Genomic DNA, 56,283 nt, shown 5'->3' with positions numbered 1-56,283 from the left:
GGTCGTAGCGGAACTCGCCGTCGTAGTCGTCCTCCAGGACCAGTCCGCCGGTCCGCCGCGCCCACTCCACGACGGCGGTCCGCCGGTCGGGGTGCAGGGGCATGCCCATCGGGAACTGGTGGGCGGGGGTGACGAGTACCGCACCCTCGTCGCTCAACGCGCCCGTGTCGGTGCCCAGTTCGTCGTAGGGCAGCGCGGGTGCCGCGAGGCCCGCGCTCCTCAGCAGCCCCCAGTGGACGTCGAGCCCGTACGACTCCACCGCGACGGTCCGCACCCCGCGCGCCCGCAGCAGTGCCCCGAGGATGCGCAGGGCGTGCGAGATGCCCGCGGTGATCATGATGGTGTCGGGGTCGGTGCGGACGCCGCGGGCGCGGGCGAGGTAGCCGGCGAGGGCGGTGCGCAGTTCGGGGCGGCCGCGCGGGTCGCCGTAGCCGAAGGCGTCGAAGGGGGCGGTGGCCAGCGCGCGGCGGGCGGCCTTGAGCCACTCGGTGCGCGGGAAGGCGGCGAGGTCGGGGGTGCCGGGGATGAGGCTGTAGGCGGGGCGGCCGGGTTCGCGGCGCCGGGGTGCGGTGTCGGCGGGCGGGACGACGGCCCGCTCGGCGACGCGCGTGCCGGAGCCCTGGCGGGCGGTGAGCCAGCCCTCGGCGACCAGGTCGGCATAGGCCTCGGCGACGGTGTTGCGGGCGATGCCCAGGTCGGCGGCGAGGCTGCGGGAGGACGGCAGCCGGGTGCCGGGGGCGAGGCGGCCGGTGCGGACGGCGTCCCGCAGCGCGTCGGTCAGGCCGCGGCGCAGCCCGCTGGAACCGGCCGGTTCCAGGTGCAGGTCGACCCCCAGAGTGGCCCATGAACTCGCCATGGAAATGGACCATACCCCTGGGCATCCTCGCTCCTAGGGTCGAAACCATGAGCACTGCAGAGGAAACCGTCGAGTACGCCACCGAACAGGCCCCACGACTCAGCTGGGCCAAGCACGCGCCCGAGGTCTACAAGGCGATGATCCGCCTGGACACGGCAGCGAAGCAGGGCCTCGACCCGACACTGTACGAGCTGGTGAAGATCCGCGCCTCGCAGCTCAACCACTGCGCGTTCTGCCTCGACATGCACACCAAGGACGCTCTCGCCGCCGGCGAGAGCGTGGAGCGGATCGTGCAGCTCAGCGCGTGGGAGGAGTCGCGGCACTTCTACACGGAGAAGGAGCTGGCGGCGCTCGAGCTGACCGAGGCGGTCACCGTGCTGACCGACGGCTTCGTGCCGGACGAGGTGTACGACCGGGCCGCCGCACACTTCGAGGAGGCGGAGCTGGCCCGGCTGATCGCCGCGATCACGGTGATCAACGCGTGGAACCGGTTCGGCGTGACCACCCGGATGACCCCGGGCCACTACCAGCCGGGGCAGTACAGGTGAGCCGTACCCAGCTGCTGGACCGCGACGTCGGCCTGGCCATGTCGGCGCTGAGCGCGGCCGCGAAGAAGGGGCTCGGCGATCCGGTCCTCGCCGAGCTGGTCATGATCCGTGCCTCGCAGCTCAACCACTGCGCGTTCTGCCTCGACATGCACCTCCAGGTGGCCCGGAAGAACGGCGAGTCGGAGGACCGCATCCAGCTGCTGAACGCCTGGGAGGAGGCCGAGGACCGCTACAGCGAGCGGGAGCGGGCCGCGCTGGCACTGACCGAGGCGGTCACCGTCCTGACCGACGGCTTCGTGCCGGACGCGGTGTACGACACCGCCGCCAAGCACTTCGGTGAGGCCGAACTCGCCCATCTCATCGGCCTGATCACCGTCATCAACGGCTGGAACCGTCTCATGGTCAGCCGTCGTGTCCCGCCAGGGGGTTACCAGCCATGATCAAGGTGGACGTGTTCCGCACCCTGCACCGCAAGCGCGCCCAGGGCGATCCGCTGATCCTGCCCGGCCCCTGGGACGCGGCGAGCGCCCGGGTGTGCGTCGAGGCCGGGTTCCCGGCGCTGGCCACGCCGAGCGCCGGGGTGGCCGCCTCCCTCGGCTACGAGGACGGGGCGACCCCGGCCGACGAGATGTTCGCCGCGGTGGCCCGGATCGTGCGGGCGGTGGACGTGCCGGTCTCGGCGGACGTCGAGGGCGGACACGGGCTCGCGCCGAAGGAACTGGTCGAGCGGCTGCTGGAGGCGGGTGCCGTGGGGTGCAACCTTGAGGACTCCGACGGGGGTGTCCTCAAGGACCCGCACGAGCACGCCGAGTACCTCGCCGAGGTCCGCTCGGCCGCCGCCGACCGGCTCTTCGTCAACGCCCGCGTCGACACCTTCCTGCACGGCGACGGCAATCCCGAACGGGCCATCGAGCGGGCCGCGTCCTACGTGGCCGCGGGCGCGGACTGCGTGTATCCGATCCTCGCTCCGGTGGACGTGCTGCCCCTGCTGCGGGCCGGGATCCAGGGCCCGCTCAACATGGTGGCCCGGCTGGACGGCGAGGGCCCCTCGCCCGCCGTGCTCGGCGAACTCGGGGCCACCCGTGTCACGTTCGGGCCGGGACTCCAGCGGCGCGCCACCCAGGCGCTCCGCGAGATCGCCGACAGCCTTTCCGCCTGAGGGTGTTCAGGGCAGCCACTTCTTCCACACGGAGGGGTGGCTGTCCACCCACTTCTTCGCCGCCTCCTCGGGCGAGAGCTTCTGGTCGGCGATCATCAGGGAGACCTGGTTCTGGTCCTCGGTCGTCCACTGGAACTTCTTCAGGAAGGCCGCCGCCGCGCCGCCGGACCTGGCGAAGTCCGCGTTGAGGTACTTCTGCAGCGGGGTGTGCGGGTAGGCACAGGCGACCTTCGCCGCGTCCGCGTCGCAGCCCTCCTTGTACGGCGGCAGCTTCACCTCCGTCATGGGGACCTTCTTGAACAGCCACTGGGGTGAGTACCAGTAGGTCAGGAAGGGTTTCTTCTCCTTGGCGAACTGCTTCATCTGGGTGATCTGGGCCGCCTCGGAACCGGCGAACACGACCTGGTAGTCCAGCTTCAGGTTGTTCACCAGGGCCTTGTCGTTGGTGACGTAGGACGGGGAGCCGTCCATCAGCTGGCCCTTGCCGCCGCTCTCCGCGGTGCGGAAGAGCGGGGCGTACTTGTTCAGGTTCTTCCAGTCGGTGACGTCCGGGTGCTGCTCGGCGAGGTACGTCGGGACGAACCAGCCGATGTGCCCGGTCACCCCGAGGTCGCCGCCGCGGGCGATCGTCTTCTTGTCGGTGACGTACCGCTTCTCCTGGTCCGGGTGGCCCCAGTCCTCCAGGATGGCGTCGACCCGGCCCTGGCTGAGCGCGTCCCACGCGGGCACCTCGTCCACCTGGACGGTGTCGACGCGAAAGCCCAGCTTGTGTTCGAGGAGGTACTGGGCGACGGCCACGTTGGACTGCGCGCCCACCCAGGACTGCACGGACAGGGTGACCGTCTTCGCGCCCTGGGCGTTCGCGAACGGCGACGCCTGCCTGGTCATGTCGGCGGCGCCGCAGCCGGTGGTCAGTCCCAGGACGGCGACAGCGACGGGGACACCGACGGGGACAGTCGTACGAAATCGCATGTCACGCTCCCTTCTTCGCGCGGCGTTCGGTCGGCTGGGTCACCCGGTCGAGCATCAGGCCCAGGCAGACGATGGCCGCGCCGGCGACCAGGCCGGTCGCCAGGTCGCCCTGGGCGAGGCCGAAGGCGACGTCGTAGCCGAGGGCGCCACCGCCGACCAGGCCGCCGATGATGACGACGGCGAGGACCAGGACCACACCCTGGTTGGCGGCGAGCAGCAACGACCGCCTGGCGAGCGGGAGCTGGATCTGCCACAGCTGCTGGCGGCCGGTCGCGCCGAGCGAGCGCGCCGACTCCAGCGCGGCCGGGTCGACCTGCCGCAGGCCCTGCGCGGTGATCCGGACGACGGCCGGGAGGGCGTACACGACGGCCGCGGCGACGGCGGGCGCGCGGCCGACGCCGAACAGGGCGACGACCGGGATCAGGTACACGAACTGCGGCATGGTCTGGAAGACGTCCAGGACCGGGCGCAGCGCCCGTTCGACGCGGTCGCTGCGGGCGGCCGCGATACCGGTCGCGAAGCCGAGGACGAGGGTGACGGCGACGGCGGCGAGCACCTGCGACAGGGTGTCGAGCGAGGGCTCCCACACCCCGAGCACGCCGATCGCGGCCATCGCGAGGACGGCGGTCAGCGCGGTGCGCCAGGTGCCGATCAGCCAGGCCGGCGCGGCGACGAGGAGCAGCACCGCCCACCAGGGCAGCCACTGCAGGCCGCCACGGACGGGGTCCAGGATCCAGGTGGTGAAGTGGCCGGCCCAGTCGGCGGTGCCGCCGACGACCGGGACGCCGGAGTAGAGGTGGGCGGTCATCCAGTCGACGGCGCGGTTGACCGGTTCTGCGATGTTCAGGGTCCAGCCGGAGGGCCAGTCGAGGCGGCCCAGGAGGCGGGTGGCCAGGGCGACGGCCACGGTGACGGCCGCGGCGTACGGCCAGCCGATGGTACGCGGCTGGGGGCTGCCGTCTCCCGCGGCTGCGCTGCCTTCTCCCGCGGCGGCGGTGACGCGGTCCAGGACCACCGCCAGCAGCACGATCGGGATGCCGGCCGCGAGGGCCGCGCCCACGTCGACGGAGGCGAGGGCCTGGTAGACGCGGTCGCCGAGGCCGCCGGCGCCGATGACGGAGGCGATGACGGCCATGGACAGCGCCATCATGATCGTCTGGTTCAGGCCGAGCAGGAGTTCCTTGCGGGCCAGCGGGATACGGGCGGTCAGCAGCCGCTGGCGGGCGGTGGCGCCGAGCGACTCCACGGCCTCCAGGACTTCGGGGTCGGCGCCGCGCAGGCCCAGCGCGGTGAGACGGGCCATCGGCGGGGCGGCGTACACGACGGTGGCGAGCACGGCCGCGGGGACGCCGATGCCGAAGACCAGGACGACGGGGAGAAGGTACGCGAACGCCGGGAGCACCTGCATGGTGTCCAGGACCGGGCGCAGGGCGCGGTCCAGGCGGTCGGAGAGGCCGGCGGCGAGGCCGAGCAGGGCGCCCACGGCCACGGAGGCGAGCACGGCGACCACCATCAGCGCGAGGGTCTGCATGGTGGGCACCCACATGCCGAGCGCGCCGCAGGTCAGGAACGCGATCGCCGTGCCGGCGGCCAGGCGGACGCCGCCCAGGCGCCAGGCCACGAGGGCGCCGAACGCGGTGACACCTGCCCAGCCTGCGGCGAGCAGGGTGAGGTAGACGGCGCGTACGGCCAGTACGACGGCGTTGCTGATGTAGCCGAAGAAGTAGAGGAACAGGGGGTGGCTGTCCCGGTTGTCGATGACCCAGTCGCTGGCGCCGGCCAGGGGTTTGGAGAGGTCGACGGTGAGCGCGTGCGGCCAGGCACCGCCTCCCCAGTGACTGTTGAGCGGGGGGACCAGGACTGCCGCGGCGAGGGCGAGCAGGAGGAGCTTGGCCACCGCTCGGTTCTTCAGGAGGGGGACTGTGCGCGGCGTGGGGACGGTGAGCGTTGCCATCAGACGTCCTCCGGGCTGGTGCGGGGCGGGGGCGGGGTCGCCCGCCGACGCCTGCCGGGTGCCGCCGTCTGTGGGACGGGCGCCGCCCCAGCGGCACGACTGCCCGCAGCTGCGTCGGCATCGCGGCCCGCAGCTGCGGCGCCATCGCGGCCCGCAGCTACCGCGGCATCGCCGCCCGCAGTCGCGCCGGCACGACCGCCCGCAGCCACCTCGGCACGACCGCCCGCAGCCACCGCGGCATCCCTGCCCGCAGCCACGCCGGCCACTACGTCCAGCAGCTGCTCGTGGCCGACCATCCCCACGCACTTCCCCTCGTCCATCACCCGGGCCGGAGCGCCCGCGCGGGCCACTGCCTCGATGGCCTCGGCGACCGGGGCGTCGGGGCTGACCGCGGGGCCGGTTCCCGCCTCCTGCGGGTACGCGGGGCGCATGGCCGTGCGGCATGTCACGACCTGCTCACGCGGCACGTCGCGGACGAACTCGCGGACGTAGTCGTCGGCCGGGGAGGAGACGATCTCCTCCGGGGTGCCGAGCTGGACCACGCGGCCGTCGCGCATCAGGGCGATGCGGTCGCCGAGCTTGAGCGCCTCGCTGAGGTCGTGGGTGATGAACACCATCGTGCGGCCCTCCTCGCGGTGCAGCCGGGCCACCTCGTCCTGCATGTCGCGGCGGATGAGGGGGTCCAGGGCGCTGAAGGGCTCGTCGAACAGCAGCACCTCGGGGTCGACGGCGAGCGCGCGGGCGAGTCCGACGCGCTGGCGCTGGCCGCCGGAGAGCTGGCCGGGGCGACGCTTCTCCATGCCCTCCAGGCCGACCTTGGCGACGAACTCGGCGGCCCGCTCACGCCGTTCGGACTTTCCGACGCCCTGGATCTCCAGGCCGTAGGCCACGTTGTCCAGGACCGTGCGGTGCGGGAGCAGGCCGAAGTGCTGGAAGACCATCGCGGCGCGGTGCCGGCGCAGTTCGCGCAGCCGGGCCTTGTCCATGGCGCGCACGTCCTCGCCGTCGATGGCGATCATGCCCGCCGTCGGTTCGATCAGCCGGGTCAGGCAGCGCACGAGGGTGGACTTGCCGGAGCCGGACAGGCCCATCACGACGAAGACCTCGCCCTTGTGCACGTCGAAGGAGACGTCCCGGACGGCGGCCGTGCAGCCGGTGCGGGAGCGCAGGTCTGCGGGGGCCAGCGTGCTGAGTTCCGGATCGGCCGGGACGCGGTCGGCCTTGGGGCCGAAGACCTTCCACAGGCCGTTCACCGAGAACACGGGCGACTGAGTGGTCGTACTCATCGCGCACCACCTCCGATCAGGTCGACGGCCTTCTCCCCGACCATGAGCACCCCGATCATCGGGTTGACTGCGGTCATGGTCGGGAAGACGGAGGCGTCGGCGACGCGGATGCCGTCGAGGCCGCGGATCCTCAGCTCGGGGTCCACCACGGCGAGTTCGTCGTCGACGGCGCCCATCTTGCAGGTGCCGGCGGGGTGGTACACGGTGTGGGCGACCTTGCGGGCGTACTCGCTCAGCTCGGCGTCGTCCACGATCTCCGGGCCCGGGCAGACCTCGCGCTTGAGCCAGCCGGCGAGCGGCTCGGCCTTGGCGATCTCGCGGGCGATGCGGATGCCGTCGACCAGGGTCCGGGCGTCGTAGTCGTCCTCGTCGGTGAAGTACCGGAAGTCCAGGGCCGGCTTCACGGACGGGTCGGCGCTGGTGAGGTAGAGGCGGCCGCGGCTCTTCGGCTTGGGGATGTTGGGGGTCATCGAGACGCCGTACTGCGGGCGCTCGTAGCCGAGGCGCTCCGGGTTGTCCGTGAACGGGACCTGGTAGAAGTGGAACATCAGGTCCGGGCCCGCGTGTCCGGGGTCGCGGCGCACGAACAGGCCCGCGTCGGAGTCCATCGCGGAGTTCTCCGGGATCGGTCCATGGGTCTCCCAGACGATGACCGACTCGGGGTGGTCGAGCAGGTTCTCACCGACGCCCGGCAGGTCGTGCACGACGGGGATGCCGAGCGCCTCCAGGTCCTCGCGGGGGCCGATGCCCGAGTGCATCAGCAGGCGGGGCGAGTCGACGGCACCCGCGCACAGCAGGACCTCTTTGCGGGCCCGGATCAGCAGTTCCTCGCCGTCCTTGGTCCGCACGTGGACGCCCTCGGCGCGGGTGCCGTTCAGCTCCAGCTTGTGCGCCCAGGTCTCCAGGAAGATGCGGAGGCCCGGGCGCTCGTCCATCACCGGGTGCAGGTACGCGACCGAGGCGGAGGAGCGCTTGTTGTTCTCGGGGTGGTAGGCGAGGTCGAAGAAGCCGACGCCCTCGGTGAACGGCTTCTTGTTGAAGCCCTCGACGCGGGGCACGTCGAGCGCCGTCTGCGCGGCGTCCACGAAGTCGCGGGCGATGGCGTTCCGGTCCTTCTCGTCCACGGAGACGATGTTGTTGAGGAGGCGGGCGTAGTAGGCCTCCATGGGGACGGCACCCCAGCCCTTGGCGCCGGCCGCCTCCCACTCGTCCCAGTCGGACGGGAGCGGCTTGAAGGAGATCAGGGTGTTGTGGGAGGAGCAGCCGCCGAGGACGCGGGCCCGGCTGTGCCGGATGTGGGAGTTGCCGCGGGGCTGTTCGGTGGTCGGGTAGTCGTAGTCGAGATCGCCGCCGAGCAGGCCCGTCCAGCGGCGCAGCGTCAGCACGTCGTCGCGGCCGACGTCGCTGGGGCCGCCTTCGATGACGGCGACGGTGACGTCGGGGTTCTCGGTGAGGCGGGAGGCTATGACCGAGCCCGCGGTGCCGCCGCCGACGACGACGTAGTCGTAGAGGTGAGGGGTGTGGGACATGGGGGTGTTACTCCAGGAGACTTTCCGTGTACGGCGGTTGGGGGATCAGCCGGCGAACCAGCGCACCGGCTTCGGCGCGAGGTTCTGGTAGACGTGCTTGGTCTCGCGGTACTCGGCGAGCCCGGCGGGGCCCAGCTCGCGGCCGACACCGCTCTTTCCGAAGCCGCCCCACTCCGCCTGCGGGAGGTAGGGGTGGAAGTCGTTGATCCAGACGGTGCCGTGGCGCAGCCGGCCGGCGACCCGGCGGGCGCGACCGGCGTCGGCGGTCCAGACGGCGCCCGCGAGGCCGTACTCGGTGTCGTTGGCGAGGGCGACCGCCTCGTCCTCGGTGCGGAAGGTCTCGACGGTGAGGACCGGGCCGAAGACCTCCTCGCGTACGACCTTCATCTCGCGGTGGCACCGGTCGAGGACGGTCGGCTCGTAGAAGTAACCGGTGGCGGGCCGTTCGGCGGACGGTTCGGGCCGCTTGCCGCCCGAGCGCAGCACCGCGCCCTCGGCCAGCGCCGACTGCACGTACGCCTCGACCTTGGCGCGCTGCTGCTCGGAGACCAGCGGTCCGCATTCGACGCCCTCGGCCGTGCCCCGGCCGAGGCGGATCCGGGCGGCCCGCCGGGCGAGTTCGGCGACGAATCGCTCCCGCACGCTCTCCTCGACGATCAGCCGGGCGCCGGCCGAGCACACCTGACCGCTGTGGATGAAGGCGGCGTTGAGGGCCTGGTCGACGGCGGTGTCGAAGCCCTCCTCGGTGGCGCAGGCGTCGGCGAAGACCACGTTGGGGTTCTTGCCGCCGAGTTCGAGGGCGACCTTCTTGACGGTCGGGGCGGCCGCCTGGGCGACCTTGGTGCCGCTGACCAGGCCGCCGGTGAAGGAGACCAGGTCGACGTCGGGGTGCTCGGCGAGGCGGGCGCCGACGGTGTGGCCGGGTCCGGTGACCAGGCCCGCGACTCCGGCGGGCAGACCGGCCTCGGTCAGCAGGTCGATCAGCGCGATGGTCGTCATCGGGGTGATCTCGCTGGGCTTGATCACGAAGGTGTTGCCGGCGGCGAGCGCCGGGGCGATCTTCCAACTGGCCTGGAGCAGCGGGTAGTTCCAGGGGGTGATGAGCGCGCACACGCCGACGGGCTCGTGCACGACGACGCTGTGGACGTCGGGGGAGCCCGCGTCGACGACCCGGCCGGGGGCCTCGCCGGCGACCAGGTCGGCGAAGTAGCGGAAGGCGTCGGCGACGCAGTCGATGTCGATGCGGCCTTCCTCGGCGGTCTTGCCCGCGTCCCGGCTCTCCAGCAGGCCGAGTTCCTCGCGGTCGCGTACGAGGAGGTCGGCGACGCGGCGCAGCAGGGCGGCGCGCTCGCCGACGGGGGTGCCGGGCCAGGGGCCGTGGTCGAACGCCTGCCGGGCGGCCGCCACCGCGCGCTCCGCGTCCTTCTCGTCGCCCTCCGCGACCACGGCGAACGGCCGGGCGTCCGCGGGGTCGAGGATCTCGCGCGTCGCACCCGAGCCGGCTTCCAGCCACTCGCCGCCCGCGTGAATGGTCGCCCGGGCCTGTCGTTCCGCTCTGTCCGCCATGATTCGGTATTGCCTTCCGTTCCTGTTCAGTGCCCCTGTGTCACAGTCGTGTCACAGTCAGGGACCGTGACCGCCTGCCCCGCCCCTCCGATCGCATGCGCAATCGACAGCCGAAAGTGCGCCGCGTCACTGAAAATGCGGGCGAAAAGGGACAAAAGTAGGCTGAGGAACGCGGCTTGGGGCGATCACGGAGGTGCCGCGATGGCCGGACGACCGCTGATCCGTGCGGCGGCAAGCGTGGCCTTGGCCCTCTCCCCCGCCCTGGTGACGGGGGCCACGGCGGACGACACCGGCGATCCGAGCGCCCGCGAACTCGCCCGGGAGGCGCAGGACCACCTGCTCCACACCCAGTCGCTCCACATGGCGTGGACGGACCGGGCCGCGGCCGCGAAGAAGGGGGAGCCGGCGTCGATGGACCTGTCCCTGGACCGGGACGGCAACTGCGTCGGCACGGTGCGGATGGGCGCGCACGGCGGCAGCGTCGAGATCGTCAAGCAGGGCGACGAGGTGTGGCTGAAGGGCGACAGCACGTACTGGAAGGCCGAGCTTCCGGGCAGCGAGGGCCCCGCGGCGGCCGAACTCCTCAAGGACCGCTACATCCACGGCACCACGCACGACAGCGCGCTCAAGGACTGGGACGACGTCTGCGACCTGGACGCCTTCCAGAAGAAGCTGACACCCGACTCGTCGCACCGGAAGCCGCTGACGCGAGGCGACGAGACCACGGTCCACGGCATACCGGTGATCCCGCTGAGGGGCGAGGAGGAGGGCAGGCCCGTCACCCTCTACGTCACGGCGGACTCGCCTCACGTGCTGGTCGAGGGCACCCGGAAGGGCGACGGCACCGACCTGACCATGACGTTCTCGGACTACGGCGAGCCCGTGCCGTCCGCCACCCCCTCCACGAAGGAGTCGGTGGACGTGTCCCGGCTGAGCCCTTTGACTAAAGTCAAAGGATGACCGAGCCAGTGTCGGCGGAGCAGGTCGTGGCCTTCCGCCGTTTCAACCGCTACTTCACGCGCCGCATCGGCGCCCTGGACGATCACTACCTGGGGCAGGACCGCCCCCTCGGCGAGGCCCGGCTGCTGTTCGAGATCGGGGAGGGCGTCTCCCTGCGCGAGCTGAGGAAGCGGCTCGGGCTGGACGCCGGATACCTCAGCCGGATGGCGAAGGCGCTGGAGGGCCAGGGCATGGTCCGGGTCGGGGTGCCCCCGCACGACAACCGGCTGCGGATGATCGAGCTGACGGCGGCCGGCCGCGCGGAGGTCGGCGAGCAGAACCGGCGGGCCGACGCCCTCGCCGCCGGGCTCCTCGACGGACTCGCCCCGGACCAGCGGGCCGAGCTGACCGACGCGATGGCGACCGCGCAGCGCCTGCTGCGGCTGGCGGCGATCAGGGTGGAGGCCGTCGACGGCGCCTCGGCCGTTGCCCGGGCCTGCCTGGAGGCGTACGCGGCCGACATCGACGCCCGCTTCCCGGAGGGCTTCGACAGCGCCGCCCTGGTCCGCCCCGAGGAGGTGACCGGGGACGCCGGCGCCTTCCTGGTCGCGTACGAGGAGGAGCGGCCGGTGGGCTGCGGAGCACTCAGGCGGCTGGAACCGGGGGTGGGCGAGATCCGGCACGTGTGGGTGCACCCCGAGGCCCGGCGGCTGGGCCTGGCCCGGCGGCTGCTCGACGGGCTGGAGCGGGAGGCACGCGCACGTGGCCTGGACGTCGTACGACTGGACACGCATGCCGTGCTCACCGAGGCGCAGGCGATGTACCGGGCGTGCGGCTACACCGAGATCGCGTGCTACGACGACAACGTGTACGCCAGTCACTGGTTCGAGAAGCGGCTGGTCGCCACCGACTGACGGCCGCATCAACTCCCGTACGCGGCCGCGCAGCCGGGAGCGGCGGGAGAGCGAGCGGCACCTCGAGAAGGTGACCAGGCCGAGCGAGGCCGGGAAGTTGCTGCGCGCCGCGGTGACCGAGGGATACGGCGCCCCGCACCACCCGGACAGGGCCGCTCCCGCCCCCTACGCGCAAGACGGCGCCCCCGTCGGGCAGAACGAAGCCAGCGCCGTCGTGAGCGGAGCCCGTACGCGGGCGTCGGACAGGTGTTCCGGGCCGCTGGAGCGGATCGCGTACAGGGTGCCGTCGGGTGCGCGGAAGCGGTGGTCGACGACCCGGCGGGAGCCCTTGTCCGGGTCGTCGTAGCGGTACGACAGCTCGGCCCAGGTGTCTCCGGAGCGGCGGGTGAGTGCCTGGTAGCCGGGCTCGTGGGAGTAGCCGTAGCCCGGGTCGTTCTCGGCGAGGTCCAGGGACTCGGTCACGGTGGACTCGGCCAGCTCGAAGATCTGCAACTGGCGGCCGTCGGACGGGGAGTCGTAGAACACGACGGTCGCCTTCTCCCCCTGCTTCTGCCGCCGGGTCCAGCCCTCGGGAACGGCGAGGGTGTAGCCGACGGGGTCGTGGACGAGGCGGTAGCCGGTGGGGAGTTGACGCGATGCGGGCGACGGCGTCGAGGCCGGTGTGCGCGGTGTCGTGGAGGCCGAGGCGGAGGCCGTGACGCCGGTGCCCGGAGCGGAGGCCGCCGGGGTGGTGCTGCCCGCGCGGTCCCGGCCGAGGTACCAGACGCCGAAGCCGGAGCCGGCGCCGACCAGCACCATGGCGACGACCAGGGCGATCAGCCGGCCGCCGTGGACACGGCGCGGCGCGGGAGCGTACGAAGGCGCCGGGACCCGGCCGTCGGTGTAGGTGGGGGCGGAGGTCCAGGGCTGCGGCGGAGGCGGCGGGAGCGGGGCCGTGCTGGTCTCCGCGGACGCCCAGGGGGGAGGCGGCGGGAGCGCGGCCGACCGGGTCTGCGCCGAAGCCCACGGCGGCGGGGGCGGCGGCTCGTCGGCGGTCCAGGCCGCTCGGTCTCTCTCCTCGCCGGGTGCGCGCTCGGCCCCCGGCCGGTGATCCGGACCGGGACCCTCCGCGCCGTAACCTTGCGCGCCGTACCCCTCCGGGCCGTTCCATCCGCTCCAGCTGCTCATCACGAACCCCCCGAATCACCCTTCCCTGCCCTGCTTTTGACAGTAACGGTGAAAACGGGCGCGAGCCCCGCTCCGGACGAAACCGGAACAGGGCCCGCACAGGCTCGCGGCGAATCCGCCGGAGGCAGCCTCAGATGAGGCCCAGGGAGCGGACCGCGTCGCGCTCCTCCTCGAGCTCCTTGACGGAGGCGTCGATACGGGCGCGGGAGAACTCGTTGATGTCCAGGCCCTGGACGATCTCGTACTTGCCGTCCTTGGTGGTGACCGGGAAGGAGGAGATCAGGCCCTCCGGGACGCCGTAGGAGCCGTCCGACGGGATGCCCATGGAGGTCCAGTCGCCCTCGGCGGTGCCGTTGACCCAGGTGTACACGTGGTCGATGGCGGCGTTGGCGGCGGAGGCGGCGGAGGACGCGCCACGGGCCTCGATGATCGCGGCACCGCGCTTGGCGACGGTCGGGATGAAGTCCTCGGCCAGCCACTTCTCGTCGCCCACGACCTCGGCGGCGTTCTTGCCGGCGACCGTGGCGTGGAAGATGTCCGGGTACTGGGTGGCGGAGTGGTTGCCCCAGATGGTCAGGCGCTTGATGTCGGCGACCGTCGAGCCCGTCTTCTTCGCGAGCTGGGTCAGCGCGCGGTTGTGGTCCAGGCGGGTCATCGCGGTGAAGCGCTCGGCCGGGACGTCCGGCGCGGCGGCCTGCGCGATGAGCGCGTTGGTGTTGGCCGGGTTGCCGACGACGAGGACCTTGATGTCGTCCGCGGCGTGGTCGTTGATGGCCTTGCCCTGGGGCTTGAAGATGCCGCCGTTGGCGGAGAGCAGGTCGCCGCGCTCCATGCCCTTGGTACGCGGGCGGGCGCCCACGAGGAGGGCTACGTTGGCGCCGTCGAAGGCGACGTTCGGGTCGTCCGTGATGTCGATGCCCTGCAGGAGCGGGAACGCGCAGTCGTCGAGCTCCATCGCGGTGCCCTCGGCGGCCTTGAGCGCCGGGGTGATCTCCAGGAGGCGCAGCTTGACCGGCACGTCCGCGCCGAGCAGCTGGCCGGAGGCGATGCGGAAGAGCAGGGCGTAACCGATCTGGCCGGCCGCGCCGGTGACGGTGACGTTCACGGGAGTGCGGGTCATGGCGTTCTCCGTATGACAGCTGGCGGTGGGGCACTGCCCCGGCGGATGATCGATCTCTTGGCGTCAAGAGAATCCAGCGGTCAGGCTATCGCGCATCCGGCATGCGAGACGTCCGGGGCCGTGTGGCTCAGCCCACAAGTCTCACTCGTGCTCCAGGAAGGGCGGCCGCCCGTCCGGGAGAGGAGGGAAGGGCGGCCGCCGTGGGGGGTACCGGCTGGCCGGACTCCCGTGGGGGTACCGTTCGCGTGCCCAGGATCCGGCGACCCATGCCTCCGTCCCCGGAATTCCACCCGAATTGGTTCGCCCGCCTCTTCCAGGACCGCCGGACGGGCCCTCGCGTCCCACCCCGCGGGCCCCCGCGCCCTACTTCGTGCACCCCTTCCGCCCGGAGGCGAGGGTCGCGCAGGCCTTGGCCTCGGCCGCGTCCTTCACGGCGACCATCGGCGTGTAGGCGATGGTGTCGCCGACGGTGGTGATGTCACCCGTCTGACGGAGCCTGCCCGCGGAGACCTGGACCCGGTCGCCCTGGGCCGCGCCGGTGATCCGTCCCCAGGCGGTGCCGCAGGTCTTGCTGTAGCGGACCTCCAGGGTGGTGGTGCCGACGGTGGCGGTCTTGGCGGTGGTCACCAGGTCGCCGCTGCAGCCCATGGCCTCGGCGTCCTTGCCGTTGCAGGCAGCGCCGCTGCACTTGACCCCGACGGGCAGGCTGGGGTTGCTGCTGGCGGTCGGGGACGGCGACTTGGCGGCACCCTCGTGCTTGGCGCCGCCGCCCGGGTTGGTGAAGAAGTAGACGGCCGCGACGACGACGAGGACACCGACGACGCCCGCGAGGAACATCGTCAGCCGCCCCTTGCGCCCAGTCCCCTTGCCGGAGTTGCCGCCGGCGAGCCGCGCCCCCTGCGGCTGCCCGCCGTGCGGGTTCAGGGTGCCGCCCGGGCCGTCCGGCGAGGACGCAGGATGCGCACCTGCACCGGCACCGGCACCGGCACCGGCACCGGCACCGGCACCGGCACCGAGCCGGCGGCTCACCTTCGACGGGCCCTCATAGCCCGCCAGTCCCCAGGAGTTGACCTCGGAGGTCGCGCCGCGGTCCGCGTTGTCCCGCTCGTCGGCGTCGGACGCCGTCGGCTGCGGCGGGATCGTGGGTGAGACACCCCCCGGGCCGGCGATGCCCGGGGTCACGGTGGTGCCGGTGCCTCTGCTGGCCGTCTTGGTGCCGCTCGTGCCCTCGGCCTCGGCCGCCCCGAACTCCCCGAGCGCGGCGCGCGCCTGGGCGATACGAATCTGCTCCATGGTCCGGTCGTGCCGCATCTCCGCGCGGCTCCAGGCGCGTTCGGCCAGCTCCCACATGGTGGTGAGATGGACCGGGTTGGTGCCGGTGACCTCGGCGAGCGCGACGACGGCGCCCTTGGGTGCGAGCAGCCGACCGCCCAGGTAACGCTCCCAGGACGTCTTGCTGTAGCCGGTCCGGTCGGCCAGCGCCGCGATGCTCAGACCGCTGCGGTCCACGAGCCGCCGCACCTGGCTCGTGAACTCCTTGATCTGCGGATCCAGCTCATCCGGCAAGGCTTTCCATCGAGGCATTGCTTCCCCCTCTTTCCCCCCGGTTGGTGCTGTTGGTTCCCCACGCCGTTCCCCGCACGTGACCCTCGCGCCGGTCCGGTCCCCCCGGCTCGGCCCCCTCTGACTACCCACAGGGATGCGCTGACTAAGGATCCCAGTTCCCGGAGTGGGGGCGCACGGGAGCATCGCTCCCGCCGGTTGTGCACCGTCGCACGGTGACCGCCCCACAGTCCACCGGACCGTCCCGATTGGGCGCCTTGGACACGTTAGCCCGGTTCCACCGGGCCTTCGTACGCATCCCCGAACTGTCAACACATCGACACGGCGGGCACACATGTGGCAGTGCGCGGACACCGTAGCGGAACGGTCACTTCCGTGCCACAGCGCACGGACAGCCGTTGAACAGGCAGTTCATGAGGGGAAGGCTGGATCCCGACGGCGGTTCGTCCTTGCTCGGGGGAGGGGACGGGCCGCCGTTCCGCCCGCACCGGGGACCTCAGCCGCCCGGGGCCGTACGGCAGTTAGACCCCGGGGGCACGGCGATGGCCCGCGTCCCCGAGGGAGGCGCGGGCCTGCGGCCGTACCGGAGCCGCTACTTGACCGTGAGATGCAGGATGTCCTTCAGGAACGAGAGCTTCAGCAGCGGGTCGGGCTGGATCATCAACGCCAGCAGGACGATCACCAGACCCAGGACGCCGTAGGTGGCGACGTCCGTGAAGCGGGAGCGCACGGCGAGCATGCCGACGTCCGGCAGGAGCCAGCGCAGCACCGCGCCGCCCAGCAGCGCGACGCCGATGAGCAGCGTCCCCGGGCGGAGCGCGCCCAGCGCGATCACCAGCAGGCCGATTGCCACCAGGCAGACGACGGCGAGCAGCGGCCACTGCCGGGCGGGCGCCGGAGCGTTGCCGGGAGCGGCCCGGCCGCCGCCCTCCGGGCGTGCGGTGTCCCTGGTGAACCGCGGGAAGCGGCGCGTGGTCCGCTTCGGGTGCCCGCCGGTGTCGGGGGCGGCCGGCCCGGCGCTGGAGTGGGTGTCCTCAGCCGGCACTGCGCTCCGCCGCCTCGACCACGTTGACCAGCAGCTGCGCCCGGGTCATCGGACCCACACCGCCCGGGTTCGGGGAGATCCAGGCGGCCACCTCGGCCACGTCCGGGTGGACGTCACCGACGATCTTGCCGTCGGCGTTGCGGGAGACGCCGACGTCCAGGACGGCCGCGCCAGGCTTGACGTCCTCGGCGCGGATCAGGTGCGGGAAGCCGGCCGCGGCGATGATGATGTCGGCCCGCTTGAGGTGGGCGGACAGGTCACGGGTGCCGGTGTGGCACTGGGTCACGGTGGCGTTCTCGCTGCGCCGGGTGAGCAGCAGCGGCATCGGGCGGCCGATGGTCACGCCCCGGCCGACGACCACGACCTCGGCGCCCTTGATCTCGACGCCGTGGCGGCGCAGCAGGGTCAGGATGCCGTTGGGGGTGCAGGGCAGCGGCGCCGGCTCGTTCAGGACGAGACGGCCGAGGTTCATCGGGTGCAGGCCGTCCGCGTCCTTGGCCGGGTCCATCATCTCCAGGACGCGGTTCTCGTCGATGCCCTTGGGCAGCGGGAGCTGGACGATGTAGCCGGTGCAGGCCGGGTCCTCGTTCAGCTCCCGGACGACCGCCTCGATCTCCTCCTGGGTGGCCGTGGCGGGCAGCTCGCGCTGGATGGAGGCGATGCCGACCTGGGCGCAGTCGCGGTGCTTGCCGGCGACGTACTTCTGGCTGCCGGGGTCGTCCCCGACCAGGATCGTGCCGAGGCCGGGCGTGACGCCCTTCTCCTTCAGCGCCGCCACGCGGGCGGTCAGATCGGACTTGATCGCGGCTGCGGTGGCCTTGCCATCGAGAATCTGGGCGGTCATGACACCATCCTCGCGGATGACCGGGTCCCGGTTCCAATCCGGGGCCGCCTGGGCCGGTCCCCCGCGTCCCCTCCTTGATCGATGATGTTGCACTTGCACAACACCTTGCGAATCCGGCTGGACAACAATCAGCCTTTCCTACGAGCATGAGCGGCGCAGTATCGCGGTCCGGTTGGGGGGCAAGCCGCTCAGATCCTGACGTTCCTCCGTTCCTTCCGCGTCGTCCCCGCAGTGTCAACGGAGGAAATCCGCCATGAGTTTCGGCTCGCCCAACAACCCGTACGGTCAGCCGCAGGATCCGCAGCAGGGCTACGGCTACCCGCAGCAGCCCGGCTACCCGCAGGCCCCGCAGGGCATCCCGCCGCAGCAGGGCTACGGCTACCCGCAGGCGCCCCAGGGCGGATACCCGGGCTACCCGCAGCAGGCCGGCTACGGCATGCAGCCGACGTACGCGAACTGGGGACAGCGCTTCCTGGCCCGACTGCTCGACAGCCTGCTGTACGCGGTGCCCTACGGCATCGCGGTCGCGGGTGCCAAGAACGCCCCGATCCTCGCCATCATCGGCTTCCTCGCCCTGATCGGCCTGTTCATCTGGCAGGTGATCATGGAGGGCAAGACCGGCCAGACCGTCGGCAAGAAGGCGCTGGGCATCCGCACGCTCAAGGAGGACACCGGGCAGCCGCTGGGCGGTGGCATGGCGTTCGTGCGCCAGCTGGCCCACATCCTGGACGGCCTGCCCTGCTACCTCGGCTACCTGTGGCCGGCCTGGGACGCCAAGCGCCAGACGTTCGCCGACAAGGTGTGCGGCTCGATCGTCATCCGCTCGAACTGAGCTGAGCGCCATCCGCTCGAACTGAGCTGAGCGCCATCCGCTCGAGCTGAACTGAGCGCCTGGACGGAAAGCGGCCTCCGGCCCCCTGCCAAGGGAGCCGGAGGCCGCTTTGCGTGGCCCTGGGGGCTCAGTGGAAGAAGTGGCGCGTGCCCGTGAAGTACATGGTGACGCCCGCCTTCTTCGCGGCCTCCACGACCAGCTCGTCACGGACCGAACCGCCCGGCTGGACCACGGCCTTGACGCCCGCCGCGGTCAGGACCTCCAGGCCGTCCGGGAACGGGAAGAACGCGTCCGAAGCGGCGTACGAGCCCTGGGCGCGCTCGGCACCGGCCCGCTCGACCGCCAGCTTCGCGGAGTCGACCCGGTTGACCTGGCCCATGCCCACGCCGACCGAGGCGCCGTCCTTGGCGAGCAGGATCGCGTTGGACTTCACCGCGCGGCAGGCCCTCCAGGCGAAGGCCAGCTCGGCCAGCTCGTCGGCGGAGAGCGCCTCACCGGTCGCGAGCGTCCAGTTGGCCGGGTCGTCGCCCTCGGCCTGGAGCCGGTCGGTCTCCTGCAGCAGCACGCCGCCGTCGATCGGCTTGACCTCGACCGGGTTGGCCGGGCCGTTCGGGGACTTCAGGACCCGGATGTTCTTCTTCTTGGTGAGGGCCTCCAGAGCCCCCTCCTCGTAGTCGGGCGCGACGATGACCTCGGTGAAGATCTCCGCGACCTGCTCCGCCATCTCCTTGCTGACCGGGCGGTTCACGGCGATGACCCCGCCGAACGCGGACAGCGGGTCGCACGCGTGCGCCTTGCGGTGCGCCTCGGCGACGTCCGCGCCGACCGCGATGCCGCAGGGGTTGGCGTGCTTGATGATCGCGACGCACGGCTCGGCGTGGTCGTACGCGGCACGGCGGGCGGCGTCCGTGTCCGTGTAGTTGTTGTACGACATCTCCTTGCCGTGCAGCTGCTCGGCCTGGGCCAGACCGGCGCCGGCGGCGTCGACGTACAGGGCGGCCGGCTGGTGCGGGTTCTCGCCGTAGCGCAGGGTGTTCTCGCGCTCCCAGGTGGCGCCCAGGAAGTCGGGGAACGGGGAGTCGTCGACGGGCGCGTACGCAGACGCGAACCAGGAGGCGACTGCCACGTCGTAGGCGGCCGTGTGCTGGAAGGCCTCGGCGGCCAGCCGCTTGCGGGTGGCGAGGTCGAAGCCGCCGGCCGCGACGGCGGCGAGGACGTCGGCGTACCGCTCCGGGCTGGTGACCACGGCGACGGAGGGGTGGTTCTTGGCTGCGGCACGGACCATCGACGGGCCACCGATGTCGATCTGCTCCACGCACTCGTCGGGCGAGGCGCCGGAGGCGACGGTCTCCCGGAACGGGTAGAGGTTCACGACGACCAGGTCGAACGGCTCGACACCCAGCTCGGCGAGCTGCTCGCGGTGGCTGTCCAGACGCAGGTCGGCGAGGATGCCCGCGTGCACCCTGGGGTGCAGGGTCTTGACCCGGCCGTCCAGGCACTCGGGGAAGCCGGTCAGCTCCTCGACCTTGGTCACGGGGACACCGGCGCCGGCGATACGGCCGGCCGTGGACCCGGTGGAGACGAGCTCGACACCGGCCTCGTGCAGCCCGCGCGCGAGGTCTTCGAGCCCGGTCTTGTCGTAGACGCTGACGAGCGCCCGGCGAATGGGCCGCTTGGTGCTCTCGGCGGTGGCGGTCACTGGATAACTACCTTTCGTCCCTCAATGCGATAGCCGTTGCGGGCGAGCCGCCCCACGACCTCGACGAGCAGCCTTCGCTCGACTTCCTTGATGCGCTCGTGCAGCGCGCTCTCGTCGTCCTCGTCCCGGACCTCGACCACGCCCTGAGCGATGATCGGCCCGGTGTCGACGCCGTCGTCGACGAAGTGGACGGTGCAGCCGGTGACCTTGACGCCGTACGCGAGCGCGTCCCGTGCGCCGTGGGCCCCGGGAAAACTGGGCAGCAGGGCGGGGTGCGTGTTGACGAACCGCCCGCCGAACCGTGCCAGGAATTCCTTCCCGACGATCTTCATGAACCCGGCGGAGACCACGAGGTCGGGTTCGTGCGCGGCCACGGCCTCGGCCAGGGCGGCGTCCCACTCCTCCCGCGTCTCGTGGTCCTTCACCCTGCACACGAAGGTCGGCAGCCCGGCCCGCTCGGCGCGGGCGAGCCCCTCGATGCCGGTGCGGTCGGCCCCGACGGCGACGATCCGCGCGCCGTACGACTCGGCTCCGGTGCGCTCGATCTCGTCCAGGAGCGCCTGCAGGTTGGTGCCGGATCCGGAGACCAGCACGACGAGGCGCTTGACCGCTTGGCCAGCGGGGGTGGCGGCCACGGTGGGGCCCTTTCTCGGGGAAGCGTTGTGTCCGGCCGGCGTTTGTACAGTCGTACGAATGCTTCGCGCCCCCGGATACGGGGAAGTCTACGAAGCGGCCGACCGTCAGCAACGATACCGGCACTCCGGAAGGCCCCCTCGGGACGGGGGCGTGGCCGGAAGGTAGCGTTCGGAAGGAATCACGAAGGAGCAGCCTCGGGAACGCGGTCGTCGTGCGGTGCGTTTCACGGGGTGGTAGCTCACGTCGGACCGCCGTATTCGCCTAGGGGAAGACGCTCTTTTGATGCCCGATCGCAGCCTGCGACTCCTCACGTTCCCCCCGCGCCCGTCCCAGGGAGGCGAGCGTGGCGCCGCGCTGCTGCGGGAGCGGCCGGCCTCGCCGCCGCAGGCACCCCAGGGCGGGCGGGACGGCGACGGGCGCGGCGGTGAGCAGCAGGACGACAACCCGTTCGCGCCACCGCCGGAGGGCACCCCGGACCGGCCGTGGCAGCCGCGCCACCCCGAAGGGTCCTCGGGCTCCGGGGGCGATTCCCCCTGGGGCACCCAGTGGAGCGACCGCCAGCCCGGCCGCTCCCCCGGCGGCTTCGGCGAGCGGCCCGGCGGCGGCCCCGAGGGCCCGGGCGGCCCGACCGGCCCCGGCATGCGCTGGGACCCGACGGACCCGGCCCAGCGCCGTGCGCGCTACGCACTCCTGTCCGGCATGTGGGCCGTCTTCTTCGCCCTCTTCAGCTGGCCGTACGTGTCCCTGTTGCTGGGCGCGCTGGCCCTGTACTGGGGCATCAGCGCCCTGCGCGCCAAGCCCCGCACCTCCGACCCGGACACCCCGGCGCCCGCCCCGGGCCCCCGCCCGCAGACCACGGCGGCGATCGGCGGCCTGGTCACGGCTTCCCTGGCCCTCGCCCTGGTCGCCACCACCTTCGCGGTCCAGCTGGTCTACCGCGACTACTACACCTGCGTCGGCGACGCCCTGACCCACGAGGCCAAGCAGTCCTGCGAACAGCTTCTGCCGAAGGAGCTGCGGGGCGTACTGGGGGCCGGGAACAGCTAGGCACTCCGCGGGTTTGGCGGTTGCCTCCGGGTAGGGCGCCGCTGAGTAGGGGCTCAGCGGGCAGCTTCCGGGGTTCGGTGGGCCGGCGGAAGGCGTCCGCGGGGAGCGGGGGCTCCGGCGCGGATGCGGGGGCGACCGGCGGGAGCAAGGGCTCCGGCGCCGGTGAGCGGTCGACCGGCAGGGGCGAAGGGTCCGGTGGGGGCTCAGCGAGCGGCTTCCGCGTCAGGGGGTTCCGTGGGCCGGCGGAAGGCGTCCGCGGGGAGCGGGGGCTCCGGCGCTGGTGAGCGGTCGACCGGCAGGGGCGAAGGGTCCGGTACGGGTGAGCGGTCGACCGGCGAGGGGTCCGGTTCTGGTGAGGGGGCTGCCGCCCGGGGTGACGGTTCCCGCAGGGGTGGCCAGCTGGGTGCGGCGGGCTGGCCGGTGGGTGCGTCGGGTGAGTCCAAGGGCGTCGACGCTGCTCGCAGGGCTGCCCAGCGGGTGGCTCGGGCCACGTCGTCGTGCCAGGCCGAGGGGAACGCGTCGGCGGCCGGCAGGACGTCGTATCTCTCGTCCTCGTCGGGTTCGGCGAGGGGGGACGAGGGGCCCGCCGGGGGGTCTTCCCGGCGGGCCCGGGTCTTCGGCGCCTTCGCCGCCTTCCCCGGCGTTTCCTTCGCCTGCTCCTTCTCGGCGGCCTTGTGGGAACCCTTCGCGGTCTCCTCGGCCACCCCCTTCGCGGACTCCTTCGCCGTGTCCTCGGCCATCGCCTTCGCGGACTCCTTCGCCGCCCCCTTCGCGGCCTCCTTGGCCATCGCCTTCGGTTCCTCCCCCGCCGCCTTCTTACCCGTGCCCGTCGGCCGCCTGCTCCCCGGCTCCGTCCCCTGGGCCGGGACCGTGCCCCGCGTCCGCCGCCCCCACAGCCGCCACGCCCGTACCGTCAGCACCACCGGCATCCCCACCACCGTGAGCCAGAGCGCGGCCGCTCCCCCGCTCTGCCACCACAGCGGGCCGAAGCGGGCCAGTGCGGCCACGCCCAGTGGGCCGCCGGCCAGGGCGGCGAGAAGGGCGAGGAGCGCTGCGCAAAGGAGTGCGGACAGCACGAGCACCCCGGCCGTCCGCCCGGCCGGCCAGGGTGCCCGCGGCTCCGGCTCCACACGCCCCGCGGCCCCCCGCGCCACGAACCAGGCGAGCGTCACCCCGGCCGCCACCGGCACCAGTCCCGCCATCCAGTTCAGCAGGGTTCCGGCGCCCGCGTCCGGTACCGCCGCGAGCAGCGGGAACGGGGGCAGCAGCGGGGCGGGGTCGGAGGCGAGAGGGTGCACCAGGTGCCCGGTGCCGAGGGCGAAGCCCGGGCCGAGGGCGTAGGACGCCGACCACACCGCCGCGTTGGGGATCAGCGCGATGCCGAGGAGCAGGACGGCGAACCGGCCGGTCCAACCCTCCGTCAGCTGCAGGAAGGACGCCCGGGCGGCGGCGCCGTGCAGGACCAGCGAGACGCCGAGCAGCAGTGATCCGCCCCCGAGGAGCACCGTAGTTCCGGCCAGGGCGGCCCGTACGGCCGTACCCAGCCGTGCCCGCGCGTCCGACCCGAACAGCAGCCTGCGCACCGACCCCGGCAGCATCAGCAGCACACCGAGCACGGGCTCGCGCGGGCGGCCGTACGCCGACCACACCCCGGCCCCCGCCGCGCTCGCCGCGACGATCGGCAGACACACCGTCACCCAGCCCCACACGGGCCGCAGTTCGGCGCCCGAGCAGTACAGCGCGGCCGCGGCACCGACGCCGAGGTAGCCGAGAACCACACCCGTCCACGCCGTGTGCGCCGGGACCGGCGGCGGGGCCTCGGATTCGGCGGACGCGTCCGTCGCGTCCCGCGCCGCCCGGTACAGCAGCCACACCGGCAGCACGAGCAGCAGCAGCGGGGTCACGCCCACCGGCAGGGGTGCGCCGGAGAGCGTGTCCGTGCGGACCAGTTCGACGCCGTGCGCCAGCAGCCACAGCGCGGCGGCGATGTGCAGCGCGCCGGCCGGCCCGCTGTCGGGGTACGGCGAGCTGATCCACAGCCCCAGGACGAGCACGGCGAGCGAGCCCAGCCCGAGCCCGGCGGCGACCGCACCGCCCAGCAGGCTCGCGCCCAGCCCGGGCGATCGGTCACGCATCCGGTGCAGCAGCAGCGACAAGGACGGTCGGCGAGCGGTCATCAGCGTCACACCGGCCATGCTCCCAACGACACGCGCTTTCCCGTCGTAACAGCCGAACTACCGATGTGTCGCCCAATATGTGTTTATGTACTTTTTCGTACGAAGGGGTGAGGTGCTGTGACGGAGATCCCCGCCGGCTCGCTGCCACCGCCGAAGGAACGCCGACAGCTGCGCGAGTCCCGGTCGCTGACACAGGCTCAGGTCGCCACACAGGTCGGCGTCAGCCGGGCGACGATCCGCTCGTGGGAGAGAGGGCTCAGCGTCCCGAGCGGTCAGGAGGGCGAGGCGTACGCCCGCCTGCTGACCGGTGACACCCCGACTCCCACTCAGACCTTCGACGCGCTCTACGCGTTCTGCGCCCCCGCCCTCGTACGCCAGACGTACCTGCTCACCGGGCGCGGGGAGCTGGCCCGGGAGGCCGTGGAGCGGGCCTTCCAACTCGCCTGGCAGCGCTGGCCGGAGGTGGCCCAGGACCGGGACCCGGGCGGCTGGGTGCGGGCGATGGCCTACGAGTACGCCCTCTCCCCATGGCACTCCTTCCGCCCGCGCTACCGGTCCCCCGAACCCCCGCCCGCCGACCCGGCCGACCGTGCGCTGCTGCACGCCCTGCTGAAGCTCCCGCCGTCGTACCGGCGCACGCTCATCCTGTACGACGGCGTCGGCCTCGACCTGCCCGAGACGGCGGCGGAGACGGAGGCGAGCACCCCGGCCACGGCCGGCCGGCTGACCCGCGCCCGGGCGGCCGTGGCGGAGCTCGTCCCGGAACTGGCCGACCCCGCCGCACTGCACCGGCGGCTGCTGGAGCTGGCCTCCAGGGAACAACTGCGCGCCGCCAGGCCGCCCACGGTACGTACGGTCGGCGAACGCCGGAACGTGTTCTGGACGCGGGCGGCCATCGCCTTCACGGTCGCGATCATCGGCTCGACGGCCCTGACCCTGCGCACGGCCCCGACACACTACGAGCCGCCGATCGCCCCGGCCCAGGCGGTACAGGGGGTTCCGCCACCGCCGGCCCTGGGTCCGCTGTCACGGGAGGAACTGTCCCTGCGCGCCAAGCTGCACAGGGAGGAGTCCAACGGCCCGGAGCGCGTCGCGCCAGTGGCACGCTGAGCCACGCGGCCGCGGGCGAGCGAAAACGCCGGTGGGCCCGCCCCGGCCAAGGGAACGGGCCCACCGACGTTGCAGCTGGGAAGCTCAGGCGCTCAGGATCTCCCGAGCCAGCTTCGCCGTCTCGGTCGGGGTCTTGCCGACCTTGACGCCGGCGGCCTCGAGGGCCTCCTTCTTCGCCTGGGCGGTGCCGGACGAACCGGAGACGATGGCACCGGCGTGGCCCATCGTCTTGCCCTCGGGCGCGGTGAAGCCCGCGACGTAGCCGACGACCGGCTTGGTCACGTTCTCCTTGATGAACGCGGCCGCGCGCTCCTCGGCGTCGCCACCGATCTCACCGATCATGACGATCAGGTCGGTGTCGGGGTCGTCCTGGAACGCGGCCAGGGCGTCGATGTGCGTGGTGCCGATGATCGGGTCGCCACCGATGCCGACGGCCGTCGAGAAGCCGATGTCACGCAGCTCGTACATCATCTGGTACGTCAGCGTGCCGGACTTCGAGACCAGGCCGATGCGGCCCGGCTTGGTGATGTCGCCCGGGATGATGCCGACGTTCGACTGACCCGGGGTGATGATGCCGGGGCAGTTCGGGCCGATGATGCGGGTCTTGTTGCCCTTCTTGCCGGCGTACGCCCAGAAGGCGGCCGTGTCGTGCACGGCGATGCCCTCGGTGATCACGACGGCCAGCGGGATCTCGGCGTCGATGGCCTCGACGACCGCGTCCTTGGTGAACTTCTCCGGCACGAAGATGACGGAGACGTTGGCGCCGGTCTTCTCGATGGCCTCGGCGACCGTGCCGAACACGGGTACCTCGGTGCCGTCGAAGTCCACGGTCTGACCCGCCTTGCGCGGGTTCACGCCGCCGACGACGTGGGTGCCGTCACCCAGCATGAGCTTGGTGTGCTTCATGCCCGTGGCGCCGGTCATGCCCTGGACGATGACCTTGCTGTCCTTGTTGAGCCAGATAGCCATGGTGGTGTGAGTCCTCGTCCTTGTGCTTACTTGGCGGCGGCCAGCTCGGCGGCCTTGTCGGCCGCGCCGTCCATGGTGTCGACGCGCTGCACCAGCGGGTGGTCGGCGTCGGTGAGGATCTTGCGGCCCAGCTCGGCGTTGTTGCCGTCGAGGCGGACGACGAGCGGCTTCTCGACCTTCTCGCCGCGGTCCTCCAGGAGCTTCAGGGCCTGCACGATGCCGTTGGCGACCTCGTCGCAGGCGGTGATGCCACCGAAGACGTTGACGAACACGGACTTGACGTCCGGGTCGCCCAGGATGATCTCCAGGCCGTTCGCCATGACCTGGGCGGAGGCGCCACCGCCGATGTCCAGGAAGTTGGCGGGCTTGACGCCACCGTGGTTCTCACCGGCGTAGGCGACGACGTCCAGGGTGCTCATGACGAGACCCGCGCCGTTGCCGATGATGCCGACCTCGCCGTCGAGCTTGACGTAGTTGAGGCCCTTCGCCTTGGCGGCGGCCTCGAGCGGGTTGGCCGCGGCCTTGTCGTGGAGTTCCTCGTACTCGGGGTGGCGGAACTCGGCGTTCTCGTCGAGCGACACCTTGCCGTCGAGGGCGATGACCTCACCGGAGGCGACCTTCGCGAGCGGGTTGACCTCGACGAGGAGGGCGTCCGACTTGATGAAGGTGTCCCACAGCTTGATCAGGACGTTGACGACCTTGTCCGCGACCTCGGCCGGGAACTTGGCGGCCTCGACGATCTCGCGGGCCTTGGCCTCGTCCACGCCGTCGATCGGGTCGATCGCGGTCTTGGCGACGGCCTCCGGACGGGTGGCCGCCACCTCCTCGATCTCCATGCCGCCCTCGACGGAGGCGATGGAGAGGAAGGTGCGGTTGGCACGGTCGAGGAGGAAGGAGACGTAGTACTCCTCGATGATCTCCGGAGCGGTCTCGGCGATCATCACCTTGTGGACCGTGTGGCCCTTGATGTCCATGCCGAGAATGTCCGTCGCCCGGGCGACGGCCTCGTCCGCGGAGGCGGCCAGCTTGACGCCACCGGCCTTGCCACGACCACCGACCTTCACCTGCGCCTTGACGACGGACTTGCCGCCCAGCCGCTCGGTGATCTCGCGCGCCGCCTCAGGCGTGTCGATGACTTCACCGGCCAGCACCGGTACATCGTGCTTGGCGAAGAGGTCCCTCGCCTGGTACTCGAACAGGTCCACGCGCTTCCGTCCCTATCAGTGATCTCGCGGTTCGTTGGATGCGTGGGCGTGCCGCGAAGGGCAACGTGACGTCCGCTGTCACTAGGGAAGCGCACACGGTGTCCGAGCGCGCGGCATGTCCGTCTCGCAGGTTATCGCCGCTTGCGTGGGCTCCCTAAATCGAGGGTCACACCTGAGCGGTGATACCTGTCACATGATGCCGGGTTTGCTGACACGGCGTGCCGCGAACGGGGTGATGTGCGAGGCCTCACCGGGCTGGGGTTGACCCGGTGAGGCCCCCGGACGGGCCCCGAAGGGCCCGGGGCGGTTGATCCCCACCCCAATGGGGACCACCCGCCCCGTACCGCGAGGGGGTACGGCCGGACGGACCGTCGGCGTTCGGCCGTCCGGGTTCGCCGGCCCCCGCGGAGCCTGCGTGGCGCTCAGCCCTACTGCACGCCGTGGGTGTGCGCCAGACCCTCGACGTAACCCGGGGTGACGGAGTGGGCGACGCCCTCGGCCCCGGCGACGGCATGCCCGGCCAGCGGACCGCCGGTGACCTCCGCGGTCCCGGCGAGGTCCTGCGCGAACGGCCCGACCTGCTGCGTGAGGGGCGCGGTCTCGCCGACGACACCGCCCACGTAGGGACCGGCCTCGCCCGCCACGCCGTACGCCAGCCCGCTCGCGCTGTCGCCGGCACCGTCCACGACCGGCGACACGGTCCCGGTCACCATGTCGGTGATCGTGTCCACGACTGGCTGTACGGCACCGGTGACTCCCGCCGCGAACGGCGGCACCTGCCCGGTCACTCCCCCGGCGAAGACACCGGTCTGTCCGGTGACCCCGTGGGCGAGCGGCGGGACGGCGCCCACGACACCGCCGACGAAGGGGTGCACGTCGCCCACCACGCCGTACGCGAGCGTCCCCGCGTCCGCCACGGCCTGCCCGGCGACCGGCACGACCCCGTGCACGGCGGTCCCGGCGACGGGCGGCAGCACGGCGTCCACGGCGTCGTGGGCAACCTGGCCGGCCATCCCGGTGGCGTACGGCGGCACGTCCGTGAGGACCCCGCCGACGAGGGGCAGCGCGTCGGCGACGGCACCGGCGGCGACGCCGTGCACATCGGCGACGGCGCCCGTACCGACCCCATGCACATCGGCGACGGCGCCCGTACCGAGCCCGTCCACGTCGGCGACGGCACCCGTACCGACCCCATGCACGTCGGCAACGGCACCCGTACCGACCCCATGCACGTCGGCAACGGCACCCGTACCGACCCCATGCACGCCGTACGCGGCGTCCGTCGCGAGTCCGTGCATCTGGGTCACGGCGTCCGTGGCGGTTCGGTACACGCCCGCGACGGCGCCGGTGGCGGTGCCGTGCGCGCTGGTCACCGCGCCCGAGGCGGTGCCCCGCACGCCCGTGACCGCATACCCGGCGGTGGGCAGGACGCCCGTCACCGCGCCGGTGGCAGTCCCCTGGACGCCCGTCACGGCGCCCGAGGCGGTTCCGTGGACGCCGGCGACCGCATACCCGGCGGTCGGCAGGACGCCCGTCACCGCGCCGGTGGCAGTCCCCTGGACGCCCGTCACGGCGCCCGAGGCGGTTCCGAGGGTGCCGGCGACAGCGTGCCCGGCGGTCGACAGGACGCCCGCCACCGCCTCGTCGGCGACCGGCAGCACCCCGGCCAGTGCGGTGGGGGCCACCGGCGGGACGGCGGCGGCGGTCGTCTCGTCCACGACGGGTGCGACGGTGCCCGGCACCGCCCGCACCGTGCCGACGACCCGCTGCTCGACACCGGCGACCGTGCCGGTGACGTGCGCGGGCACGGCGGCGACGGAGGCCTCGGCGGCGCCGGTCACCCGTGCCGCCTCGCCGCCCGCGAGGGCGGCCGCACCAGCGGTACGGCCCTGCGCCCCGGCCACGGTCTGCTGTGCCGTCGTCCGTACGGCGCCCTCGACGCCCGCGGCCCGCAGGCGCGCGGCGGCCTGGGTGGCCTGCAGCTTGGTCTGGGCAGCCGCCAGGGCCTCCTCCACCTCGGGAGCGAAGGAGGCGAGGGGACCGAAGAGGTAGTCGATCTCGTCCTGCGGCGTGGGAGCCGAGGGCGTGGCGGGCGCGGACAGGTGGGTGGCCGTGTGGGTCGCCGCGGCGGCCTCGGCGGTGGCCCGGGCACCCACCGCGTGCACGTGCGCCTCGGTCTGCGCCTGGGTGGCGCGCGCGGCCCGGGCGCCCTGGATGGCCTGGCCGCCCCGGATCTTCGCGGCGGTCGGGACCTTCGCCTCGACGTACCGGCGGGCCTGGTCGGCCGTACCGGTGACGGTGCGGGTCGGCTGCTGCGCCTTGGCCTCGGCGCCGGAGACGGCCGCGGTGGCCGTGCCGGTCACGTCGGAGACGGTGTCGTGGACGTCGGTGAGGACGCCGTCGACGGTGTCGGTGAGGGTGCCGGTGGTGGTGTCGGTGTCGGGTACGGAGACCGCCGGGGTGGACAGCTCGTCGGCGCTGGCCACGGCCGAGCCGAGGGCCCAGGCGCCGGTGACTCCGGCGGCTATCACGATCGAGCGGCGGATGTTCTTGTTCATGCGTGCGTCAAGTCCTTCGGAAACGGCTAGGGAGTTCCGACCGGAGGGCGCCGGGAGAGGCCGGCGGGTCCGGCGGAGTGGGCAGACCTGTTCCGCCCCCGCGCGACAGGTCCGTGGCGGGGAGGTCGGCCCTTGGCCTAGCCGGGGAAGACCGGGATGTCCCGGTACCGTTCCCGGGTCCCGGGCGCGTCGACGCGCGCGGCGGTGCCGGGCAGGAGCCGCAAGGACGCCCGGCCGTCGAGGGTGACGGCGTACGCGTCCCCGTGGCGGGACGCGGTGCCGTCGGCCGCCTGCTTGCCGAGCATGCCGTCCGGGTCTCCGGTGGGCGCGGGCTGGGCGGGCGCGTCGACGGCTGCGGCGGCGCGCTGTACGGGGGTGTGCGCCGCGGTCCGGGGGGCTTGCGCCGGAAACGCGAAATCCGGTCCGTACGCGACGGCCCGCAGCCGTGCGGACGCGGCAGTGCGGGCCTCGGTGCGGGCTCGGTCACCCTTGTCCGCCGCCGGTGCCGCGCTGTCGTACCGGCCCGCCCCGGGCTCCGGGGTGACCGGCGCGGGCAGCGGATGCACGGGCAGTTCGGAGACTTCCGGGACCTCCGGGAGCTTCGGCAGCGGCACGGAGGGCGCGGCGGGCAGCGCGGGCGCCTCGGCCCGCGTCTGCTCGAGGGTGTGGGAGGCCGTCCGCACGACCTTCCGTACGGGGGTGACGACCCGTTCGGTGACGGTTCGTACCGCGTCCTCGTGCCCGGTCACCGAGGCCACCGGAGTCACCGGCGTCCGCTCGGCCGCCTGGGCCTGCTCACCGCAGAGGAACCCGAGCAGGAACAACCCGCCGACCAGCAGTGCCAGTTGCAGCGCACGCCGCCCGGCCGCCGTACGCAGCACGCGCACAGCGGTACCGAACACAGCGGCTGGCAAGGTCAAGAGATGAGACTTCCGGTCGGCGCGGCGGGGGGGTGGCGGCGTCGTCGATCCTCGCACGGTCGGCCCGAGGTAGCGCAACCCCCCTGTTACCGATGGGTAGTCATGTCCCTTTTCCAGCCCGGCGTCACGCGGTGTCCGGTATGGGCAGCGGACGCTTCTCGATCGCCGCCGCCATCACCTCCGGGAACAGGTCGGGCGTGCAGGCGAAGGCGGGTGCGCCGAGCGCCCCGAGCGCGGCCGCGTGCTCACGGTCGTAGGCGGGCGCCCCCTCGTCCGACAGCGCGAGCAGGGCCACGAACTGCACCCCGGACGCCTTCATCGCCGCGACCCGCTTGAGCATCTCGTTGCGGATGCCGCCCTCGTAGAGGTCGCTGATCAACACGACCACCGTCTCGGCGGGCCGGGTGATCTGCGACTGGCAGTAGGCGAGCGCCCGGTTGATGTCCGTGCCGCCGCCGAGCTGGGTGCCGAAGAGGACGTCGACCGGGTCGTCCAGCTGGTCGGTGAGGTCGACGACCGCCGTGTCGAACACGACCAGTCGCGTGTTGATCGACCGCATGGAGGCGAGCACCGCCCCGAACACGGACGCGTAGACCACGGACGCCGCCATCGAGCCCGACTGGTCGACGCAGAGGATGACCTCCTTCTTCACGGACTGCGCGGCCCGCCCGTACCCGATGAGCCGCTCCGGCACGATCGTGCGGTACTCGGGCACGTAGTGCTTGAGGTTGGCCGCGATGGTGCGGTTCCAGTCGATGTCGTGGTGGCGCGGCCGGCTGATGCGCGCGCTGCGGTCCAGGGCGCCGGTGAGGGTGGCCCGGGTGCGGGTGGCGAGGCGCTTCTCCAGGTCCTCGACCACCTTGCGCACGACCGCGCGTGCCGTCTCCTTCGTCGTCTCCGGCATCGCGTTGTTGAGCGAGAGCAGCGTGCCGACCAGGTGCACGTCGGCCTCCACCGCCTCCAGCATCTCCGGCTCCAGCAGCAGCGCGGCCAGCCCGAGCCGGTCGATGGCGTCGCGCTGCATGACCTGGACGACGGAGGACGGGAAGTAGGTGCGGATGTCCCCGAGCCAGCGCGCCACGGACGGCGCCGAGGCACCGAGCCCCGCCGAACGGTCCCGCCCTGTCTGCGGCTTGTCCCCCTTGCCGTACAGCGCGGTGAGCGTTCCGTCCATCGCCGCGTCGCGGCCGGACAGGGCGCATCCGGTGCCGTCCGCCCGGTCGCCGCCGAGCACCAGCCGCCAGCGCCGCAGCCGCTCGCGCGCGGGGTCGGCGTACTCGGCCGGTGCCCCGGCCGCCATCGCTTCGGTTGTCATATGCCCACCCTCGCAAGGCTGTTGTCACGAATTGCCGCGTGTTCCCGCTCCGCGTCCAGGCCGAGCAGCAGCCGCACCACCGGCAGCACGGCGTCCGCGCGCTCGGTGTCCGGTTCGGCGGCGAAGCCGGGCAGTCCGGCCGCCGGGGCCGCCGGGCCGGTGTGCCCTCCGGGCCCGCGCCGCACCAGTTCGCCGAGGGTTCTGCGCACTCCGGGCTCGTACGCCGAGAACGTGCGCCGCAGCAGCGGCAGTACGTCCGTGAACGCCTCCGCAGGCACCCCGGTCAGCCAGCTGTCGACCAGGCCGAGCAGCCGCTCGTCGTGCACCAGCAGCATGCCGCCCCCGCCGCCGACGAAGCCCTCGATCCAGGCGGCCGCGTCGGCGGGCGGTGTCCCCGGCGAGAGCACCAGGCCCATCAGCCGGGCCGCCTCCTCGGGCCGCAGCTCGCCGTCGTCCAGCAGCAGCCGGACGGCCCGCCCCCGTATGACACCGGGCACGGTGTCCCGCAGGGCCAGGGTCCGCAGCACGGTGCGCCAGCGGCCGCGCAGGTCCCCCCGGCCGGTGTCCGGAGTGCCGGTGAGGGTCTCCGCCAGGAGTCCCACGGCGCCGTGCACGGCGTCGACATGGCCGCGCATCTCCTCCGCCGCGTCCGCGTCCAGGGCGGCGCAGGCCGGCGGGAGGCCGACGAAGACCCGCTCGGCGAGGCCCGCCGCGACACCGGCCAGCGCGCCGGTGTCAGTGCCGCGAACGTCGCCGTAGCGCAGCGAGCGGACCAGGGCGGGCAGCGCCTGGGCGAGGTGGCCGACGTCCGAGTCGAGGGCCGCCCGGTCGGCGAGCACCCGCATCACCACCGGCAGCGCGTCCGGCAGCCCGGCCAGCAGGCAGTGCTCGGCGAGCGCGGTGACCTCCGCGAGGGCTTCCGCGGTGGTCGCGTCCGCCTCCGCCCTGGCCGTGGCCGCGGCGAGCACGGTCGTCCCCCACACCCCCGCCTCGGCGACCCGCACCGACAACTCCGGCTCCCAGCGCAGCCGCCAGGTCTCCCGGAAGGTGCCCGTATTCCCCCGCGACTCGGCCGGCTCGCCCCAGCCGACGCCGAGCAACCGCAGCCGGTGCAGGAGCCTGCTGCGGCCGGCGTCGGTCTCCTTGCGCAGGTCCAGCTCCAGCTCGCGCTCCAGCGCCTCCGGCTTGAGCCGCAGCCGGCGCTGCTCCCGGGCCAGGTCACGCTGCAACGGCACCGCGGGCGCCGCCTCCGGCACCTCCCCCAGCACGTCTCCGACCACCAGCCGGTCGTGCACCAGCGCCAGCGGCACGTCCGAGCCGTCGCACATCACCGCGCGCACGGCGTCGGTGGTCTCGCTCAGGCCGGGCAGCGGACGGCCGCGCATGGCCGCGAGGGTCTCGGCGAGCCGCACCGCCTCGATGACGTGCGCGGAGGAGACGATCCGGTCCTCCTCGCGCAGCAGCCCCGCCACCTTGGTCAGCCATCGCTCGACCGGCCGGTCCGGCGCCCGGAACAGATGCCCGTACCAGCCCGGCGAGTCGATCCCGGCGCCGTACCCGCTCGACCGGGCCAGCCTGCGGTGCGTCCACGGCACCCAGGTCAGGTCCGCCTTGACCTTGGGCAGCCCCTTCAGCAGCGCCCGGTCCACGGTGACGGCGGCCTTCTCCCGCAGCGCGGGTACGTGCCACGCCCCGCACACCACGGCCACCGCGTCCCCGAACTCCTTTCGGGCGGCCCGCACCTGGAGCCTCATGTGGGCCTCCCGCACCAGGTCGCGGGGCCGCCCGCCGACGCCGTAGCGCTCGCGCAGCGCCGTCATGGCCTCCTCCAGCGCGGCGAACGGAGCGAAGGGATCCTGCTGCCCCGGGCCCCGGTGCTCGACGACGTCCTCCCACCAGCGCTCGGGATCGTCGTACCCGGCGGTCTCGGCGAGCACGGCGAGGGGGTCGACGCGCAGGCCCGCCACTGCGCCCGGCTCGCCCTCGCGGTCCTCGCCGTCCTCGCCGTCCTCGCCGTCCTCGCCGTCCTCGCCGTCCTCGCCGTCCACGTCGGACGGCGCCTCCGGCTCCGTGTCCCACGCCAGCGTGTGTGTGGCGGGCAGGTCGATGAAGCGGGCCGGGACGCCCTGTTCGAGGGCCCAGCGGATCGCCACCCACTCGGGGCTGAACTCGGCCAGCGGCCAGAACGCCGAGCGGCCGGGCTCGTCCACGGCGTGGCCGAGCAGGGCGACCGGCGGCCGCATGTCCGGGTCGGCGGCGAGCGGGATCAGCGTGTCGGCCTCGGGCGGCCCCTCGATCAGCACGACACCGGGCCGGGCGGCCTCCAAGGCGGCCCGCACAGCGCGCGCGGAGCCGGGCCCGTGGTGCCGAACGCCGAGCAGCAGCGGCCCGGAGGCAGGGGCCGTGCCCCACGTGGAGTCGTCGCTCACACGCTCACCTCCCGGCAGGCCCGGTAGAAGTCCTTCCAGCCGTCGCGCTCGCGGACGACCGTCTCCAGGTACTCCTGCCAGATGACTCGGTCGGCCGCCGGGTCGCGGACGACGGCACCGAGAATGCCGGCGGCGACGTCACCCGGGCGCAGCACGCCGTCGCCGAAGTGGGCCGCCAGCGCAAGGCCGTTGGTGACGACGGAGATCGCCTCCGCGGTGGACAGCGTGCCGCTCGGCGACTTCAGCTTCGTCCGGCCGTCGGCGGTCATCCCGTCGCGCAGCTCGCGGAAGACCGTCACGACCCGGTGGATCTCCTCGATGCCGTCCGGCACGGCCGGCAGGTCGAGGGAGCGGCCGATCTGCTCGACGCGGCGCGTGACGATGTCGACCTCGGCGTCGGCGCTCTCCGGCAGCGGCAGCACCACGGTGTTGAAGCGGCGACGCAGCGCGCTGGAGAGGTCGTTGACGCCGCGGTCGCGGTCGTTGGCGGTGGCGATGAGGTTGAAGCCGCGGACCGCCTGCACCTCCTGTCCCAGCTCCGGGATCGGCAGGATCTTCTCGGACAGGATCGTGATCAGCGTGTCCTGCACGTCGGCCGGGATGCGGGTCAGCTCCTCCACGCGGGCCGTCATGCCCTCGGCCATGGCCCGCATGACGGGGCTCGGCACCAGGGCGTCGCGGCTGGGTCCGTGCGCGAGCAGCTGCGCGTAGTTCCAGCCGTAGCGGATCGCCTCCTCCGGCGTGCCCGCCGTACCCTGGACGAGCAGGGTCGAGTCGCCGCTGACCGCGGCCGCGAGGTGCTCCGACACCCAGGTCTTGGCCGTGCCGGGCACGCCGAGCAACAGCAGCGCGCGGTCGGTGGCGAGGGTGGTGACGGCGACCTCGACGATACGGCGCGGGCCCACGTACTTCGGTGTGATCACCGTGCCGTCCGCCAGGGTGCCGCCGAGCAGATAGGTCGCCACCGCCCACGGCGACAGTTTCCAGCGGGCCGGGCGCGGGCGGTCGTCCTGGGCGGCCAGCGCGGTGAGTTCGGCGGCGAAGGCGTGCTCGGCATGCGGTCGCAACGCCTGCGAGCCCTCGCTCCCGCTCGCTTCGACGGACGTCGGTTCCACGGACACAGTCATGGCTGAGGCCCCCTCCAGCTCGGCCGGTTCGGATCTGGCATCCACCGTGCACCACGCCACTGACAATCGCTCTGACCTGCACAGACACGCTCGCTGGGCCGATTGTCAGTGGTGGGATCTACCGTCGGTGGCATGACTGAGCAGGGGGTGCGCTGGACCGCGGAGCAGGTGCTGGCACTGGCGCCTGACGCCGCGTCACGCAAGGCGGGAAGCAAGCTGGGCACGGCCGGACCGTGGTCCGGGTCGGGCAGCGGAGAAGGGACGGTGTGGGGGCTGTGCAAGGGCAGTGGCAGCAGGCCGTACCAGACGGTGGTGGACCTCGCGGACGCGGCCGGGCCCGCGTACAAGTGCAGTTGCCCGAGCCGGAAGTTCCCGTGCAAACACGCGCTCGGGCTGCTGCTGCTGTGGGCGGAGGGGGACGGCGCGGTGCCTGCGGTGGCCGAGCCGCCGGAGTGGGCCGAGCAGTGGCTCTCGGGCAGACGCAGGCGCGCGGAGAGCAAACGGGCGGAGGGCGGGGGGAGTTCCGCACCCGGGTCCGCTGACCCGGAGGCGGCGCGGCGCCGGGCGGAGCGTCGGGCCGAGCGGGTCACGGCGGGCGCGACGGAGCTGGAGCAGCGCCTCGCGGACCTGCTGCGCGGCGGCCTGGCCTCGGCCGAACAGACCGGATACGGGATGTGGGACGAGACGGCGGCCCGCATGGTCGACGCGCAGGCCCCCGGACTGGCGGCGCGAGTGCGGGAGTTGGGAGCGATACCCGCCTCCGGCCCGGGTTGGCCGGCGCGCCTGCTGGAGGAGTGCGCGCTGCTGCATCTGCTCGACCAGGGCTGGCTGCGCCGCGACCGACTGCCGGACGCCCTCGCGGCGACGGTCCGCTCCCGGCTCGGCCTGCCCGCTTCGGCGGACGGCCCGCCGGTGCGCGACCGCTGGCTGGTCCTCGCCCAGTACGACACGGTCGACCCGAAACTGACGACGCGCCGGATCTGGCTCCACGGCGCCGAGTCGGGCCGCACCCGGCTGCTCCTCTCCTACGGCGCGGCCGGCCGGGCACCGGAACTGTCCCTGCCGGTCGGTCTGGCGCTGGAGGCCGACCTGTCCGTGTTCCCCGGCGCCGGACAGCTGCGGGCGGCCCTGGGCGAGCAGCACGCCCCGCCCGCACCCGTGGCACTGCGCCCGCCGGGCGTGAGCACGGCCCGGGCCGCGGCCCGCTACGGCGACGCCCTGCGCGAGGACCCCTGGCTGGAGTCGGTCCCGGTCACGCTGGACCGTGTCATACCGACGCCGGACACCGAACCGGGCTCCTGGCAACTGGCCGACGCCGAAGCGGACTCGGCGCTCCCGCTCACCCCGTCCGCCCGCTCCCGCCCGGGCCTGTGGCGCCTGGTGGCCCTCTCCGGCGGCGCCCCCGTCAAGGTCTTCGGCGAGTGCGGCCACCGCGGCTTCACCCCACTGACGGCATGGCCCGAGGGCCCGGGCGCGCCGGTGACGCTGTGCTGACCTGCCCGAACACCGAGGGACACGAAGAGAAGGGAACGTGATGCACGCAGCCTCGACCGCGACGGCCGGCCAGGCCCTGGTCCCATCCTCCTGGGAGAACCTCGTCACCACCGCCCTCCTCGGCACCGACCGGCGCCCCCCGGTGGCGGCCGGGCCCGGGCGGGAAGCGCCCGTGGCCCTGCTGGACGCCGCCGCCGTGACCACCTTGCGACGGCGGGCCGGGCTGCGGCCCGGCCCGGCCGCGCGGCGGCCGGAGCCCGCTCCCGAGGATCCCCGTCCGGCGCTGCCCGCCGCCGCCGCGCGCAGGCTCGCCCTGCTGCTGGCCGACCGTTCCGGCGGCGGAGGCGGTGGCAGGCGGGGCAGCGCACCGGACCTCATGGAACTGCTCCCGCAGTGGCTCGCGGCGGCCAACGCCCATGGGTACGCGGCGCCCCCGCAGGCACTGCCCGCACTGCTGGACGCCGCCCGGGGCCGTACGGACCTGCGGCCGGCGGCGCTGGCGTTCGCGGGTCCGCGGGCCCTGTGGCTGGCCCGGCTGAACCCGGACTGGCGGTTCGCCCTGCGCTCGGCACCGGGCGGCGGAGCGGCGCTGCCCGACCTCGAGGACGACGAGGCGGTGCAACAGCTGTGGCAGGAGGGCCTGTTCGCCGAGCGGGTCGCCCTGCTGTCCGCCCTGCGCGCCCGCACGCCCGGCCCAGCCCGGGAGCTGCTGACCGCCACTTGGGCGACGGAGCGGGCCGAGGACCGGCTGATGTTCCTCGACGCGCTGCGCACGGGCCTGTCCGCCGAGGACGAGCGGTTCCTGGAGCAGGCCCTGGGCGATCGCAGCCGCAACGTCCGGGCCACGGCGGCGGAGCTGCTGTCCACGCTGCCGGGTTCGGCGCTCGCCGCGCGGATGGCGGTGCGGGCCACGGCCTGCGTGGCCGTCGACCACATGGGGAGCAGGCCCACGATCGTCGTGGAGGCACCCCTCGAGTGCGACCCGGACATGGAGCGGGACGGCGTGGCGGCCAAACCCCCCGCAGGCCGAGGTGAACGGTCGTGGTGGCTGAGCCAGTTGGTGGAGGCGGCACCGCTCGGCACCTGGCCGGGCCGGCTGGGCGGACGTACCCCCGAGCAGATCGTGGCGCTGCCGGTGGCCGACGGCTGGCAGGGCGAACTGCACGCCGCCTGGTGCCGGGCGGCGGTGCGGCAGCGGGACGCCGCGTGGTCGAGGGCGCTGCTCGGGGCGCCGTCGGCGCCGGAGGCCGGCGGGCCCGGGGCGGTGTCCCTGGCGGAGCGGGCGAAGCTGCTGGCCGCGCTGGAGGACGGGGAACGGGCCGAGTGGGTGGCGGGCTTCATCGCGACCCACGGCCTGTCCGAGGCGTTCCAGCTGCTCGGGGTGTGCGACGTCCCCTGGGGCGCCCCGCTCGGCCGGGCCGTGGTGGACGCCCTCGACATCGCCCGGGACGCGGGCAGTTACCCCTGGAGCTTCAGCGGGGTGATGGGGCTGGCCGAGCGCTGCCTGGACCCGGCCGAGGCCGCCCGGCTGGACGGCCTGCTGGCGATACCCGACGAACGCGAGGACGCCTCGCCCGGCGCCGGGGGCTACTGGGCGGAGGCGTTCCAGCGGCTGGTGAGCACGCTGCGGTTGCGGGCGGCGATGGCCGCGGAGTTGGGCGAGACCGGCCCGTCCGGCGTCGGGGCTCAGCCCCCGGAAGCGGCCGGCTGACGCACGTTCTCCCGGACCCACTCCACGATCGCCGTGGTGGTCGCGCCGGGCGTGAAGATCGCCGCGACCCCCTTCTCCTTCAGCGGCGGAATGTCCTCCTCCGGGATGATGCCGCCGCCGAAGACGAGGATGTCCGCGGCGTCGCGCTCCTTGAGGAGGTCGATGACGGCGGCGAAGAGGGTGTTGTGGGCGCCCGAGAGGATGGACAGGCCGATCGCGTCGGCGTCCTCCTGGATGGCGGTGTCGACGATCTGTTCCGGCGTCTGGTGAAGCCCGGTGTAGATGACCTCCATACCGGCGTCGCGCAGCGCCCGCGCGATGACCTTGGCCCCACGATCGTGGCCGTCGAGCCCCGGCTTGGCGACCACCACGCGGATCGGACCGGCTGCCACACCCATCACTGCCTCCATCAAGCGACCACGGAAGCGACCGCTTCCGTCCGTACCGACAAGTACCGCATATCTGGCACGTTCCGCCACCCGTCGGGAAGTGAACGAACGTTATCTCCAGCATCCCGCAACCGGCGGTTTTACGGTGCGCAGCGAGGGGGAAATCACATGGTGGGACATGAGGGCGCACGGGGGATAGAGCCGTCTCTCCGTGTGCCGACAGGAGGTCGGCCCATGAAGGTCACCGGGGTACTGCCACTCTTCCTCCCGCTCTACCGGCGCCTGTGGCCCGGCAGACTGGTCGAGCTGTCCGTGACCCTCATCAAGGCGACCGCGCTCGAGGCCGCGATCCTGGCCGGCCACCTGCTCCTGTATCCGACCGGCCTCACCCAGGAGCGCCGCTCCCCCGCGCTCCCCGCCGAGGACTGCGCCACACGGCTGCCCGACCGGCCCGGACCTCCGGTCGTCCTGCTGCACGGCTTCATCGACAACCGCTCGGTCTTCGTCCTGCTGCGCCGCAGCCTCGCCCGCAACGGCAGGCAGCGCGTCGAATCGCTCAACTACTCTCCGCTGACCTGCGACATTCGCACCGCGGCCGAACTGCTGGGGCGGCACGTCGAGGAGATCTGCGAACGCACCGGAAGCGTCCAGGTCGACATCGTGGGGCACAGCCTCGGCGGACTGATCGCCCGTTATTACGTACAGTGCCTGGGCGGTGACCTGCGGGTGCGCACGCTGGTCACGCTGGGCACCCCGCACTCCGGCACCCGGGCCGTACCGCTGGCCAGCGCGCATCCGATCGTGCGGCAGATGCGGCCCGGCTCGGAGGTGATCGAGGAGCTGACCCGGCCCGCGCAGGGCTGCCGGACCCGGTTCGTCAGCTTCTGGAGCGACCTCGACTCCGTGATGGACCCGCCGGAGACGGCCTGCGTCGATCATCCCGACCTGGACGTCCTGAACGTCCTGGTGACCGGGATCGGGCATCTCGCGCTGCCGGTGCACCCCGCGGTGGCGGCCGGGATACGCGAGGCGCTCGACAACACCCTCCCCGAGGAACCGCTCAGCGGCGGCCTGACGGTGGCCTGAGGGCGGCGGCCGGACAGGCGGTCAAGGCGACGGCATGGGCGCGGCACAGCCGGTACACAGGTGACGCACGGTCACCTGACATCGAACACTCTTCGAACACAGGGCCAAACTCGTGTCCGCCGTCCGCCAAAACACGGCCGATTGCCCGTTTCCGGCCCACGCGAAACCGGCGGAAGATTGTCGCGCCCGCGTACCGCCGGGTACAGTCGCCGCACTGCTCTGGCAGCCCCTGTTGTCGAGGCGAAAGAGAAGTTGGTGAACGACCGTCACCCGTCGGGGACCATGACCACCCCGGCCCCGGCTTCCGACGCCTCCGCCGCGCACTACGCGCAGTACGGGGCGCAGGAAGCCCAGTACGACGACCTCACCACGTACGGCGGCTACGACGCCACAGGTTTTGCGAGCGGCACCACCGGCACCGGATCCTTCGCCACCGACCCGCTCTTCGGCGGCCTCCCGGGCAATGAGCAGCACACCGGCGCGTACGACACCACGCAGTGGCAGACCGGCACCGGCCAGACCCTGAACTACGACCCGTACGCGGCCCAGCACCACGCCGCCTACGACTCGGGCGTGTACGACAACACCGCCTGGTCGGTCCCCGCTCAGGCCACCGGGAACGACATCAGCGGCCAGTGGGACGCGAACGCCTGGCTCCAGCCCGACCAGTCCGCCGTCGCCGACCCCACCCAGCAGTGGCAGTGGGGCACGCAGACGTTCGACACGGGCGCGTACGACGCCACGCAGTGGAACTCCGACGGCACGGCCGCGGCGCACGAGCAGCTTGCGGAACCGTTCGACCAGCAGGCCACGGCCACGTTCGAGCAGGTCGGCGAACCGTTCGACCAGCAGGCCACGGCCTCCTTCGAGCACGTCGACGAGTTCATCGAAATCCCGTCCGAGCACGGCGAGTTGGGCGACACGGGCGAGTTGCCCGCAGTCCCGTCCCTGCTCGACGACCAGGAAGAGGCCACCCCGGCCCCGGCGACCCGCGCGGGCTCCCGCAGCGCGGCGCGTTCCCGGCGCCGTACGCCCCCCAAGCGCTCCGCGCTGCTGACCGTCGCCGTGCCCTCGGTCTGTGTGATGGGGGTCGCCGGGATCGCCGCCGCCTCCGTCGGCGGCCTGACCGACGACGGCAAGGACACCACCGCCTCCGCCTCGGACGCGCACGCGCACGCGGTGAAGCCGTCCGTCGCCAACAGCAAGCTGGACGCCCAGCTGCGGACCCTCTCCGCCGGGGCCGACGACTTCGCCGACCGGGCCAGCCGGACGCAGGAGCGCATCGACCTCAAGGCGCAGCAGGAACTGCAGCAGAAGAAGGCGGCTGCGGAGGCCGCGCTCAAGGAGCGGCTGCGTCCCAAGTTCGCGCTGCCGGTCACGCAGCACGGGCTCAGCGCCTACTTCGGCCAGGCAGGCGTGAACTGGATGTCCGTGCACACGGGCATCGACTTCCCGGTCTCGTACGGCACCACGGTGATGTCCGCGACCGACGGCGTCGTCTCCACGAAGTGGAACAGCGCCTACGGCAACATGATGATCGTGACGGCGAAGGACGGCACGGAGACCTGGTACTGCCACCTCTCCAGCTACCGCGTCGCCTCCGGTACGGCCGTCAAGGCCGGCGACCCGATCGCCTACTCCGGCAACTCGGGCAACTCCACCGGCCCGCACCTGCACTTCGAGGTACGTCCGGCGGGCGGGGCGGCCATAGACCCCCTGCCGTGGCTGCGCAGCCACGGCCTGGACCCGACCTGAGCCGCCGACGAACCGAGCCCCGCCGATCCGGCGGGGCTCACTCGTCTCCCTACAGCTTCTCCACCGGCGCGTACCGCAGCAGCAGCCGCTTCGGCTTCCCGTCCCCGAAATCGATCGTCGCCTGGGCCTTGTCCTCCACGCCCGACACCGCGACGACCGTGCCGAGCCCGAACTGGTCGTGGGTGACCCGGTCGCCGACGGCCAGGGACACCACCGGCTTCTCGGAGGCCCGCCGGGTGGCGAACCCGGACGCGCCCGCCGCCGACGAGCGGGAGCGGGACGAGGACAGCGAGGACACGATCCCGGAAGCCGGCCCGGAGGACACCGGGGCGGCGGCTCCCGTCCGCTTCCACTGCACATGGGCGGCCGGGATCTCCTCCAGGAAACGGGAGGGCGGGTTGTACGAGGGCTGCCCCCAGGCGCTGCGCATCGCCGACCGGGTGAGGTAGAGCCGCTCCCGCGCGCGCGTGATGCCGACGTACGCCAGCCGCCGCTCCTCCTCCAGCTCCTTGGTCTGGCCGAGGGCGCGCATGTGCGGGAAGACGCCGTCCTCCATGCCGGTCAGGAAGACGACCGGGAACTCCAGGCCCTTGGCGGTGTGCAGGGTCATCAGGGTGATGACGCCGGAGCCTTCCTCGTCCTCGTCGGGGATCTGGTCGGAGTCGGCGACCAGTGCGACCTGCTCCAGGAAGTCGGACAGCGCCACCGACTCACCCTCCCCGCGGTCCTGCTCGAACTCCAGGGCCACGGCCGCGAGTTCCTGGAGGTTCTCGATGCGGGTCTCGTCCTGCGGATCGGTCGAGGCCTGCAACTCGGCCAGGTAGCCGGTGCGTTCGAGAACCGCCTCCAGGACGGTCGCCGGTCCGGCGCCGGACTCCACGATCGTGCGCAGGTCCTCCATCAGCGTGTTGAACCGCTTGACCGCGTTGGTGGAGCGCGCGGCCATGCCGTACGCCTCGTCCACGCGCTTCAGTGCCTGCGGGAAGCTGATCTTCTCGCGCTGGGAGAGGGCGTCGATCATCGCCTCGGCGCGCTCGCCGATGCCCCGCTTGGGGACGTTGAGGATGCGGCGCAGCGGCACCGAGTCCTCGGGGTTGGCGAGGACGCGCAGGTAGGCCAGGACGTCCCGGACCTCCTTGCGCTCGTAGAAGCGGACGCCGCCGACGACCTTGTAGGGCAGGCCGACGCGGATGAAGACCTCTTCGAAGACACGGGACTGGGCGTTGGTGCGGTAGAAGACGGCGACGTCCCCGGACTTCGCCTCGCCCGCGTCCGTGAGGCGGTCTATCTCGTCGGCGACGAACTGGGCCTCGTCGTGCTCGGTGTCGGCGACGTAGCCGGTGATCCGGGCGCCCTGTCCGGCATTGGTCCACAGGTTCTTCGGGCGGCGGGACTCGTTGCGCTCGATGACCGCGTTGGCGGCGGACAGGATGGTCTGCGTGGAGCGGTAGTTCTGCTCCAGCAGGATCGTCGTCGCGTTCGGGTAGTCCTCCTCGAACTGGAGGATGTTGCGGATGGTCGCGCCCCGGAAGGCGTAGATCGACTGGTCCGCGTCACCCACCACGCAGAGTTCGGCGGGCGGGAGGTCGTACTCGCCCGGCGGGGTGTCGACGTCCTCGGCGGCACGTTCACCCGTGCCGACCAGCTCGCGCACCAGCGCGTACTGGGCGTGGTTGGTGTCCTGGTACTCGTCGACCAGGACGTGCCGGAAGCGGCGGCGGTAGTGCTCGGCAACGTCCGGAAAGGCGCGCAGCAGGTTGACCGTCGTCATGATCAGGTCGTCGAAGTCGAGCGCGTTGGCCTCGCGCAGCCGCGACTGGTAGAGCGCGTAGGCCTGGGCGAGGGTCTTCTCGAAACCGTCCGCGGCCTGGGCGGCGAAGTCCTCCTCGTCGATCAGCTCGTTCTTGAGGTTGCTGATCTTGGCGCTGAAGGACTTGGGCGGGAAGCGCTTGGGGTCGAGGTCCAGGTCGCGGCAGACCAGGGCCATCAGGCGCTTGCTGTCGGCGGCGTCGTAGATGGAGAAGCTCGACGTGAAGCCGAGCTTCTTCGACTCGCGCCGGAGGATCCGCACGCACGCGCTGTGGAAGGTCATGACCCACATCGCGTTCGCGCGCGGGCCGACGAGCTGCTCGACGCGCTCCTTCATCTCGCCCGCGGCCTTGTTGGTGAAGGTGATCGCGAGGATCTGGCCCGGGTGCACGTTCCGTTCGGCGAGCAGGTGGGCGATGCGGTGGGTGAGCACACGGGTCTTGCCGGAGCCGGCGCCGGCGACGATGAGCAGCGGGGAGCCGGCGTGCACCACCGCGGCGCGCTGGTTCTCGTTCAGCCCCTCCAGGAGGGCTGCCGCGTCGATCGCGGGGCGGGGGGCGCCGTCGCGGTAGTACGCGTCCCGGTCCGGCGGCACGTCGAACTTCCCACCGAACAGATCGTCCGGAAGCGGCTCCGGAGCGTGATCGTCCTCGGGCGGCGGCGGGGGCTCCTCCTCGCGCCCGCGAGGGGCTTGGAGGTCCGCCAGGAAGCTGTCGTCAAAGAGGCTGCTCATCGCTCTCCGAGTCTAGGGCGCCGCACCGACAACCGGCCGCCGTCCCGGGAACATGGCCGGTTCACGGGGAGCCGGTCCTTCGTGCCCGGGAGGGCCGAACAGCCCCTCACACAGCGGAATCACCCCGTGACACGGGAGCGATCCCACGCCGAGGTCACGAAAATGTATCGGACATATCGTGCACCAACCTTCACACGAGACACACCAGTTGGCTAGGTTGCGGGGCGGGCCGCGCGCCCCCTTCCGGCGAACGTCGCCGATCCGCGCGGCCTCCGCCGAGTCCGGCGCACCCCCGCACGGTGACCGGAGCCGGGGACCCACCGAACCTTGGGGTGAATCGGCACACGTCCCGCCCGGGACGAGGGCCGTAGGGCAAACCTTCCGACCACCCGCCCGAACCCGACAGCTAACCCGGTAGGCGGCACATGGAAGGAGTCGCCTCCCTTGGCGTCGCACCGCAAGCCGCGCCCCGCGGGCACACTCGGAGCAGGTTTCCGCACCCCAGCCCTCGCCGCCACCGCCGCTCTCACCTCCGTGGCCGTGCTGTCCCAGACGGCCGACGCCGCTCCCTCGACCGATGGAAAGCCGAGCCTGGAGGAGGTCGAGAAGAAGGTCGACGACCTCTACCGCCAGGCGGAGTCGGCGACCGAGAAGTACAACGCCGCCAAGGAGCAGACCGGCAAGCAGCGCACCCACATCGACTCCCTGCGCGACGAGGTCGCCCGGCGGACCGCCCGGCTGAACAAGGCCCGCGGGGAGCTGGGCTCGTTCGCCGCCGCCCAGTACCGGACCGGGGCCGCCACGCCCGACACCGCCACCTTCCTGCTCGCGGACAGTCCCCAGGACTACTTCGACGAGAGCCAGCTGATGAACCGGCTGACCTCGCGCCAGAAGAGCGCCGTCGACGACTACGTCACCGAGCAGGCCGCGACCATGAAGAAGCGGCAGGAGGCGGCCAAGAGCCTCCAGACGCTGTCCGAGTCGCAGAACGAACTGCAGACCGCCAAGGCCACCGTCCAGAAGAAGCTCGCCGCCGCGCGCAAGCTGCTGTCCCAGCTGACGGCCGAGGAGAAGGCCCGGCTGGCGGCGATCGAGCGGCAGAAGCAGGAGGAGGCCGCACGCAAGGCCGCGGAGCTGGCGAAGCAGCAGGCGGCACAGGCCAAGGCGCAGGAGCAGGCACAGCAGACGAGCGGCTCGTCCACCTCCGGCGGCTCGTCGACGTCCGGCGGCTCGTCCGGCGGGTCGTCGACGTCCTCCGGAACGTACGCCACCAAGGCCGAGAAGGCGATCGCCTTCGCCCGTGCCCAGATCGGAAAGCCGTACGTGTGGGGCGCCACCGGACCCGACTCGTACGACTGCTCCGGCCTCACCCAGGCCGCCTGGAAGGCCGCCGACGTCTCGCTCCCGCGCACCACCTACGACCAGGTGAACGTGGGAACCACGGTCTCCCTCGCCGACGCGAAGCCCGGCGACCTGATCTTCTTCTACGACGACATCAGCCACGTCGGCATCTACATAGGCAACGGCATGATGATCCACGCTCCCAAGCCCGGCGCGTACGTCCGCGAGGAGTCGATCTACTACGGCGGCGAATCGATCATCCACAGCGTGGTCCGACCCGCCTGACCATCCCCTTCGTCCGGCCCGACCGTCCTCTTTTCGAGCTTTCGAACGCCGCGCGCGCGTGGCCTCCGCGCCCCGCGCGCGCGGCTGCCTAGCATCGGGCGCATGCCCGGCATCTCGGCTCTGCGTGCGTGGTGGGCGGGGCGTCCGCCGGCGGCGGGAGCCGCCGTCATGGCGACCGGCATCGTGTCGTTGGGCCTGCATCTGACGGGCACCGAGACGGTGTCCCGCGTCTTCCTGTGGCTGGCCTGCGTCGCCTGGGCGGCGCTGGCCGCCGACTTCCTCGCACGGCTGGTGGCGCAGCGGGAGCGCTGGGTGGCCGAGGCACACAGCCCGGGCGCGCTCACCGCCGTCGCCGCCACGGCCGTGCTCGGCACCCGGTTCTCGGCGCTCGGCCGGCAGACCCTGGCCGAGGCGTCGCTGGTTCTGGCCGTGGCGCTCTGGCCGGTGCTGCTGTACCTGGTCGTACAGCACTGGGAGCGACACATGCCGGGAGCGGTGTTCCTGTGCTGTGTGGCCACACAGGGGCTTGCGGTACTGGCGGCCACGCTGGCCGCGGCCGAGACGACGGCATGGCTCGCCCACGCCGCGCTGGTGCTGTTCTGGCTGGGCCTGGTGCTCTACGGCCTCGCCCTGCTGCGCTTCGATCCGCGGCAGGTCCTCGAGGGGGCCGGGGACCACTGGATCGCGGGCGGGGCGCTCGCCATCTCGGCGCTGGCCGGGGCGAGACTGCTCTCCGCCGACAGTGCGCGGCTGTACCTGTGGAACGACGACGACCGGGGCGTACTGCGGAACGTGACGGTGGCGCTGCTCTTCCTGGATCTGGCCTGCTACGTGGTCCTGCTCGTCGCCGAGGTGGCCCGGCCGCGGCCGCGCTACGACATGCGGCGCTGGGCGACGGTGTTCCCCATGGGGATGACCGGGGCGGCCATGCTGTCGGTGGCGGCGGCCGTGGGCATCGCGTGGCCGAGGGGACCGGGGCGGGTCCTGGTGTGGGTGGCGGTGGCGGCGTGGCTCACGGGCGCGGCGGGCGCGGTTCTCGCGGCCCGCGCCGGGATCAGCGGACGGCGCTGAGCGTCACGTCCACAGCACGGCGATGAAGATGTTCGCCATGGTCAGCAGGCCGACCAGCCCGAAGAGGCTCTTGTCCACCTTCTCCTCGTCACGCTTCACGTAGACCAGCCCGAGGATGACGATCAGCAGGGCCAGCTTCACGCCGATCTTGACGGTGTTGACGTGGTGGCCTTCGGCCTGGTTGAGGCCGACCAGGGCCACACCGGTGACCAGCATGGTGAACGCGCCGTGCAGCATCCCGGGGACGAAGCGGGCCGTGCCCTGGCCCATCGCCTTCATCTGGGTGAGGAATCCGCCGAGCAGCGCGGCGATGCCGATGATGTGCAGGCCGACGAAGAGATGGATGAGTACGTCCATGAGCCTGGAGCCTAGTCAGGGGTCCGACAGGCTCCTGTCACCGGGCCCGCCGGGAGCATCCGCGGATCTTGCATATATGCGCGCCATAGCACCACATGACTCCCGCGTGTCCAGCATTCCGCGCATCGGTCACTACGCTACGTGAAGGCGACGACTCCAGACCGGCAACCCGGTCACATGCGGTCACATCTCGATCGCTCGAAGCCAGTTACGCACTCCACGTTACCAACCCGTCACACCGGGTTTAGCGTCCTCCCCCAGGTGACCGGCTCCCCACCGCCGCCCGGGCCAGGGGCGGCAGTCGGGCACCACCGCCGAGAAAGGTCCGGCGGCGGCCCGCTTCCCCTGTGCGGGCCGCCGCCGGACGCACCACTCGTCCGGTCGCAGGAGTCCTACGGAAGGACGTGACGGTCCAGGTGGCAGCGCACCGCAAGCCCCGACAGCGCTCGCTCGGCGGAAACACGGCCCGCACGGCCGTCACTCTCGCCCTGGCGGGCGCGGCCACCGCGACGGCCTTCGACGGAACCGGCAACGCCGAGCCGCAGCTGACACCGACGCAGGTGAAGGCCAAGGTGGACAAGCTGTACCAGGAGGCGGAGACCGCCACCGAGAAGTACAACGGTGCGAAGGAGAAGGCGGACACGACCCAGCGGCGGCTGAACTCGCTGCGGGACGAGACCGCCCGGAAGCAGGACAAGCTCAACGATTCCCGGAACGCGTTGGGTTCGTTCGCGGCGGCGCAGTACCGCGAGGGCGGGATCGACCCCGCCTGGCAGCTCGCCCTGTCCAGCGACCCCGACCGGTACCTGGACGGGGCCGCGTTCGCGGAGCGGGCCGGCGACCGGCAGGCCGGGGCCGTGGCGCGGGTACGCGAACAGCTGCGGGAGGCCGAGCAGTTGCGCGGCGCCGCCCGGATCGAGCTGAAGGCGCTGCGGTCGCGGCAGGCGGAGCTGAAGCGGCAGAAGAAGACCATCACCGGGAAGCTGGCGGAGGCGCGCGACCTGCTGGCCCGGCTCACTCCGGCGCAGCGCGCGCAGGTCACCGGCGACGGCACCGCGCCGGGGCACGCCTCACGCTCGGCCTCGGACGCCCGGCCGACCCTGGAGCCGGCCGGATCCCCCGCCGCCCCCGGCTCCCGCGCGGCGGCGGCCGTCGCCTACGCCTACCAGAAGCTCGGCAGCCCCTATGTGTGGGGCGCGACCGGCCCGGACGCCTTCGACTGCTCGGGCCTGGTCCAGGCCGCCTACCGCTCCGCCGGCGTCTCCCTGCCCCGCACCACCTACACCCAGATCAACGCGGGCCGACGGGTCTCCCGCTCGGAACTCCAGCCCGGCGACCTGGTGTTCTTCTACTCCGGCATCAGCCATGTGGGCATCTACATCGGCAACGGCCAGATGGTCCACGCCCCGAACCCCTCGGCACCGGTCCGGGTGGCCCCCATCGACCAGATGCCGTTCGCGGGGGCGACGCGGGTGGCGTGAGGGCGGCTGCCCGGCAGCAGTCAGACCAGCCGTCGCGCCGTGGCCCAACGGGTCAGCTCGTGGCGGTTGGACAGCTGGAGCTTGCGCAGGACCGCCGAGACATGGGACTCCACCGTCTTCACCGAGATGAACAACTGCTTGGCGATCTCCTTGTAGGCGTAGCCCCGGGCGATCAGGCGCAGCACCTCCCGCTCGCGCTGGGTGAGGCGGTCCAGGTCCTCGTCGACCGGCGGGGCGTCGGTGGAGGCGAAGGCGTCCAGGACGAACCCGGCCAGGCGCGGGGAGAAGACGGCGTCGCCCTCCTGGACCCGGAAGATCGAGTCGATCAGGTCGGTGCCGGTGATGGTCTTGGTGACATAGCCGCGGGCGCCGCCGCGAATCACGCCGATCACGTCGTCCGCCGCGTCCGACACGGACAGCGCGAGGAAGCGCACCGGCTGCTCGGCGTCCGCCATCAACCCGGCGCACCGGCGCAGCACTTCGACCCCGCCGCCGCCCGGCAGATGGACGTCGAGGAGGACCACCTCGGGCCGCGTCGCGGTGATGACCGTGACCGCCTGGTCGACGTCCGCGGCCTCGCCGACCACCTCCACGCCGGTCTCGGCGGTCTGCCCGATCTCGGCCTGCACCCCGGTGCGGAACATGCGGTGGTCGTCGACGAGCACCACGCGCACATGCCGCTTCCCGGCGGGGCCGGACCCGGCCGGCTCCGCCGCTCCCGCCGTACCGTTCGCCTCGGTCGCGTCGCTCATGACGTCTTCTCCGCCCTCTCCATCTCCAGCTCGACCTCCGTGCCGCCGCCCGGCACCGCCCGCAACCGGGCCGTGCCGCCGTTGCGCTCCATGCGGCCGATGATCGATTCTCTAACGCCCATGCGGTCGGCGGGTATCGAGTCGAGGTCGAAGCCCGGGCCGCGGTCGCGGACGGACACGAAGACCGTCCTCCCCTCGACTTCGGCATAGACCTGCACGGCACCGCCCTCGCCACCGTACTTGGCGGCGTTGACCATCGCCTCGCGCGCGGCCTGCATCTGCGCGCCGGTCCTCTCGTCCAGTGGGCAGTCACCGACCACGACCACCTCGATGGGCACGCCGTGCTTGTCCTCTACTTCGGCCGCGTTGCGCCGCACCGCCTCGGCGACCGTGTCCGGCTCGTCGGCCTCGTCCTTGCCTGTGCCCTCCGGCTTGTACAGCCAGGTGCGCAGGTCCCGCTCCTGGGCGCGGGCCAGGCGGCGGACCTCGCCCGCGTTGTCGGCGTTGCGCTGGATCAGGGTGAGGGTGTGCAGCACGGAGTCGTGGACGTGGGCGGCGACCTCGGCGCGCTCCTGGGCGCGGATGCGCATCAGGCGTTCCTCGGACAGGTCCTGGGTCATGCGGACCAGGTAGGGGCCGGCGAGCAGCGTGATGCCGACGAGGACGACGAGCGCGGCCTGGAGGACCGCGCCGAGGTGGGCGGCCGAGCCCTGCATGACGAAGATGGCGGAGACGCCGGCGGTGACCAGCAGGACGCCGGCGCCCGCGCGCAGCAGCGTGAGGGTGCGGCGGCGGCTGCCGACCTCGACCCAGCGGGCGCGGCGGGCGTTGTCCGCCTGGCGCCAGACGAGGGCGACACCGGCCGCGACCAGGACGGCGGGCAGCAGATACGCCTTGGCCGCACTGGTCAGGTTGATGCTGCCCACGAAGACCATGGACACGATGACCATGAGGAGCAGGGCGACGATCTGGCCCTTGTCCGGCTTGCGGGCCAGCAGTCTGCGGCGGCCGTCCGGCGAGGTCGCGGTGCCCACCGGCGGCTGCGGCTTCTGGTCGCCGACGCCGCCGACGCCGAGCGGCACGAAGAACCAGAACGCGGCGTACAGCAGCGCTCCGAGCCCGTTCGCCATGAACAGGCCGACGAAGGCGAGTCGCACCCAGATCACGGGCAGCCCGAGGTGCCCGGCGAGGCCCCGCGCCACTCCGCCGAGCCAGCGTCCGTCGCTGCTGCGGTAGAGCTTGCGCGGCGGCCGCGGGTCGTCGAGGGGGAGGGCTGCGGCTTCCGGCATGCCATCGATGGTCACATGGGCGCGGGCCCGGAGCATCAGGGTCGACCCCCTAGGCTCCCCTGATCTTCGAGTCGGCCGTTCGAATCGGCCCGCCGGCCGGGCGTCGAACGTCTCCCCGCCGTCTTTCAGGGCCGATCTCAGGGTTCGCCCAGGGTCATCCCGACTGCCGTCGCGGCGGCCGGGCCGTCACCATGGACGCATGACGGATCACGAGCACGCCGCGACGGGTCCGGGACCCGGCCCCGGCCCGCGCCCGGCCCCGGGCACCGGACCGACGGATGCCGCGCCCGCCGCGACGGGAGGGACGGGAACGGCAGGAGAGAGGGAAGGGACAGAAGCGACGCGGGAGCAGGACACCGCCGGGGAGCCGGAGACCACCGACGGCGTCCTCCGGTTCCAGCGCGACCGCCGGCACAAGATGATCGCCGGGGTGTGTGCCGGGCTCGGACGGCAGACGGACATGGACCCGGTGATCTTCCGGATCACCCTGGCCGTGCTGTCCGCGACCGGCGGCATCGGCCTCATCTTCTACGGCTTCGCCTGGCTGCTGGTGCCGTACGAGGAGGAAGAGGAGAACGAGGTCCGCAAGCTGCTGACGGGCCGGGTCGACGGCCAGGCACTGGCCGCCGTGCTGTTCGCCCTGGTCGGCTGCGGGATCTTCCTGACCATGCTGAAGAACGGCGGGGTGCTGACCTTCGCCGCGGTGCTCTCCCTGCTGCTGGCCGGCGTCGGGTACTGGTCGCGGCGGCGTGGTGCCGCCGACCCCGATCCGCTCGCCGTGCAGGCCGCCGCCGACGCCCCGCCGGAGGCCCAGGCGCCGCCGGTCGTCACCACCTACCCCTCCTGGTGGCGGGACCCGATCGTCAAGGACGGCTCCCATGTCGGCGGCACCGGGTATCTGTGGGGCCCCGGGGACGCCCGCGACCTGACCTCGTCCGTGGACGTCGGCATCGCCACCCCCTGGCCCCACAACGGCTCGACACACCCGCCGCGCACCACAGCCCCGAGAGCACGCGGCCCGCGCTGGATCGGCGGCTGGATATTCCTGCTCGCCCTGCTGGCCGGGGGCCTGGGCACCGGGCTGACCTGGGACACGCACCCGCTGGGCACCAGCCTGCAGGCCGGCCTCGCCTGTGCGCTCGTGGTCTTCGGCCTGGGCATCACGCTCAGCGCCTGCCTTGGGCGGACCGGGGCCGGGTCGGTGTTCCTGGCGATCATCACGGCGGCGCTGCTCGTGGGGGCCACGGCTCTGCCCAAGGACATCACGACCCACTGGAGGGAGACGTCCTGGAAGCCGGCCGCGACGGCGGGCGTGCGGTCCGCGTACGACCTCGGCACCGGTATCGGCACCCTGGACCTGACCCGCGTGCACCCGGCGAAGGGGCGGACGGTGGCCACGGAGGCCGACGTGGGAGCGGGGCAGCTGAAGGTGATCGTGCCGGCGGACGCGACCGTGCGGATGAGCATCGACGTGGGGGTGGGCGACATCCGGTTGCCCGGCGAGAACGGGAAGGACGTGGACGTGGAGCCCGGCAGGCACAGGACGGTGACGCTGTCGCCGGTCAAGGGCGGCAAGGACGCCGGGACACTGCGACTCGGTCTGCGGGTGGGCGTCGGAGAGGTGGAGGTCAGCCGTGCTGCGTCATGAGTTCCAGCCCGGGAAGCTGGTCGCCGGTCTCTTCCTCACCACCGTCGGCGCCGTCTACGCCGGTGACGCGGCCGGCCTGTGGAACACCCCCTGGTTCGTGGCCATCCCGCTGGTGACGGGCGGCCTCGTCCTGGCCGGTCTCACGGCGGCCGTGACCCAGGGCATACGCAGACGACGCGGCGCTGAGAACGGCAGGTCCTAGCGGTAGCCGCCCGCCCGTTGCCGTCGGCGGGAGCGCCAGGCCGCGTCAAGGGAGAGGTAGGGCGCTCCGGCGAGGACGAGGGGCAGCCAGGCCATCAGGTAGGCGAGGTCGTTGCCGTAGTAGTAGGGCGTCGTGGCCCAGCTGACGGTCAGCCACAGGCTGAGCGAGATCAGCGCGCCGCCCAGGGCGGCAAGCCGGCCCAGCAGGCCGATCAGGGTGCCGATGCCGACGGCCAGCTCGCCGAGGGCGATGGCGTAGCCGAAGCCGACCGGGTTCTTCAGGGCCATGTCGATCAGGGCGGGGATGGCCGCGGAGTCGCGGGCGGCGCGCATCGTGTCGCCGATCGATCCGGCACCGCCGGACTTCAGGAAGGTGCTGTCGGTGAGTTTGTCCAGGCCGGCGTAGATGAAGGTGACGCCGAGGAAGATCCGGAGCGGAAGGAGGGCGTAGCGGGTAGCCGTGTCCCGCCAGTCGCCGCCGCGGTTCAGGTAGGACGTCTGTGTGTCCGTCCGCATGCCGTGAGTCATCGCCGTTAGCCGCCTCTCACCCGCCGTGCCGACCCCTCACCCGAAGATACGTACGACAAACGGGAATGGTTCAATCCACTCCCGGACTTTTTCCGGATTTCGGATCCCGGCCCCCGGGACGAGCACGCGAGTCAGATCCAGGCCTGGATCTGCCGCACGGGGTGACCGAGCACCGCGCCCACGGCGGTCAGTTCGTCAGCGGTGGGGGAGGAACGCCGGGCAGCCGACGCGCACCAGGTTCCGGCCGCAGTCGACGGCCCTGGGCAGCTCGTACCGGTCGACGTCCGGCTCCACGTCGTCCAGATCGCGGTCCTCGGCGCCGGGCACGCCCGAGGCCAGTTCCCGGACCAGGGCCGCGGCGCGCTCGCCGGTCGCGGGCTCGGGCTCGGGCTGCCAGTGCGGGTCGGTCGGTATCACCGGCAGGACGCCTTCGCTCACCGCTCCCCTCCCCTTACTCCGTCACCTGGACTTACTCCGTCACCTGGACCAGGCAACGGTTGGTCGCCACCCCGGCCGCCGTGACCACCTGCACCTCCACCGAGCCGGGCTCCACCTCTGCCGGGACCGGGACGGTCAGGACGGTGTCCGTGGGGTTGCGGAAGCCGCCGGTGACGGGGACCAGGGGAACGTGGACGTCCACCGCGCCGATGCGTACGACCATGCGGGAGAGGCGGTCGGCACTGTGGGCGCCGGGCGGGACGAAGCCGGTGCCGCGGATCTCGATGTCGTCGCCGGTGCGGATCGGTCCGTCCAGGTCGCCGGGCTCACGGGCCCGGACCACGGAGAGGATCATCGGACGGCCGCCCTCGGCGTACTTGCCGACCAGGTAGGTCGCGGCCGAGATCAGCACCACGACGGCGAGGCCCCAGGGCAGATCGGGCAGTTGGTCGGGGCGGCGGGCCAGCCGAACCGCGGCGAACGCCAGGGCGACGGCGCTGATGACGACGTACTGGATGTCGGCGAACGCGCCCCGGCCGGAGTCGTCGGTCAGCAGGTCGGCGGCGCGCGGCCGGTGAGCCGGCACCTTCTGCAGCCGCAGACCGAGGATGCGCAGGCCGACCACCCGGCGGACCAGCACGGCGATCCCGCACACCACGGCGAGGACGGTCACCACGCCCGCCCCGCGCACGAGATCGAGGCCGGAAAGCAGCGCGTCGCGTTCTGCGTGGTCGGAGGCGGCGGCCAGGCGGCCCGCCAGCAGCAGCACCGCGTAGGCGACGAACAGCACCCAGCAGGCGGCCACCGCGCGGGAGGTGGACATCCGGTTGTCCTCGCCGATCACCGGGGCCAGCGCCCCGCCGCGCGCCCGGTGGAACCAGGAGGCGGCGGTCAGCGTGCCCGCGACGACGAGCGCGGCGAGCAGTGCGGCGGTCCGGGCGCTGGTCCAGCCCGCGCCGACCGCGGTGAGCGACTCGGCGAGCAGCAGGGCGACGACCACGCCCCCCACCGCACTCGCCGTGCGCAACCACAGACGGGCGAGCCAGGCCTCGCCCTCCGCCCGGCCCCGTTCGGCGACGGCCTCCGCCTGCTGGGTCAGCTCCGCGGAAACCCACTGGCGGGAGGCGGAGTCCGAGTGCGCCACGCCCGTCGGCAGGCCCTGCCCGGCCGCGAACTCGTCGCGGGCACGCAGGAACGCGGCGACGGCCCGCCGGTGCCCCTCGCGAGCCCCGTGCGGACAGTCCCCGCAGGTGCAGCCGCCTCCGTGCGCCCCTTCGGCACCCGTTGCCGCGCCCTGTCTCGCCTCCTGCACCGCCACGCCCGACGCCCGCCTTCCCCTCGACCCGCGACACGGCCGGCGAACCCCTCTGCGGGCCGTCCCGCCACCGTGCAACTCCCCTGTGTCGAGAGCGAATTGTTCCCTACGCACGGGCGTTCCGGCCCGCCCGTCCGGGCCCTGGAGGGTGAACTTCGAGCCGCCGTGTTGACCCGGCTGCGAGAATCTCCCCATGGCCGAGATCATCCAGCGGGACGGCACCTGGGCGTTCGACGGCAGTGCGATCCGGATCACCCCCGGACTCGACCGTTGCGTACCGCTGTTCCGGCAGACGTACGGGGAGATCGCCGTGCCCCTGGAAGCGGTGTCCGGCGTCGGCTACGAACCCCAGCGCAAGCGGGGTCGGCTGCGGATGCGGCTGCGCGAGGGCGCCGACCCGCTGCTCCAGGCCACGGGCGGGCGGCTGCCGGAGGCGGCCGACCCCTACCGGCTGGCCGTGGACGCGGACCGCGGCGGGGTGGCCGAGTTCGTCGCCGAGGAGATCCGGCACGCGCTGCTGCTCGACCAGGTCCCCAAGGAGCCCACGGCGGCCTACCTCCTGCCGGGGCCGCCGGTGCCGGTCTCGGTCCGCTCCTCCGACGGCACGGTCTCCTTCGACGGCGCCCAGGTGCGCATCGACTGGGCCGACACCTCCGACCGGGTCAAGCGCGCGACCGGCCCGCGAATCATCGGCCTCGGCGACCTGGTCCAGGTCGAGTGGCTGCCCAACTCCGGCTACGAGGACGGCTTCCTCAGGTTCGTGACCCGGGAGACGGCGTTCTCCAAGCTGCCGCCCGAGCGGGACCCCTACACCCTCGACCTGTGGGGCAGCGTCCGGCGCGACCTGCTGACCGCGCTGGTCGCGGCGGCCGTCACCGCCCGGCTGCCGCATCCCTCCACCCGCACCGGCGGCGCGTTCACGGACCGGGACCGGCCGCCGGCCGCCGTGCCGGCGCAGGCCGACCACCACGACGTACTGCTGCGCCGGCTGCGGGAGCTGGGCGAGCTGCACCGCGACGGGGTGCTCACGGACGAGGAGTTCACGAAGACGAAGGCCGCTGTACTGCGGGGCTTCTAGTGCCCCGGAAGGCGACGTTCGCCCCGTCGCGACGGG

General features: G+C 72.7%; 47 protein-coding genes and 1 riboswitch (1 of these 48 only partly in view). Of the genes, 18 read left to right on the top strand and 29 right to left on the bottom strand.

All coding sequences use genetic code 11. The features are described 5' to 3' along the window. Positions 1-856, bottom strand: the 5' portion of a protein-coding gene (gene pdxR, locus ACWC5O_RS36220) for a MocR-like pyridoxine biosynthesis transcription factor PdxR (protein WP_450584090.1). It extends 533 nt beyond the left edge of the window; 856 of the gene's 1,389 nt are visible here — the first part of the coding sequence; its start codon is at positions 854-856; the stop codon falls past the left edge of the window. Between the two features lie 47 nt (positions 857-903). On the opposite strand from pdxR, the gene ACWC5O_RS36215 reads away from it, so the two are divergent. The 3 genes from ACWC5O_RS36215 to ACWC5O_RS36205 are packed head-to-tail and all read left to right on the top strand — an operon-like array spanning position 904 to position 2,563. Continuing rightward, the gene (locus tag ACWC5O_RS36215) at positions 904-1,404 is read left to right on the top strand and encodes a carboxymuconolactone decarboxylase family protein (RefSeq protein WP_450584091.1); all 501 of its coding nucleotides are present in this window, start codon (positions 904-906) and stop codon (positions 1,402-1,404) included. A 38-nt stretch (positions 1,405-1,442) separates the two neighbouring features. Continuing rightward, complete coding sequence (locus ACWC5O_RS36210; protein ID WP_450584181.1) at positions 1,443-1,844, top strand: carboxymuconolactone decarboxylase family protein; 402 nt, start codon at positions 1,443-1,445, stop codon at positions 1,842-1,844. After that, positions 1,841-2,563 carry an isocitrate lyase/PEP mutase family protein gene (locus tag ACWC5O_RS36205; protein WP_450584093.1) on the top strand — a complete coding sequence of 241 codons (723 nt, stop codon included), beginning with the start codon at positions 1,841-1,843 and terminating at the stop codon, positions 2,561-2,563. The genes ACWC5O_RS36210 and ACWC5O_RS36205 overlap by 4 nt, the downstream gene beginning before the upstream one ends. A gap of 6 nt (positions 2,564-2,569) precedes the next feature. Here ACWC5O_RS36205 and ACWC5O_RS36200 read toward each other — a convergent pair whose 3' ends face one another. From ACWC5O_RS36200 to ACWC5O_RS36180, 5 genes are read right to left on the bottom strand one after another with little or no spacing between them, the layout of a single operon-like run. Next, positions 2,570-3,535, bottom strand: coding sequence for an ABC transporter substrate-binding protein (locus ACWC5O_RS36200; RefSeq protein ID WP_450584095.1), 966 nt, complete (start codon positions 3,533-3,535; stop codon positions 2,570-2,572). 1 nt (position 3,536) lies between these two features. Continuing rightward, positions 3,537-5,489 (bottom strand): ABC transporter permease, encoded by a 1,953-nt coding sequence (locus tag ACWC5O_RS36195; protein ID WP_450584096.1) that lies wholly within the window; start codon positions 5,487-5,489, stop codon positions 3,537-3,539. Beyond that, complete coding sequence (locus ACWC5O_RS36190) at positions 5,489-6,775, bottom strand: quaternary amine ABC transporter ATP-binding protein (RefSeq protein ID WP_450584098.1); 1,287 nt, start codon at positions 6,773-6,775, stop codon at positions 5,489-5,491. Before ACWC5O_RS36190 ends, ACWC5O_RS36195 begins: the two co-directional genes overlap by 1 nt. Further along, entirely contained in the window at positions 6,772-8,304 is a 1,533-nt protein-coding gene (locus tag ACWC5O_RS36185; protein ID WP_450584099.1) for a GMC family oxidoreductase, read from the bottom strand. Before ACWC5O_RS36185 ends, ACWC5O_RS36190 begins: the two co-directional genes overlap by 4 nt. Before the next feature lie 45 nt (positions 8,305-8,349). Next, positions 8,350-9,870 (bottom strand): aldehyde dehydrogenase family protein, encoded by a 1,521-nt coding sequence (locus ACWC5O_RS36180; protein WP_450584101.1) that lies wholly within the window; start codon positions 9,868-9,870, stop codon positions 8,350-8,352. 201 nt (positions 9,871-10,071) lie between these two features. Here ACWC5O_RS36180 and ACWC5O_RS36175 point away from each other — a divergent pair, with 201 nt between their 5' ends. Together ACWC5O_RS36175 and ACWC5O_RS36170 are read left to right on the top strand one after the other, a co-directional pair. Next, a complete protein-coding gene (locus ACWC5O_RS36175) occupies positions 10,072-10,830 on the top strand; it encodes a hypothetical protein (RefSeq protein ID WP_450584103.1) in 759 nt (252 codons plus the stop codon). Next, complete coding sequence (locus ACWC5O_RS36170; protein WP_450584105.1) at positions 10,827-11,723, top strand: GNAT family N-acetyltransferase; 897 nt, start codon at positions 10,827-10,829, stop codon at positions 11,721-11,723. The genes ACWC5O_RS36175 and ACWC5O_RS36170 overlap by 4 nt, the downstream gene beginning before the upstream one ends. 165 nt (positions 11,724-11,888) lie before the next feature. On the opposite strand, the gene ACWC5O_RS36165 is transcribed toward ACWC5O_RS36170, so the two are convergent. The 5 genes from ACWC5O_RS36165 to ACWC5O_RS36145 all read right to left on the bottom strand — a co-directional run bounded on the left by ACWC5O_RS36165 (position 11,889) and on the right by ACWC5O_RS36145 (position 17,462). Beyond that, positions 11,889-12,890, bottom strand: a complete 1,002-nt coding sequence (locus ACWC5O_RS36165) for a hypothetical protein (RefSeq protein ID WP_450584106.1) — start codon at positions 12,888-12,890, stop codon at positions 11,889-11,891. Positions 12,891-13,020: 130 nt separating this feature from the next. Continuing rightward, the gene (locus tag ACWC5O_RS36160) at positions 13,021-14,010 is read right to left on the bottom strand and encodes a malate dehydrogenase (RefSeq protein WP_450584108.1); all 990 of its coding nucleotides are present in this window, start codon (positions 14,008-14,010) and stop codon (positions 13,021-13,023) included. A 363-nt stretch (positions 14,011-14,373) separates the two neighbouring features. After that, a complete protein-coding gene (locus ACWC5O_RS36155) occupies positions 14,374-15,576 on the bottom strand; it encodes a DUF2690 domain-containing protein (protein ID WP_450584110.1) in 1,203 nt (400 codons plus the stop codon). 589 nt (positions 15,577-16,165) lie between these two features. After that, positions 16,166-16,618: a DUF3017 domain-containing protein gene (locus ACWC5O_RS36150; RefSeq protein ID WP_450584111.1), complete on the bottom strand. Its 453-nt coding sequence runs from the start codon at positions 16,616-16,618 to the stop codon at positions 16,166-16,168. Next, on the bottom strand, positions 16,608-17,462 hold the full coding sequence (locus ACWC5O_RS36145) for a bifunctional methylenetetrahydrofolate dehydrogenase/methenyltetrahydrofolate cyclohydrolase (protein WP_450584113.1): 855 nt from the start codon (positions 17,460-17,462) through the stop codon (positions 16,608-16,610). Before ACWC5O_RS36145 ends, ACWC5O_RS36150 begins: the two co-directional genes overlap by 11 nt. A 253-nt stretch (positions 17,463-17,715) precedes the next feature. Here ACWC5O_RS36145 and ACWC5O_RS36140 point away from each other — a divergent pair, with 253 nt between their 5' ends. Then, positions 17,716-18,294 (top strand): RDD family protein, encoded by a 579-nt coding sequence (locus ACWC5O_RS36140; protein ID WP_450584114.1) that lies wholly within the window; start codon positions 17,716-17,718, stop codon positions 18,292-18,294. A gap of 127 nt (positions 18,295-18,421) precedes the next feature. On the opposite strand, the gene purH is transcribed toward ACWC5O_RS36140, so the two are convergent. Both purH and purN read right to left on the bottom strand, forming a co-directional pair. After that, entirely contained in the window at positions 18,422-19,993 is a 1,572-nt protein-coding gene (gene purH, locus ACWC5O_RS36135; RefSeq protein WP_450584116.1) for a bifunctional phosphoribosylaminoimidazolecarboxamide formyltransferase/IMP cyclohydrolase, read from the bottom strand. Further along, entirely contained in the window at positions 19,990-20,628 is a 639-nt protein-coding gene (purN, locus tag ACWC5O_RS36130; protein WP_450584118.1) for a phosphoribosylglycinamide formyltransferase, read from the bottom strand. The genes purH and purN overlap by 4 nt, the downstream gene beginning before the upstream one ends. Positions 20,629-20,911: 283 nt before the next feature. Here purN and ACWC5O_RS36125 point away from each other — a divergent pair, with 283 nt between their 5' ends. Continuing rightward, positions 20,912-21,676: a hypothetical protein gene (locus tag ACWC5O_RS36125; protein WP_450584120.1), complete on the top strand. Its 765-nt coding sequence runs from the start codon at positions 20,912-20,914 to the stop codon at positions 21,674-21,676. 203 nt (positions 21,677-21,879) lie between these two features. Here ACWC5O_RS36125 and ACWC5O_RS36120 read toward each other — a convergent pair whose 3' ends face one another. Next, complete coding sequence (locus tag ACWC5O_RS36120; RefSeq protein ID WP_450584121.1) at positions 21,880-23,871, bottom strand: cell division protein PerM; 1,992 nt, start codon at positions 23,869-23,871, stop codon at positions 21,880-21,882. A gap of 99 nt (positions 23,872-23,970) precedes the next feature. Here ACWC5O_RS36120 and ACWC5O_RS36115 point away from each other — a divergent pair, with 99 nt between their 5' ends. After that, positions 23,971-24,963, top strand: a complete 993-nt coding sequence (locus ACWC5O_RS36115; RefSeq protein WP_450584123.1) for a helix-turn-helix domain-containing protein — start codon at positions 23,971-23,973, stop codon at positions 24,961-24,963. Positions 24,964-25,047: 84 nt separating this feature from the next. Here ACWC5O_RS36115 and sucD read toward each other — a convergent pair whose 3' ends face one another. From sucD to ACWC5O_RS36080, 7 genes are all read right to left on the bottom strand, one after another. Further along, complete coding sequence (gene sucD / locus ACWC5O_RS36110; RefSeq protein ID WP_097252849.1) at positions 25,048-25,932, bottom strand: succinate--CoA ligase subunit alpha; 885 nt, start codon at positions 25,930-25,932, stop codon at positions 25,048-25,050. A 26-nt stretch (positions 25,933-25,958) separates the two neighbouring features. Continuing rightward, entirely contained in the window at positions 25,959-27,137 is a 1,179-nt protein-coding gene (gene sucC, locus ACWC5O_RS36105; RefSeq protein ID WP_450584125.1) for an ADP-forming succinate--CoA ligase subunit beta, read from the bottom strand. A 428-nt stretch (positions 27,138-27,565) separates the two neighbouring features. Further along, a complete protein-coding gene (locus ACWC5O_RS36100) occupies positions 27,566-29,695 on the bottom strand; it encodes a hypothetical protein (protein WP_450781160.1) in 2,130 nt (709 codons plus the stop codon). Between the two features lie 137 nt (positions 29,696-29,832). Then, entirely contained in the window at positions 29,833-30,609 is a 777-nt protein-coding gene (locus tag ACWC5O_RS36095) for a hypothetical protein (protein WP_450781158.1), read from the bottom strand. 130 nt (positions 30,610-30,739) lie between these two features. Beyond that, entirely contained in the window at positions 30,740-31,930 is a 1,191-nt protein-coding gene (locus ACWC5O_RS36090; protein ID WP_450584128.1) for a VWA domain-containing protein, read from the bottom strand. Further along, a complete protein-coding gene (locus tag ACWC5O_RS36085) occupies positions 31,927-34,359 on the bottom strand; it encodes a DUF5682 family protein (RefSeq protein WP_450584129.1) in 2,433 nt (810 codons plus the stop codon). Before ACWC5O_RS36085 ends, ACWC5O_RS36090 begins: the two co-directional genes overlap by 4 nt. Continuing rightward, complete coding sequence (locus ACWC5O_RS36080; RefSeq protein WP_450584131.1) at positions 34,356-35,486, bottom strand: ATP-binding protein; 1,131 nt, start codon at positions 35,484-35,486, stop codon at positions 34,356-34,358. Before ACWC5O_RS36080 ends, ACWC5O_RS36085 begins: the two co-directional genes overlap by 4 nt. 132 nt (positions 35,487-35,618) lie before the next feature. On the opposite strand from ACWC5O_RS36080, the gene ACWC5O_RS36075 reads away from it, so the two are divergent. Next, the gene (locus ACWC5O_RS36075; RefSeq protein WP_450584133.1) at positions 35,619-36,980 is read left to right on the top strand and encodes an SWIM zinc finger family protein; all 1,362 of its coding nucleotides are present in this window, start codon (positions 35,619-35,621) and stop codon (positions 36,978-36,980) included. Positions 36,981-37,020: 40 nt separating this feature from the next. Continuing rightward, on the top strand, positions 37,021-38,691 hold the full coding sequence (locus ACWC5O_RS36070; RefSeq protein ID WP_450584135.1) for a DUF5691 domain-containing protein: 1,671 nt from the start codon (positions 37,021-37,023) through the stop codon (positions 38,689-38,691). Here ACWC5O_RS36070 and ACWC5O_RS36065 read toward each other — a convergent pair. Further along, positions 38,667-39,089 (bottom strand): cobalamin B12-binding domain-containing protein, encoded by a 423-nt coding sequence (locus ACWC5O_RS36065; protein WP_450584136.1) that lies wholly within the window; start codon positions 39,087-39,089, stop codon positions 38,667-38,669. The genes ACWC5O_RS36070 and ACWC5O_RS36065 overlap by 25 nt on opposite strands. A 225-nt stretch (positions 39,090-39,314) precedes the next feature. Here ACWC5O_RS36065 and ACWC5O_RS36060 point away from each other — a divergent pair, with 225 nt between their 5' ends. Together ACWC5O_RS36060 and ACWC5O_RS36055 are read left to right on the top strand one after the other, a co-directional pair. Continuing rightward, on the top strand, positions 39,315-40,166 hold the full coding sequence (locus tag ACWC5O_RS36060) for an esterase/lipase family protein (protein WP_450584138.1): 852 nt from the start codon (positions 39,315-39,317) through the stop codon (positions 40,164-40,166). 255 nt (positions 40,167-40,421) lie between these two features. Continuing rightward, positions 40,422-41,921, top strand: a complete 1,500-nt coding sequence (locus tag ACWC5O_RS36055; RefSeq protein ID WP_450584140.1) for a M23 family metallopeptidase — start codon at positions 40,422-40,424, stop codon at positions 41,919-41,921. Positions 41,922-41,970: 49 nt separating this feature from the next. On the opposite strand, the gene pcrA is transcribed toward ACWC5O_RS36055, so the two are convergent. Beyond that, positions 41,971-44,463: a DNA helicase PcrA gene (gene pcrA / locus ACWC5O_RS36050; protein ID WP_450584141.1), complete on the bottom strand. Its 2,493-nt coding sequence runs from the start codon at positions 44,461-44,463 to the stop codon at positions 41,971-41,973. A gap of 263 nt (positions 44,464-44,726) precedes the next feature. Beyond that, positions 44,727-44,899, top strand: a riboswitch (cyclic di-AMP (ydaO/yuaA leader). 8 nt (positions 44,900-44,907) lie between these two features. Between pcrA and ACWC5O_RS36045 the strand changes: the two genes are divergently transcribed. Both ACWC5O_RS36045 and ACWC5O_RS36040 read left to right on the top strand, forming a co-directional pair. Beyond that, the gene (locus ACWC5O_RS36045; protein ID WP_450584143.1) at positions 44,908-46,089 is read left to right on the top strand and encodes an NlpC/P60 family protein; all 1,182 of its coding nucleotides are present in this window, start codon (positions 44,908-44,910) and stop codon (positions 46,087-46,089) included. A 102-nt stretch (positions 46,090-46,191) separates the two neighbouring features. Further along, positions 46,192-47,160, top strand: coding sequence for a tellurite resistance/C4-dicarboxylate transporter family protein (locus ACWC5O_RS36040; protein ID WP_450584145.1), 969 nt, complete (start codon positions 46,192-46,194; stop codon positions 47,158-47,160). Between the two features lie 3 nt (positions 47,161-47,163). On the opposite strand, the gene ACWC5O_RS36035 is transcribed toward ACWC5O_RS36040, so the two are convergent. Then, complete coding sequence (locus ACWC5O_RS36035) at positions 47,164-47,517, bottom strand: hypothetical protein (protein ID WP_450584146.1); 354 nt, start codon at positions 47,515-47,517, stop codon at positions 47,164-47,166. A 416-nt stretch (positions 47,518-47,933) separates the two neighbouring features. Between ACWC5O_RS36035 and ACWC5O_RS36030 the strand changes: the two genes are divergently transcribed. Continuing rightward, entirely contained in the window at positions 47,934-48,998 is a 1,065-nt protein-coding gene (locus ACWC5O_RS36030) for an NlpC/P60 family protein (RefSeq protein ID WP_450584183.1), read from the top strand. Positions 48,999-49,018: 20 nt separating this feature from the next. Here ACWC5O_RS36030 and ACWC5O_RS36025 read toward each other — a convergent pair whose 3' ends face one another. Then, entirely contained in the window at positions 49,019-49,750 is a 732-nt protein-coding gene (locus ACWC5O_RS36025) for a LuxR C-terminal-related transcriptional regulator (RefSeq protein ID WP_450584148.1), read from the bottom strand. Continuing rightward, positions 49,747-51,039, bottom strand: a complete 1,293-nt coding sequence (locus tag ACWC5O_RS36020) for an ATP-binding protein (RefSeq protein ID WP_450584149.1) — start codon at positions 51,037-51,039, stop codon at positions 49,747-49,749. Before ACWC5O_RS36020 ends, ACWC5O_RS36025 begins: the two co-directional genes overlap by 4 nt. A 199-nt stretch (positions 51,040-51,238) precedes the next feature. On the opposite strand from ACWC5O_RS36020, the gene ACWC5O_RS36015 reads away from it, so the two are divergent. Together ACWC5O_RS36015 and ACWC5O_RS36010 are read left to right on the top strand one after the other, a co-directional pair. Next, entirely contained in the window at positions 51,239-52,687 is a 1,449-nt protein-coding gene (locus tag ACWC5O_RS36015; RefSeq protein WP_450584150.1) for a PspC domain-containing protein, read from the top strand. After that, the gene (locus ACWC5O_RS36010) at positions 52,674-52,889 is read left to right on the top strand and encodes a hypothetical protein (RefSeq protein ID WP_450584151.1); all 216 of its coding nucleotides are present in this window, start codon (positions 52,674-52,676) and stop codon (positions 52,887-52,889) included. The genes ACWC5O_RS36015 and ACWC5O_RS36010 overlap by 14 nt, the downstream gene beginning before the upstream one ends. Here the strand turns inward: ACWC5O_RS36010 and ACWC5O_RS36005 are convergent. The 3 genes from ACWC5O_RS36005 to ACWC5O_RS35995 all read right to left on the bottom strand — a co-directional run bounded on the left by ACWC5O_RS36005 (position 52,886) and on the right by ACWC5O_RS35995 (position 55,172). Further along, positions 52,886-53,416, bottom strand: coding sequence for a DoxX family protein (locus tag ACWC5O_RS36005; protein WP_450584153.1), 531 nt, complete (start codon positions 53,414-53,416; stop codon positions 52,886-52,888). The two genes, ACWC5O_RS36010 and ACWC5O_RS36005, sit on opposite strands and share 4 nt — an antisense overlap. A gap of 195 nt (positions 53,417-53,611) precedes the next feature. Continuing rightward, on the bottom strand, positions 53,612-53,854 hold the full coding sequence (locus tag ACWC5O_RS36000; RefSeq protein ID WP_450584154.1) for a hypothetical protein: 243 nt from the start codon (positions 53,852-53,854) through the stop codon (positions 53,612-53,614). Between the two features lie 31 nt (positions 53,855-53,885). Further along, positions 53,886-55,172 (bottom strand): hypothetical protein, encoded by a 1,287-nt coding sequence (locus ACWC5O_RS35995; RefSeq protein WP_450584156.1) that lies wholly within the window; start codon positions 55,170-55,172, stop codon positions 53,886-53,888. 190 nt (positions 55,173-55,362) lie between these two features. Between ACWC5O_RS35995 and ACWC5O_RS35990 the strand changes: the two genes are divergently transcribed. Then, positions 55,363-56,247 carry a DUF4429 domain-containing protein gene (locus ACWC5O_RS35990; protein WP_450584157.1) on the top strand — a complete coding sequence of 295 codons (885 nt, stop codon included), beginning with the start codon at positions 55,363-55,365 and terminating at the stop codon, positions 56,245-56,247. Positions 56,248-56,283: the final 36 nt, after the last annotated feature.

This window comes from Streptomyces sp. NPDC001450 (assembly GCF_053597295.1).
This window is presented reverse-complemented; position numbering and strand designations above follow the sequence as displayed.

Excerpts from the sequence above, each read along its gene's own strand:
- ACWC5O_RS36140 (WP_450584114.1), top strand. The coding sequence starts at position 17,716 with ATGAGTTTCGGCTCGCCCAACAACCCGTACGGTCAGCCGCAGGATCCG.
- ACWC5O_RS36185 (WP_450584099.1), bottom strand. The coding sequence starts at position 8,304 with ATGTCCCACACCCCTCACCTCTACGACTACGTCGTCGTCGGCGGCGGC.
- ACWC5O_RS36205 (WP_450584093.1), top strand. The coding sequence starts at position 1,841 with ATGATCAAGGTGGACGTGTTCCGCACCCTGCACCGCAAGCGCGCCCAG.
- ACWC5O_RS35990 (WP_450584157.1), top strand. The coding sequence starts at position 55,363 with ATGGCCGAGATCATCCAGCGGGACGGCACCTGGGCGTTCGACGGCAGT.
- ACWC5O_RS36165 (WP_450584106.1), bottom strand. The coding sequence starts at position 12,890 with ATGAGCAGCTGGAGCGGATGGAACGGCCCGGAGGGGTACGGCGCGCAA.
- ACWC5O_RS36005 (WP_450584153.1), bottom strand. The coding sequence starts at position 53,416 with ATGACTCACGGCATGCGGACGGACACACAGACGTCCTACCTGAACCGC.
- ACWC5O_RS36070 (WP_450584135.1), top strand. The coding sequence starts at position 37,021 with ATGCACGCAGCCTCGACCGCGACGGCCGGCCAGGCCCTGGTCCCATCC.
- pcrA (WP_450584141.1), bottom strand. The coding sequence starts at position 44,463 with ATGAGCAGCCTCTTTGACGACAGCTTCCTGGCGGACCTCCAAGCCCCT.
- ACWC5O_RS36190 (WP_450584098.1), bottom strand. The coding sequence starts at position 6,775 with ATGAGTACGACCACTCAGTCGCCCGTGTTCTCGGTGAACGGCCTGTGG.
- ACWC5O_RS36035 (WP_450584146.1), bottom strand. The coding sequence starts at position 47,517 with ATGGACGTACTCATCCATCTCTTCGTCGGCCTGCACATCATCGGCATC.
- ACWC5O_RS36200 (WP_450584095.1), bottom strand. The coding sequence starts at position 3,535 with ATGCGATTTCGTACGACTGTCCCCGTCGGTGTCCCCGTCGCTGTCGCC.
- ACWC5O_RS36015 (WP_450584150.1), top strand. The coding sequence starts at position 51,239 with ATGACGGATCACGAGCACGCCGCGACGGGTCCGGGACCCGGCCCCGGC.
- ACWC5O_RS36160 (WP_450584108.1), bottom strand. The coding sequence starts at position 14,010 with ATGACCCGCACTCCCGTGAACGTCACCGTCACCGGCGCGGCCGGCCAG.
- ACWC5O_RS36145 (WP_450584113.1), bottom strand. The coding sequence starts at position 17,462 with ATGACCGCCCAGATTCTCGATGGCAAGGCCACCGCAGCCGCGATCAAG.
- ACWC5O_RS36195 (WP_450584096.1), bottom strand. The coding sequence starts at position 5,489 with ATGGCAACGCTCACCGTCCCCACGCCGCGCACAGTCCCCCTCCTGAAG.
- sucD (WP_097252849.1), bottom strand. The coding sequence starts at position 25,932 with ATGGCTATCTGGCTCAACAAGGACAGCAAGGTCATCGTCCAGGGCATG.
- ACWC5O_RS36020 (WP_450584149.1), bottom strand. The coding sequence starts at position 51,039 with ATGCCGGAAGCCGCAGCCCTCCCCCTCGACGACCCGCGGCCGCCGCGC.
- ACWC5O_RS36080 (WP_450584131.1), bottom strand. The coding sequence starts at position 35,486 with ATGACTGTGTCCGTGGAACCGACGTCCGTCGAAGCGAGCGGGAGCGAG.
- ACWC5O_RS36040 (WP_450584145.1), top strand. The coding sequence starts at position 46,192 with ATGCCCGGCATCTCGGCTCTGCGTGCGTGGTGGGCGGGGCGTCCGCCG.
- ACWC5O_RS36060 (WP_450584138.1), top strand. The coding sequence starts at position 39,315 with ATGAAGGTCACCGGGGTACTGCCACTCTTCCTCCCGCTCTACCGGCGC.
- ACWC5O_RS36175 (WP_450584103.1), top strand. The coding sequence starts at position 10,072 with ATGGCCGGACGACCGCTGATCCGTGCGGCGGCAAGCGTGGCCTTGGCC.
- ACWC5O_RS36125 (WP_450584120.1), top strand. The coding sequence starts at position 20,912 with ATGCCCGATCGCAGCCTGCGACTCCTCACGTTCCCCCCGCGCCCGTCC.
- ACWC5O_RS36170 (WP_450584105.1), top strand. The coding sequence starts at position 10,827 with ATGACCGAGCCAGTGTCGGCGGAGCAGGTCGTGGCCTTCCGCCGTTTC.
- ACWC5O_RS36180 (WP_450584101.1), bottom strand. The coding sequence starts at position 9,870 with ATGGCGGACAGAGCGGAACGACAGGCCCGGGCGACCATTCACGCGGGC.
- ACWC5O_RS36215 (WP_450584091.1), top strand. The coding sequence starts at position 904 with ATGAGCACTGCAGAGGAAACCGTCGAGTACGCCACCGAACAGGCCCCA.
- ACWC5O_RS36075 (WP_450584133.1), top strand. The coding sequence starts at position 35,619 with ATGACTGAGCAGGGGGTGCGCTGGACCGCGGAGCAGGTGCTGGCACTG.
- ACWC5O_RS36210 (WP_450584181.1), top strand. The coding sequence starts at position 1,443 with ATGTCGGCGCTGAGCGCGGCCGCGAAGAAGGGGCTCGGCGATCCGGTC.
- ACWC5O_RS36090 (WP_450584128.1), bottom strand. The coding sequence starts at position 31,930 with ATGACAACCGAAGCGATGGCGGCCGGGGCACCGGCCGAGTACGCCGAC.
- ACWC5O_RS36100 (WP_450781160.1), bottom strand. The coding sequence starts at position 29,695 with ATGAACAAGAACATCCGCCGCTCGATCGTGATAGCCGCCGGAGTCACC.
- ACWC5O_RS36120 (WP_450584121.1), bottom strand. The coding sequence starts at position 23,871 with ATGGCCGGTGTGACGCTGATGACCGCTCGCCGACCGTCCTTGTCGCTG.
- ACWC5O_RS36025 (WP_450584148.1), bottom strand. The coding sequence starts at position 49,750 with ATGAGCGACGCGACCGAGGCGAACGGTACGGCGGGAGCGGCGGAGCCG.
- ACWC5O_RS36065 (WP_450584136.1), bottom strand. The coding sequence starts at position 39,089 with ATGGGTGTGGCAGCCGGTCCGATCCGCGTGGTGGTCGCCAAGCCGGGG.